53 protein-coding genes, 1 tRNA gene and 1 riboswitch (2 of these 55 running past the window's edge) are annotated in these 55978 nt (G+C 68.6%); of the genes, 40 read left to right on the forward strand and 14 right to left on the reverse strand.

Features of this window, described 5'->3' with window-relative positions; genetic code table 11:
- Positions 1-97, forward strand: the 3' portion of a protein-coding gene (locus ACRC20_RS08565) for a PaaI family thioesterase (protein WP_438686200.1). 302 nt of this gene lie to the left of the window's left edge; 97 of the gene's 399 nt are visible here — the last part of the coding sequence; its start codon lies off the left edge, out of view; its stop codon occupies positions 95-97.
- A 141-nt stretch (positions 98-238) separates the two neighbouring features.
- Positions 239-1654, forward strand: a complete 1416-nt coding sequence (locus tag ACRC20_RS08570) for an aldehyde dehydrogenase family protein (protein ID WP_438685938.1) — start codon at positions 239-241, stop codon at positions 1652-1654.
- 15 nt (positions 1655-1669) lie between these two features.
- Here the strand turns inward: ACRC20_RS08570 and ACRC20_RS08575 are convergent, their stop codons facing one another.
- The gene (locus ACRC20_RS08575) at positions 1670-2134 is read right to left on the reverse strand and encodes a tRNA (cytidine(34)-2'-O)-methyltransferase (protein WP_438685939.1); all 465 of its coding nucleotides are present in this window, start codon (positions 2132-2134) and stop codon (positions 1670-1672) included.
- 81 nt (positions 2135-2215) lie between these two features.
- Here ACRC20_RS08575 and ACRC20_RS08580 point away from each other — a divergent pair, with 81 nt between their 5' ends.
- Both ACRC20_RS08580 and ACRC20_RS08585 read left to right on the forward strand, forming a co-directional pair.
- Positions 2216-3073, forward strand: a complete 858-nt coding sequence (locus ACRC20_RS08580) for a bifunctional methylenetetrahydrofolate dehydrogenase/methenyltetrahydrofolate cyclohydrolase (protein ID WP_438685940.1) — start codon at positions 2216-2218, stop codon at positions 3071-3073.
- Positions 3070-3390 (forward strand): DUF3017 domain-containing protein, encoded by a 321-nt coding sequence (locus tag ACRC20_RS08585; RefSeq protein ID WP_438685941.1) that lies wholly within the window; start codon positions 3070-3072, stop codon positions 3388-3390. Before ACRC20_RS08580 ends, ACRC20_RS08585 begins: the two co-directional genes overlap by 4 nt.
- A gap of 6 nt (positions 3391-3396) precedes the next feature.
- On the opposite strand, the gene metX is transcribed toward ACRC20_RS08585, so the two are convergent.
- Positions 3397-4551, reverse strand: coding sequence for a homoserine O-acetyltransferase MetX (gene metX, locus ACRC20_RS08590; RefSeq protein WP_438685942.1), 1155 nt, complete (start codon positions 4549-4551; stop codon positions 3397-3399).
- A complete protein-coding gene (locus ACRC20_RS08595; protein WP_438685943.1) occupies positions 4548-5873 on the reverse strand; it encodes a bifunctional o-acetylhomoserine/o-acetylserine sulfhydrylase in 1326 nt (441 codons plus the stop codon). Before ACRC20_RS08595 ends, metX begins: the two co-directional genes overlap by 4 nt.
- Positions 5874-5985: 112 nt before the next feature.
- Positions 5986-6103: riboswitch (SAM riboswitch) on the reverse strand.
- Positions 6104-6251: 148 nt separating this feature from the next.
- On the opposite strand from ACRC20_RS08595, the gene ACRC20_RS08600 reads away from it, so the two are divergent.
- The 3 genes from ACRC20_RS08600 to ACRC20_RS08610 all read left to right on the forward strand — a co-directional run bounded on the left by ACRC20_RS08600 (position 6252) and on the right by ACRC20_RS08610 (position 12822).
- Complete coding sequence (locus ACRC20_RS08600) at positions 6252-7469, forward strand: NADP-dependent isocitrate dehydrogenase (RefSeq protein WP_438685944.1); 1218 nt, start codon at positions 6252-6254, stop codon at positions 7467-7469.
- Positions 7470-7601: 132 nt separating this feature from the next.
- Positions 7602-8084 (forward strand): VOC family protein, encoded by a 483-nt coding sequence (locus ACRC20_RS08605; RefSeq protein WP_438685945.1) that lies wholly within the window; start codon positions 7602-7604, stop codon positions 8082-8084.
- Complete coding sequence (locus ACRC20_RS08610; protein ID WP_438685946.1) at positions 8068-12822, forward strand: NAD-glutamate dehydrogenase; 4755 nt, start codon at positions 8068-8070, stop codon at positions 12820-12822. Before ACRC20_RS08605 ends, ACRC20_RS08610 begins: the two co-directional genes overlap by 17 nt.
- Positions 12823-12831: 9 nt before the next feature.
- Here ACRC20_RS08610 and ACRC20_RS08615 read toward each other — a convergent pair whose 3' ends face one another.
- Positions 12832-14034, reverse strand: coding sequence for a permease (locus ACRC20_RS08615; RefSeq protein ID WP_438685947.1), 1203 nt, complete (start codon positions 14032-14034; stop codon positions 12832-12834).
- Positions 14035-14116: 82 nt separating this feature from the next.
- On the opposite strand from ACRC20_RS08615, the gene ACRC20_RS08620 reads away from it, so the two are divergent.
- The 12 genes from ACRC20_RS08620 to ACRC20_RS08675 all read left to right on the forward strand — a co-directional run bounded on the left by ACRC20_RS08620 (position 14117) and on the right by ACRC20_RS08675 (position 25805).
- The gene (locus ACRC20_RS08620) at positions 14117-15097 is read left to right on the forward strand and encodes an adenosine deaminase (protein ID WP_438685948.1); all 981 of its coding nucleotides are present in this window, start codon (positions 14117-14119) and stop codon (positions 15095-15097) included.
- 72 nt (positions 15098-15169) lie between these two features.
- A complete protein-coding gene (locus ACRC20_RS08625; RefSeq protein ID WP_438685949.1) occupies positions 15170-16078 on the forward strand; it encodes a cytochrome c biogenesis CcdA family protein in 909 nt (302 codons plus the stop codon).
- Positions 16075-16788 carry a hypothetical protein gene (locus tag ACRC20_RS08630; RefSeq protein WP_438685950.1) on the forward strand — a complete coding sequence of 238 codons (714 nt, stop codon included), beginning with the start codon at positions 16075-16077 and terminating at the stop codon, positions 16786-16788. Before ACRC20_RS08625 ends, ACRC20_RS08630 begins: the two co-directional genes overlap by 4 nt.
- A gap of 32 nt (positions 16789-16820) precedes the next feature.
- Positions 16821-19685 (forward strand): excinuclease ABC subunit UvrA, encoded by a 2865-nt coding sequence (gene uvrA, locus ACRC20_RS08635; RefSeq protein WP_438685951.1) that lies wholly within the window; start codon positions 16821-16823, stop codon positions 19683-19685.
- Positions 19682-20539, forward strand: a complete 858-nt coding sequence (locus ACRC20_RS08640; protein WP_438685952.1) for an acyl-CoA thioesterase — start codon at positions 19682-19684, stop codon at positions 20537-20539. The genes uvrA and ACRC20_RS08640 overlap by 4 nt, the downstream gene beginning before the upstream one ends.
- A gap of 92 nt (positions 20540-20631) precedes the next feature.
- Positions 20632-20705: transfer RNA gene (locus ACRC20_RS08645), tRNA-Pro, on the forward strand.
- A gap of 67 nt (positions 20706-20772) precedes the next feature.
- Positions 20773-22131 carry a trigger factor gene (gene tig, locus ACRC20_RS08650; protein WP_438685953.1) on the forward strand — a complete coding sequence of 453 codons (1359 nt, stop codon included), beginning with the start codon at positions 20773-20775 and terminating at the stop codon, positions 22129-22131.
- A gap of 143 nt (positions 22132-22274) precedes the next feature.
- The gene (locus ACRC20_RS08655; RefSeq protein ID WP_438685954.1) at positions 22275-22856 is read left to right on the forward strand and encodes an ATP-dependent Clp protease proteolytic subunit; all 582 of its coding nucleotides are present in this window, start codon (positions 22275-22277) and stop codon (positions 22854-22856) included.
- A 31-nt stretch (positions 22857-22887) separates the two neighbouring features.
- The gene (locus ACRC20_RS08660; protein ID WP_438685955.1) at positions 22888-23520 is read left to right on the forward strand and encodes an ATP-dependent Clp protease proteolytic subunit; all 633 of its coding nucleotides are present in this window, start codon (positions 22888-22890) and stop codon (positions 23518-23520) included.
- A gap of 91 nt (positions 23521-23611) precedes the next feature.
- Positions 23612-24892 (forward strand): ATP-dependent Clp protease ATP-binding subunit ClpX, encoded by a 1281-nt coding sequence (gene clpX / locus ACRC20_RS08665; protein ID WP_438685956.1) that lies wholly within the window; start codon positions 23612-23614, stop codon positions 24890-24892.
- 10 nt (positions 24893-24902) lie between these two features.
- Positions 24903-25358 carry a type II 3-dehydroquinate dehydratase gene (gene aroQ, locus ACRC20_RS08670; protein ID WP_438685957.1) on the forward strand — a complete coding sequence of 152 codons (456 nt, stop codon included), beginning with the start codon at positions 24903-24905 and terminating at the stop codon, positions 25356-25358.
- Positions 25359-25385: 27 nt separating this feature from the next.
- Entirely contained in the window at positions 25386-25805 is a 420-nt protein-coding gene (locus ACRC20_RS08675; RefSeq protein WP_438685958.1) for a PPOX class F420-dependent oxidoreductase, read from the forward strand.
- Between the two features lie 18 nt (positions 25806-25823).
- Here ACRC20_RS08675 and ACRC20_RS08680 read toward each other — a convergent pair whose 3' ends face one another.
- The 5 genes from ACRC20_RS08680 to ACRC20_RS08700 all read right to left on the reverse strand — a co-directional run bounded on the left by ACRC20_RS08680 (position 25824) and on the right by ACRC20_RS08700 (position 32969).
- A complete protein-coding gene (locus ACRC20_RS08680) occupies positions 25824-26630 on the reverse strand; it encodes an MBL fold metallo-hydrolase (RefSeq protein WP_438685959.1) in 807 nt (268 codons plus the stop codon).
- Positions 26631-26640: 10 nt separating this feature from the next.
- The gene (locus ACRC20_RS08685) at positions 26641-27810 is read right to left on the reverse strand and encodes an oxygenase MpaB family protein (RefSeq protein ID WP_438685960.1); all 1170 of its coding nucleotides are present in this window, start codon (positions 27808-27810) and stop codon (positions 26641-26643) included.
- Between the two features lie 162 nt (positions 27811-27972).
- Positions 27973-29733, reverse strand: a complete 1761-nt coding sequence (locus ACRC20_RS08690) for an N-acyl-D-amino-acid deacylase family protein (RefSeq protein ID WP_438685961.1) — start codon at positions 29731-29733, stop codon at positions 27973-27975.
- Between the two features lie 103 nt (positions 29734-29836).
- On the reverse strand, positions 29837-30679 hold the full coding sequence (gene fdhD, locus ACRC20_RS08695) for a formate dehydrogenase accessory sulfurtransferase FdhD (RefSeq protein ID WP_438685962.1): 843 nt from the start codon (positions 30677-30679) through the stop codon (positions 29837-29839).
- A gap of 1 nt (position 30680) precedes the next feature.
- A complete protein-coding gene (locus ACRC20_RS08700) occupies positions 30681-32969 on the reverse strand; it encodes an FdhF/YdeP family oxidoreductase (protein ID WP_438685963.1) in 2289 nt (762 codons plus the stop codon).
- Between the two features lie 63 nt (positions 32970-33032).
- Between ACRC20_RS08700 and ACRC20_RS08705 the strand changes: the two genes are divergently transcribed.
- Positions 33033-33305, forward strand: coding sequence for a phosphoribosyl-ATP diphosphatase (locus ACRC20_RS08705; protein WP_438685964.1), 273 nt, complete (start codon positions 33033-33035; stop codon positions 33303-33305).
- Positions 33305-34159: an ATP phosphoribosyltransferase gene (hisG, locus tag ACRC20_RS08710; protein WP_438685965.1), complete on the forward strand. Its 855-nt coding sequence runs from the start codon at positions 33305-33307 to the stop codon at positions 34157-34159. Before ACRC20_RS08705 ends, hisG begins: the two co-directional genes overlap by 1 nt.
- Positions 34160-34294: 135 nt before the next feature.
- Here hisG and ACRC20_RS08715 read toward each other — a convergent pair whose 3' ends face one another.
- Together ACRC20_RS08715 and ACRC20_RS08720 are read right to left on the reverse strand one after the other, a co-directional pair.
- Positions 34295-35167 (reverse strand): SDR family oxidoreductase, encoded by an 873-nt coding sequence (locus tag ACRC20_RS08715; RefSeq protein WP_438685966.1) that lies wholly within the window; start codon positions 35165-35167, stop codon positions 34295-34297.
- Between the two features lie 95 nt (positions 35168-35262).
- Entirely contained in the window at positions 35263-36249 is a 987-nt protein-coding gene (locus ACRC20_RS08720; protein WP_438685967.1) for an alpha/beta hydrolase, read from the reverse strand.
- A gap of 126 nt (positions 36250-36375) precedes the next feature.
- Here ACRC20_RS08720 and mqo point away from each other — a divergent pair, with 126 nt between their 5' ends.
- From mqo to ACRC20_RS08780, 12 genes are all read left to right on the forward strand, one after another.
- Positions 36376-37893, forward strand: a complete 1518-nt coding sequence (gene mqo / locus ACRC20_RS08725; protein WP_438685968.1) for a malate dehydrogenase (quinone) — start codon at positions 36376-36378, stop codon at positions 37891-37893.
- The gene (gene cobA / locus ACRC20_RS08730) at positions 37890-39125 is read left to right on the forward strand and encodes a uroporphyrinogen-III C-methyltransferase (protein WP_438685969.1); all 1236 of its coding nucleotides are present in this window, start codon (positions 37890-37892) and stop codon (positions 39123-39125) included. Before mqo ends, cobA begins: the two co-directional genes overlap by 4 nt.
- An 11-nt stretch (positions 39126-39136) precedes the next feature.
- Positions 39137-40858, forward strand: coding sequence for an MFS transporter (locus ACRC20_RS08735; protein WP_438685970.1), 1722 nt, complete (start codon positions 39137-39139; stop codon positions 40856-40858).
- A 201-nt stretch (positions 40859-41059) separates the two neighbouring features.
- Positions 41060-42559, forward strand: a complete 1500-nt coding sequence (locus tag ACRC20_RS08740; protein WP_438685971.1) for a flavin-containing monooxygenase — start codon at positions 41060-41062, stop codon at positions 42557-42559.
- A 10-nt stretch (positions 42560-42569) separates the two neighbouring features.
- Positions 42570-44408, forward strand: coding sequence for a proline--tRNA ligase (locus ACRC20_RS08745; protein ID WP_438685972.1), 1839 nt, complete (start codon positions 42570-42572; stop codon positions 44406-44408).
- A 9-nt stretch (positions 44409-44417) separates the two neighbouring features.
- On the forward strand, positions 44418-45116 hold the full coding sequence (locus tag ACRC20_RS08750; RefSeq protein ID WP_438685973.1) for an O-methyltransferase: 699 nt from the start codon (positions 44418-44420) through the stop codon (positions 45114-45116).
- A gap of 49 nt (positions 45117-45165) precedes the next feature.
- Positions 45166-45507, forward strand: a complete 342-nt coding sequence (locus ACRC20_RS08755) for a hypothetical protein (protein ID WP_438685974.1) — start codon at positions 45166-45168, stop codon at positions 45505-45507.
- A complete protein-coding gene (locus ACRC20_RS08760) occupies positions 45504-45902 on the forward strand; it encodes a DUF4190 domain-containing protein (RefSeq protein WP_438685975.1) in 399 nt (132 codons plus the stop codon). The genes ACRC20_RS08755 and ACRC20_RS08760 overlap by 4 nt, the downstream gene beginning before the upstream one ends.
- A gap of 94 nt (positions 45903-45996) precedes the next feature.
- Positions 45997-46488: a hypothetical protein gene (locus ACRC20_RS08765; RefSeq protein WP_438685976.1), complete on the forward strand. Its 492-nt coding sequence runs from the start codon at positions 45997-45999 to the stop codon at positions 46486-46488.
- Between the two features lie 114 nt (positions 46489-46602).
- Positions 46603-46995: a DUF2752 domain-containing protein gene (locus tag ACRC20_RS08770; RefSeq protein WP_438685977.1), complete on the forward strand. Its 393-nt coding sequence runs from the start codon at positions 46603-46605 to the stop codon at positions 46993-46995.
- Between the two features lie 138 nt (positions 46996-47133).
- Positions 47134-47706, forward strand: coding sequence for a CD225/dispanin family protein (locus ACRC20_RS08775; protein WP_438685978.1), 573 nt, complete (start codon positions 47134-47136; stop codon positions 47704-47706).
- Between the two features lie 33 nt (positions 47707-47739).
- On the forward strand, positions 47740-48132 hold the full coding sequence (locus ACRC20_RS08780) for a CD225/dispanin family protein (protein ID WP_438685979.1): 393 nt from the start codon (positions 47740-47742) through the stop codon (positions 48130-48132).
- Here ACRC20_RS08780 and ACRC20_RS08785 read toward each other — a convergent pair.
- Positions 48129-48572, reverse strand: coding sequence for a ferritin-like domain-containing protein (locus ACRC20_RS08785; RefSeq protein ID WP_438685980.1), 444 nt, complete (start codon positions 48570-48572; stop codon positions 48129-48131). The genes ACRC20_RS08780 and ACRC20_RS08785 overlap by 4 nt on opposite strands.
- Complete coding sequence (locus ACRC20_RS08790; RefSeq protein ID WP_438685981.1) at positions 48569-49072, reverse strand: hypothetical protein; 504 nt, start codon at positions 49070-49072, stop codon at positions 48569-48571. Before ACRC20_RS08790 ends, ACRC20_RS08785 begins: the two co-directional genes overlap by 4 nt.
- A gap of 178 nt (positions 49073-49250) precedes the next feature.
- Here ACRC20_RS08790 and nusA point away from each other — a divergent pair, with 178 nt between their 5' ends.
- The 4 genes from nusA (at position 49251) to ACRC20_RS08810 (ending at position 54077) form a co-directional block, all read left to right on the forward strand.
- A complete protein-coding gene (nusA, locus tag ACRC20_RS08795) occupies positions 49251-50279 on the forward strand; it encodes a transcription termination factor NusA (protein WP_438685982.1) in 1029 nt (342 codons plus the stop codon).
- Between the two features lie 51 nt (positions 50280-50330).
- Positions 50331-50648, forward strand: coding sequence for a YlxR family protein (locus ACRC20_RS08800; protein ID WP_438685983.1), 318 nt, complete (start codon positions 50331-50333; stop codon positions 50646-50648).
- Between the two features lie 158 nt (positions 50649-50806).
- A complete protein-coding gene (gene infB / locus ACRC20_RS08805; RefSeq protein ID WP_438685984.1) occupies positions 50807-53638 on the forward strand; it encodes a translation initiation factor IF-2 in 2832 nt (943 codons plus the stop codon).
- Positions 53631-54077, forward strand: coding sequence for a ribosome-binding factor A (locus tag ACRC20_RS08810; protein ID WP_438685985.1), 447 nt, complete (start codon positions 53631-53633; stop codon positions 54075-54077). The genes infB and ACRC20_RS08810 overlap by 8 nt, the downstream gene beginning before the upstream one ends.
- A 4-nt stretch (positions 54078-54081) precedes the next feature.
- Here the strand turns inward: ACRC20_RS08810 and ACRC20_RS08815 are convergent, their stop codons facing one another.
- On the reverse strand, positions 54082-54318 hold the full coding sequence (locus ACRC20_RS08815; RefSeq protein ID WP_438685986.1) for a hypothetical protein: 237 nt from the start codon (positions 54316-54318) through the stop codon (positions 54082-54084).
- Between the two features lie 60 nt (positions 54319-54378).
- Between ACRC20_RS08815 and ACRC20_RS08820 the strand changes: the two genes are divergently transcribed.
- The 3 genes in view from ACRC20_RS08820 to ACRC20_RS08830 are tightly spaced (at most 50 nt apart) and all read left to right on the forward strand, a layout consistent with a single transcriptional unit that may run on beyond the window.
- Positions 54379-55515, forward strand: a complete 1137-nt coding sequence (locus ACRC20_RS08820; protein WP_438685987.1) for a hypothetical protein — start codon at positions 54379-54381, stop codon at positions 55513-55515.
- Positions 55516-55565: 50 nt separating this feature from the next.
- On the forward strand, positions 55566-55895 hold the full coding sequence (locus tag ACRC20_RS08825; protein WP_438685988.1) for a hypothetical protein: 330 nt from the start codon (positions 55566-55568) through the stop codon (positions 55893-55895).
- Positions 55892-55978 carry the start of a polymorphic toxin type 33 domain-containing protein gene (locus ACRC20_RS08830; protein ID WP_438685989.1) on the forward strand. 894 nt of this gene lie beyond the right edge of the window, so only the first 87 of its 981 coding nucleotides appear in the window; the start codon lies at positions 55892-55894; its stop codon lies beyond the right edge, outside the window. The genes ACRC20_RS08825 and ACRC20_RS08830 overlap by 4 nt, the downstream gene beginning before the upstream one ends.

Raw genomic sequence — 55978 nt, forward strand, 5'->3', positions numbered from 1 at the left:
TTACGCCTGCGACATCGTGCGCTCGGACGGCAAGCCTGCGGCGACGGTCACGAGCACGGTGATGACCCTGCGCGGGGAACGGGCCGAAGGCAGGTAGGGCGGCCGGGCGGTGTGCGCCTTTTCATCTGATTCTTTCTTCTGTGTCCAATAACACTTTCATAAATGGAGCGTACGCTATACTTGTGTTATGTATCTCAGTCTGAGGTAACACGCTGCGTTTGATCGTGAAAGGGACGATATGACAACTGCGACCGCCCATCCCAACGGCACGACGAAGGAAGCCGCCCCCGACGCGCGGAGCGTGGTCGCCGGGCTCCGCGCCACGTTCGACTCCGGGCGCACTCGGGACGTCGAATGGCGGTTGCGCCAGTTGGAGGCATTGGATCGGCTGCTCTCGGAGAACGAGGAAGCGATCGCAGCGGCGCTCAAGCAGGATCTCGGACGAGACGCCTACTCCAGTTGGCTGATCGAGATCCTGTCGGTCAACATGGACAACAGCTATGTGCGCAAGCATCTGCGCGCTTGGGCCAAGCCGCAGAAAAGCGCGCCGCCCCTGTCTTTCCGGGGGCTCTCCAGCATGAGCTACCAGCCGACCCCGAAAGGGGTGGTCCTCGTCATCAGCCCGTGGAATTATCCGGTCTTCTTGAGCATCGCGCCGCTGGTCAGCGCGCTCGCCGCAGGCAATACGGTCGTCATCAAGCCGTCGGAGCTCACCCCGGCTTCGGCTCGGCTGCTCGCCGAACTCGTGCCGAAATACGTCGATCCGACGGCGGTCGCGGTGGTCGAGGGCGGCCCCGAGGAGACGCAGACGCTCATCGACCAGGGTCTGGACCATATTTTCTTCACCGGTAGCGAGCGTGTTGGCAAGCTGGTCGCCCGCTCGGCGGCGGAGCACCTGACTCCGGTCACGTTGGAGCTCGGCGGCAAATGCCCTGTCATCGTGGCCAGGGACGCGAACGTGGCGGTGGCGGCGCGTCGTGTCGCGGCCACGAAGCTGGTCAACGTGGGACAGACCTGCGTCGCTCCAGACTATTTGCTGGTGGAACGGCCGGTGCTCGAAGAGTTCACGGCGAAGCTGGTCGCCGAGATCAAGAAGCAACGCGTCGACGCGGGACAGCCGGTGCGGGTGATCCACCGCAAGCACGCGGAGCATATCGCGCGGCTGGTCGCGACCAGCGGCGGCGAGCACGTGCTGCCGGGCTCTGTGGACACGGAGACGCTCAAGGTGGAGCCCGCCGTGGTGCTGAATCCCGATCTGGACTCCCCGCTCATGCGAGAAGAGATTTTCGGCCCTATTCTGCCGATCATCCCGGTGGACTCGATCGCGGAAGCCATCGCGTTCGTCCGGAGCAGGCCCCGTCCCCTCGCCGCCTACGTGTTCACCGCTTCGAGCGCGGTGGAGCGGCAGGTGATCGCCGAGACTCTGTCCGGAGCCGTCGTGGTCAACCAGGCGGTGTTCCATTGCGCCATTCCCTCGTTGCCGTTCGGCGGGGTCGGCGCGAGCGGCTACGGCTCTTCTCGGGGGAAGTTCGGATTCGACGAGTTCAGCCAGAAGCGTGCACTGATGTCGATGCGCACGACGCCGGACCTGCCGCTGTTGTACCCGCCGTTCACGAAGGCGAAGCGCTGGTTGGCGCGGGCGATGATCCGTTGATCGCAGCCTGAGCGGTCAGGAACTGCCTGCGAAGCCGTGCTGGCGCCACGCCTCGTACACCGCGAGCGTCGCGGCGTTGGCGAGGTTGAGCGAACGCCTGCCCGCCAGCATGGGGATGCGCAGTCGCGCCTCGACACGGGGATGGTTCGCGACCTCCTCGGGGAGCCCGGTCGGCTCGGGGCCGAACAGCAGCACGTCCCCCGTCCGGTAGGCGATGTCGCTGTAGCGCGCCGAGCCGGACGTGGTGAACGCGAAGACCCTCGCGCCGGGGGCCGCCGCCAGCGCCTCGTCGAACCCCGGATGGACGACCACATGCGCGAGGTCGTGGTAATCGAGCCCTGCCCGGCGCAGCTTGGGCTCGGAGAGGTCGAAGCCGAGCGGCTCGACAAGGTGCAGCTCGCAGCCGGTCGCGGCGGAAACGCGGATCATGCTGCCGGTGTTGCCCGCGATCCTCGGCTCGTAGAGCATCACGCGGAACATGCGGGCCTCCTGTTCGTCCGTCGCATCGGGGCGATCTGGACGCAGCTCGGGCCACGTTGTTCGATCTGGCAGACTAGAGGCATGACTGCGATTGTGCTTGATGTCCGATCTGTCCGCGATCAGATCATGGACGATCTGGCCAAACGTGTCGCGGGCCTCGCCGAGCGCGGCGTGGTCCCGGGCCTTGGCACCATCCTCGTCGGCGACGACCCCGGCAGCCACGCGTACGTGCGCGGCAAGCATGCCGACTGCGCGGCGATCGGCGTGACCTCGCTCGCCCGCGAACTGCCGTCGGACGCGTCGTTCGAGCAGGTCGCCGATGTGATCGACGAGCTCAACGCCGACCCGTCGTGCACCGGCTACATCGTGCAGCTGCCGTTGCCGGGGCACCTGGACGAGAACGCGGCGCTCGAGCGTATCGACCCGGACAAGGACGCGGACGGCCTGCACCCCACCAGTCTCGGCAGGCTCGCGCTGGGCATTCCAGGCCCGCAGGCCTGCACCCCGAAGGGGATCGTGCACCTGCTCGCCGTGTCCGGGATTCCGCTCGTCGGGGCCGACGTGGTGATCGTCGGCCGGGGCGTGACTGTGGGCAGGCCGCTGTCGATCCTGCTCTCCCGTCCGCCCTACAACGCGACGGTGACCGTGTGCCACAGCAAGACCAAAGACCTCGCCGGGCATGTGCGCCGCGCCGACGTGGTGGTCGCCGGAGTGGGGGTTCCGGGGTTCGTCACCGAAGACATGGTCCGTCCCGGCGCGACGGTCATCGACGTCGGCCTCACCCGCACCGACGCAGGCCTGGTCGGAGATGTGAGCCTGAAGGCGCGCGAGGTCGCCGGGACGGTGTCGCCCAATCCCGGCGGGGTGGGACTGCTCACGCGGGCCATGCTGCTCGCCAACGTGGTGGAGCTCGCCGAACGGCAGATCGGCCAGTCGTGAGCGAGGCAGGCAGCGAGCACCACCGGCGAGCATTGCGGGTGCGCCTCCTGCTCAACCAGGCGCCGTTCCTCGTGGTCGTGTTCCTGCTGCTCGTGGCGGCGGTGTTAGTGGAGCTCGACCGGTGGCGGCGCGGCGGCGCGGTGATCGGCTTCGCGGTCATCACGGCGGCTGTTTTCCGCGCGGCGCTGCCGACGAACCGGGTGGGGCTTCTCGCGGTGCGCGGACGGCTCTTCGACGTGGTCGTGCTTGCCCTGGTCGGGGCCGCGATCCTGTGGGTCTCGTGGACGATCAACCCGCTCGGCACCAGGGCAGGCTGACCGGCCCTAGCGCCGTTCGGCGATCGCCAGCGTCTCGGCGATCAGCGCGCCCACCGCTTTCGCCTCGACGAGGAAGCCGTCGTGGCCGTATTTGGAATGGATGACACGGAGCTCGCCCGCGCCAGCCAGGTGCTTGGCGATCTCCTCCTGCTGGTGGATCGGGTAGAGCCGGTCGCTGTCGATCCCGGCCACGACGGTCGGGACGGCGCAGCCGCCGAGGGCGGCTTTGACGCCGCCCCGGCCCCGGCCGACGTCGTGGTGGTTGAGCGCGCCCGACAGCGCGACGTAGCTGCCGGGGTCGAACCGGACGGCGAGCTTGCGCGCTTGGTGGTCGAGGTAGCTCGACACCGAGTAGCGGCCCCGCCACAGCGGCTCCTCGTCGCCCTGCGGGGTGTTCGCGAACCTCTCGTCGAGCTCGGCTTCGGACCGGTATGTGAGGTGCGCGAAGCGCCGCGCGATCCCCATGCCGACGAGCGGGACGCGCCCGGTGCCGTAGTAGTCGCCGCCATGCCAGTCCGGATCGGCCTGGATGGCTTGGATCTGCGCGGTCTGGGTGCCGATCTGGTCCGCCGAGGCGCGGGCTCCGACCGCGAGGACGAGCCCGCTCGCGACCCGTCCTGGATGGCCGACAAGCCATTCGAGCGCCCGCGCTCCGCCCATCGAGCCGCCGATGACGCTCGCGAACCGTTCGACTCCGAGGACGTCGGCAAGCGCGACTTCGGCGCGAGCCTGGTCGCGGACGGTGATCCGGGGGAAGCGCGAGCCCCAGGCGCGCCCGTCCGGGGCGGGCGCGCCCGGGCCGGTCGACCCGTTGCACCCGCCGAGGACGTTGGCGGCCACGACGCACCAGCGGTCTGTGTCGAGCACGGCTCCCCGCCCGACCGTCCCGTCCCACCAGCCGGGGCGCCGCCCGTCCGGCTCGTCGGCCCCTGCGACGTTGTCGTCGCCGGTGAGCGCGTGCAGCACGAGCACGACGTTGTCGAGATCCGGCGTCGGCCTGCCCCACCGGCGGAAGGACATCACGACGTCGGACAACTCGCCGCCCCGGTCGAGCGCGACCGGGCCGATCCGGGCGAGCTGCTGCTCCCCGTCAGGACGATGCGTCCACGAGGAGGGCGTTCGGTCCACGAATTCGCGCGGCGAGTGAGCAGTGACGGTCAAGCGGCGGCTGCCTTGAACCCGAGCTGCAGGTCGGCGATGATGTCGTCGACGCCCTCAAGGCCGACGGCGAGCCGCACGAGGCCGGGGGTGACGCCTGCCTGCAGCTGCGCCTCGGGGGTCAGCTGCGAGTGCGTGGTCGAAGCCGGGTGGATGACCAGCGAGCGGACGTCGCCGATGTTCGCCACGTGGCTGTGCAGGCGGAGGGCGTCGACGAACCGCTTCCCGGCCTCGACTCCGCCGTCGATCTCGAAGGCGAGGACCGCGCCCTGGCCCTTCGGCAGGAGCTGTTTCGCGCGCTCGTGCCAGGGCGAAGAAGCCAGCCCGGCGTAGTTGACCGAGAGCACCTGGGAGTGGTCCGAGAGGAAGTCGGCGATCTGCCGGGCGTTGGAGACGTGCCGCTCCACTCGGAGGCTGAGCGTCTCAAGCCCCTGGGACAGCAGGAACGCGTTGAAGGGGGAGATGGCCGGGCCGAGGTCGCGCAGGAACTGGGTGCGGGCCTTGAGCGCGAAGGCGGGCGGGCCCTGCTCGGCCCAGACGAGGCCGTGGTAGCTCGGGTCCGGGGCAGTGAATTGCGGGTAGCGGCCCGAGGTCCAGTCGAACGTGCCGCCGTCGACCAGCACGCCCGCGATGGCGGTGCCATGGCCCGCGAGGTACTTCGTTGCCGAGTGCACCACCACGTCCGCGCCGTGCGCGAGCGGGTTGATCAGGTACGGCGTGGCGACGGTGTTGTCCACGACGAGCGCGATCCCGTGCTCGTGCGCGACGGAGGAGACCCCGGGGATGTCGAAGACGTCGTTGAGGGGGTTGGAGATGACCTCGCCGAAGAACGCCTTCGTGTTCGGGCGGACCGCGGCGCGCCAGTGGTCGAGGTTGTCGGGGTCCTCGACGAAGGTGACCTCGATCCCGAGCTTGGGCAGGGTGTGCAGCAAGAGGTTCTGGGTGCCGCCGTAGAGCCGGGGGCTGGACACGATGTGGCCGCCCGCCTCGGCGAGGTTGAGCAAGGCGACCGACTCCGCCGCCTGGCCAGAGGCCAGCAGCAGGGCGGCGACGCCGCCTTCGAGCGCGGCGATCCGCTCTTCGACGACGACATTCGTCGGGTTGGAGAGGCGGGTGTAGGCGTGCCCCTCCGGTTCGAGCGCGAACAGCGCCGCCGCGTGGTCGGTGTCGCGGAAGACGTACGAGGTGGTCTGGTAGATCGGCAACGCCCTGGCGTAGGTCTGCGAGTCGGGGGACTGGCCCGCGTGGATCTGCTTGGTCTCGAAGCTCCAGTTCGAGGGGTCAGGAGCGGTGGCAGAGCTGGTCGCGGAGTCGGGGTTGGTCATAATCTCTCCAAAAGGTCGAGGTGTTGCGTTGAGAGGGATACCACATGGCTCTGCCTCCTTGCTTTGTCGGAGGATCTCGCGAGACCTTCCGCTTGGAGCCCCCTCGGCCGGGGACCCGCGCTTGCCGCCCGTGGCTTCCACAGGCAAACCAGGTCCTCACCCGGAGCACCCCACCGCGGCACGGGGGTTGCTGGCTAGCGAGCCGGGGCTTCGTGCTAGCACTCTTGACCTGGGGTCATCATAACGCATAGGAGTAGAGGTCACGATGCTGCGGGGCCGCTCGGGAGGCAGACCAAGGACGGGGTAAGTTGAGAAGGTCAGGCGCCATACCCCGGCGCAGGTTTGACGCACGCCGATCCCAGGAGGGCCGGGCACCGAATGTCCAAAATCAAGGTAGAGGGAGTCATCGTCGATCTTGACGGCGACGAGATGACACGCATCATCTGGAAGTTCATCAAAGACAAACTCATCTTTCCGTATTTGGACATCGACATCGAGTACTACGACCTGGGGATCGAACACCGCGACGCCACGAACGACCAGGTGACCGTCGACGCGGCCGAGGCGATCAAACGCCACGGCGTCGGCGTCAAATGCGCCACCATCACCCCGGACGAGGCCCGGGTGACGGAATTCGGCCTCAAGAAGATGTGGAAGTCGCCGAACGGGACCATCCGCAACATCCTCGGCGGGACCATCTTCCGCGCCCCGATCATCATCCAGTCCGTGCCACGGCTCGTGCCGGGCTGGACCAAGCCGATCATCATCGGCCGCCACGCCTTCGGCGACCAGTACCGGGCGACGGACTTCAAAGTCCCCGGCGCGGGCACGGTCACCATCACCTACACCCCCTCGGACGGCGGGGAGCCGATCCAGCACGAAGTGGTGAAGCTGCCGGAGTGCGGCGGCGTCGTGATGGGCATGTACAACTTCAACGACTCGATCCGGGACTTCGCCCGCGCCTCGCTCAACTACGGCCTGCAGCAGAACTACCCGGTGTACCTCTCGACGAAGAACACCATCCTCAAGGCGTACGACGGCGCGTTCAAGGACATCTTCCAAGAAGTCTTCGAGCAGGAGTTCAAAGCCGAGTTCGACGCGGCGGGCCTCACCTACGAGCACCGCTTGATCGACGACATGGTTGCCTCCGCGCTCAAGTGGGAGGGCGGCTACGTCTGGGCCTGCAAGAACTACGACGGCGACGTGCAGTCCGACACCGTGGCGCAGGGCTTCGGCTCGCTCGGCCTGATGACCTCGGTCCTGCTCACCCCGGACGGCAAGATCTGCGAGTCCGAGGCGGCGCACGGCACCGTGACCCGGCACTACCGCCAGTACCAGCAGGGCAAGCCCACCTCGACCAACCCGGTCGCCTCGATCTTCGCGTGGACCCGCGGCCTCGCGCACCGAGGCAGGCTCGACGGGACCCGAGAGGTCGAAGGCTTCGCCCACAAGCTCGAAGACGTGGTGGTGCGGACCATCGAGGGCGGGAAGATGACCAAGGACCTCGCCCTCTTGGTCGGCGGCGACCAAACCTGGCTCACCACCGAGGAGTTCCTCTCGGTGCTCGACGAGAATCTGCAGGCCGAGTTGGCATGATCGCGACTTTCCGGTGGATGAGATGCCAGGCCACGAGCGTCGATGTGTACGAAAGGACGGGTACATGAGACGCGAAGTATCCCCCGCAAGCGGGAGGTACCCCCAGCCGCAGATCGCCGCCGGGGAGGCGCGATGAGCATCCGGGTCGGCATCGCGAACGTGATCGTCGACAACCAAGAGCAAGCCGAGCGCTTCTACACCGAGATGCTCGGCTTCGTGAAGCACGTCGATGTTCCTGCCGGGGGAGCCCGCTGGCTCACGCTGGTCTCCCCGGACGCCCCCCGCCTGCCGGACGGGAGCCCCGCCGTGCAGCTGCTCCTCGAGCCCGCGGGGTTCGAGCCCGCCAAAATCTACAAGCGCAAGCTGTACGAGGCAGGCGTCCCGTACACGATGTTTTTCGTCGACGACCTCGCCGCAGAGCATGCCCGGCTCAGCGCGGCAGGAGTCCGGTTCGCCTCGGAGCCTGCTGATACCGGCGACGGCCTCGCGGCCGTCCTCGACGACCAGGGCGGAAATTTGATCATGCTCTACCAAGCTCATGAGCACAGCCAGGCTCACGAGCACCGGCAGCCGCATGGTCGGGCAGAAGGAGAAGGGCATGGCGACGCGGACTGAGCTCGCGCATTTGGGCCGGACGTTCGGAGAGCTCTCCGACGAGCAGCGGTCCTGGCTCGACGAGCTCGCGAGGACGTACACCGAGTCCGCCGCGCCCGACCCGCAGTCGGTGCTGGACCATGTCCACCTCGGCATGGTCCGCGACCGGGGAGCCGACCGGGTGCGGACCGCCCGCCTCCACGGCGTCCCGAAAGTCTTCATCGTCACCGACGACATGCCGCTGCTCGTGCAGTCCGTCTCCTCCCTGGTCGAGTCGTCCGGCGCGCGGATCACCGCTTTGGAGCACCCCGTTCTCGCCGTGCGCCGGGACGAGTCGGGGCATCTCGTGGACGTGGTGCTGGACGGGGTCGCGCCGACGTACGCGTTCAACGAGTCGTGGATCCAGGTCAGCCTCGCCGAGAACGTCGGCGACGAAGTCCTCGCCGCGATCGACGCGGCGCTGCCGGGGGTGCTTCGGGACGTCCGCCGGGTCAGCGACGACCACGCGACGATGCTCGGCCAGCTCGTCCGTCTCGCGGAGAGCCTGCCGCAGCAGGGGACGGGCCTGGAGCTCGCGAACACGGCCAGGCTTTTGCGCTGGCTCGCCGAGGAGCATTTCGTCCTGCTGGGCTACCGCTCCTACGAAGCCGACGCGAGCCAAGACACGGCTGCGCACTGGCGGCCAGACTCGGGCAGCGGCCTCGGCGTGCTCCGGGACGGGGCCCCCGAGCCGATCAGGCTGTCGGCTCCGCCCGCGCCAGGCGACCAGGTCCTCGTGGTGGCGCAGAGCCCCCGGTCGTCGACAGTCGGCGCGTTGCGCCACCCGTACGTCGTCATGGTGCGCGAGTCCCCCGCAAGCGGGCGGGGACCCCAGGGCGATGGGGGAGCCCCGCATCGCGAGCACCGCTTCCTCGGCATGTTCCCGGTGTCCGCCGTCTACGAGAACGTCCTGGACATCCCGGTGGTCGCCGAGCGCGCGTTGGAGGTCCTGGCCCGTTCGGGCGTGGCGCTCGGCTCGCATTCCGGGCAGCAGATCCTCGAAGTCGTCTCGGGGCTGCCCCGCGCGGAGCTTTTCTCGACGGACCTCGACACGCTGCACGAGATCGCCTCGTCGGCGCTGTCCATCGACGCCCGGCGCAGCCTCCGGCTGTTCCTGCGCCAGGACCCCTTGGGCGAGCGCGTGCTGGCCTGGACGCGGCTGCCGCAGGACCACTACACGACGGCGGTGCGCCTCGCCATGCGGGACATCCTCGTCGAGGAGCTCGGCGGCACGGGCGTCGACTACACCGCACGGGTGACCGAGGCCGCGCTCGCATGGGTGTTCTTCACCGTGCGCGGGCCGTTTGCGTCCGAGCCGGATTGCTCCTCGGCAAATCAACAGCGGATCCAGGCCCTGCTCGCCGCCGCGAGCAGGACGTGGGAGGACCGCCTCGCCGACGAGGCCGGGCTGGCCCCGGAGGCGGCGCAATGGTACGCGACGGCGCTGCCCGGCTCCTACCAGGAAGACTTCGCGCCCGCAGAGGCGGCGGAGGACATCGCGGCGCTTGAGGCGTTGGGCGAGGACGAGCTCCGCGCGCGCCTGGACCCCGTCGACACGGCGCATCGGAGCGGGGCCGAGGCGGCTTTGACGCTCTATGTCCGGGGCGGGCCCGCGACGGTCAGCATGGTGCTGCCGCTGACGACGAGCCTCGGGCTCACCACGCTGTACGAGAAGCCGTACGAGGTGCGCCGGTCGGACGGCGCGCAGTGCTGGATCTACCAATTCGGCCTGCGCCCGGAGGACCAGGGCATGAGCGGGCGTCTCGCAGATCCGGAAGTCCGCGCGAAACTCGTCGACGCGTTCGAGGCGCTCTGGCACGGAGAAGCCGAGGCGGACCAGCTCGGCGTGCTCACGCTGCAGGCGGGGCTGCACTGGCGGGAGGTCGCCTTGCTGCGCGCGTACGCGCAGTACTTGCGCCAGATCGACTTCCCGTACCCGGTCAGCCACATCAGCCGGGTGCTCCTGCGCTATGCGGGCACGGCGGCGCTCCTGGTGCGGCTGTTCGCCGCGACGTTCAGCCCCGAGGAGGCCTCCGACGAGGCGAGGAACCAGGCGCTCGATGCGTTGCGCCGCGCGGTGGCCTCGGTGATCTCCCTGGACGAGGACCGGGTCCTCCAGGCCTACCTCGACCTGATCGAGGCGACGTTGCGGACGAACTTCTTCCGCGCGGACCGCCGCGATGTGATCGCGCTCAAGCTCGCGCCGCGCAGGCTCGCCGAGCTCTCGCTCAAGGATCTGCCCAAGCCGGTGCCGCAATTCGAGGTCTTCGTCTCGTCGCCGAGGGTGGAGGGCGTGCATCTGCGGTTCGGCGCGGTGGCGCGCGGGGGCATCCGGTGGTCGGACCGGCTCTCCGACTTCCGCACCGAGATCTTGGGCCTCGCGAAGGCGCAGACCGCGAAGAACGCGGTCATCGTCCCGGTCGGGGCGAAGGGCGGGTTCGTGGTCAAGCGGCCGGTTCCGCCGGAAGCTTTCCGGGACGAGGGCGTGGCCTGCTACAAGCTGTTCATCGGCGGCCTTTTGGACCTCACCGACAACATCGTCCAACATTCCAACGAGGTCGTCCCGCCGCCGGGCGTGGTGCGCCGGGACGGGGACGACCCGTATTTGGTGGTCGCGGCGGACAAAGGCACCGCGACCTTCTCCGACATGGCGAACGGGATCGCGAAGAGCTACGGGTTCTGGCTGGGCGACGCCTTCGCCTCGGGCGGCTCGGTCGGCTACGACCACAAGGCCATGGGCATCACCGCGCGCGGCGCGTGGGAGAGCGTGCGGCGGCACTTCTGGGAGATGGGGGTGGACCCGCAGACGACGGACTTCACCGTGGTCGGCGTCGGCGACATGTCGGGCGACGTGTTCGGCAACGGCATGCTGCGCAGCCCGCGCATCAAGCTCCTCGCCGCCTTCGACCACCGGCACGTGTTCCTCGACCCGGCCCCCGACCCGGGGCGCTCGTTCTCGGAGCGCGAGCGGCTGTTCGCGCTGCCGCGCTCGTCCTGGGCCGACTACGACGCCTCGCTGATCAGCGAGGGCGGCGGCGTGTGGGGGCGCGGGGTGAAAGCGGTGCCGTTGAGCCCGCAGGCCCGCGCCGCCCTCGGCCTCGCCGACGACGTGGCGGAGCTTTCGCCGCCCGAGGTCATCCGGGCGATCCTCAAAGCCCCGGTCGACCTGCTGTGGAACGGCGGGATCGGGACCTACATCAAAGCGAGCGCCCAATCCGACGCGGAGGTCGGCGACAAGACCAACGACGAGCTGCGCGTCGACGGGCGCGACGTGCGGGCCAAGGTGGTCGGCGAGGGCGGGAACCTCGGCGTGACCCAGCTCGGCCGGATCGAGTACGCGCGGACGGGCGGGCGGATCAACACCGACGCCATCGACAACTCTGCCGGAGTGGACTGCTCGGACCACGAGGTGAACATCAAGATCCTCCTGAGCCAGCTCGAATCCGAGGGCAGGCTGCCGGACGACCAGCGCCGCCTGCTCCTGGAGTCGCTCACCGACGAGGTCGCCGAACTGGTGCTCGCGGACAACATCGCCCAGAACGACGAGCTTGGCGTCGGCAGGCACACGGCGGCGCAATTCGTCGACGTGCACGCGCGACAGATCCAAAAGCTGGTCGACACGGGCAGGCTGGACCGCAAGGTCGAGTTCCTGCCGAACCAGGCGCAACTGCGCGAGCTCGCGGCTGCCGGTCAGGGCCTCACCTCCCCGGAGCTCTCGGTGCTGCTCGCGTACGCGAAGCTGAGCCTGAAGCAGGACCTGCTCGCCAGCGACCTGCCGGACAACGACATCTACGAGCCGAAGCTGCGGGCGTACTTCCCCTCCGGCGTCGGCCCCCAGGCAGAGGCGGTCGTTGGCACGCACACGCTGCGCAGGCAGATCGTGGCCACACAGCTCGCCAATGAGATCGTGGACATCGGCGGGACGACGTTCGCCTACCGGATGGCCGAGGAGTCCGGGGTCTCCGCCTCCGACGTGGCCCGTGCCTTCTCGGTGGCGATGGAGATCTTCGACCTGCGCCAGGTGCTCGCCCTGGTGGACCGGTCTTCGACGCCCGCGCCCGCGGCGGACCGGGCGCTCACCCAGGTGCGCAGGCTTTTGGACCGGTCGTGCCGGTGGCTGGTGGCCTCGCGGCCCCAACCGCTCGCGGTGCGCTCCGAGATCGCCAGGTACGCGCCGCAGATCGCCAGGACCAAGGCGCTGGTCCCCGGCTGGCTCCGGGACGACGACGCCCTGGGCTACGCCAAGGGCCAGGAGGCGCTGGCGCAGATCGGGGCCTCGCCAGAGCTCGCGGCACGGGCGGCGAGGCTCATCTACGAGTTCAGCCTCCTCGACGTCGTGGATGTCGCGGAGCTGGCCGACCGGTCGGTCGAGCAAGTGGGCGAGCTGTACTTCCGGCTGGGCTCCGAGCTCGGGGTCGACCGGGTGATCACGCTGGCGACGCTGCTCCCGGTCAAGGACCAATGGCAGGTCAAGGCCCGCCTGGCGCTTCGCGAGGAGTTGTACGGCGCGCTGCGGACCCTCAGTTTGGACGTGCTTGCCGACTCCGACCCCGAGGAGTCGGCGGCGGAGCAGATCGCGGATTGGCGGGCGCGGAACTCGACCCGGGTGGGCCGGGCGCAGGAGACGCTCGCCTCGGTCTTCGAGTCGGGGGTGACCGACCTCGCGGCTATCTCGGTGGCGACCCGCTGGGTCCGGTCCATGACGAGAGGCTCGTACTAGCCGGTCAGGCTAGCCGTGGTGCTCGCCGTTGTGCCCGTGGTGCTCGCCGTGGCAGGCGTGGTCGTGCTCCGTGTCGGGGTCCCCGCCCATCATCCGGAGCATCGGGAGCCCGCCCGTGGCGAAGAACCTCGCCGTCAGCGCCGCCGCGACGGCGAGGAAGGCGATGTTGAGCCAGGTGGTGTAGTTCCAGGAGATCCCCTCGTGCATGATCGCGGCCGACCGCTCGCCAGGGATGAGGCCAGTCGCGCCGAAGAGGATCTCGACCAGGTACCCGGCGCCGACCGTCGCGGCGTAGAACGAAGCCGTCAGCACGAGCGCCATCTTGGCCCCGTAGTACTTGCGGTAGATGTTCAAGATCGGCAGGATCAAGAGGTCGGCGAAGATGAACGCGACGACGCCGCCGAAGCTGATGCCCCCGTTCCAGAGGACCGCCGCCAACGGCACGTTGCCGATGGAGCAGACGAAGGACAGGACCGCGACGACCGGTCCGACGATCGGCCCCCACAGCGCGGAGACGAGCGGGTGGTCGGTGAAGAAGAACGCCTGCCAGAAGGACTCGGGCACCCAGGCCGCGACCGCGCCCGCGATGACGAGGCCGACGACCAGGTCGCGCAGGACCGCGGCCCATTCCATGACGAAGACGTGCGACACGGCGGTGAAGCCTTTGGGGGAGAGCAGCCGTCGCCAGAACCCGCCCTCGCCGCCGACGGACATGTCCATCGCGGCGTGGCCCTCCATCGAGCCCGCGACCCCGAGCTCCGCCTGCTCCCTGGCCTTCTCGACCAGCCGTCCCCGTAGGAAGAGCCGGAAGAGCACGGCGAGCAGCACGATCATGATCGGGCCGCCGACGAATTCGGCGGCGGTGAACTGCCAGCCCAGCAGCAGCGCCAGGATGACGCCGATCTCGACCACGAGGTTGGTCGAGGCGATTTCGAAGGCCATGGCCGCGGTGAAGTTCGCGCCTTTGCGGAACAGCGAGCGGGCGAGCGCGACCGCCGCGTACGAGCAGGACGACGACGCGGCGCCGAGGATGGAGGCCACCGCGAGCGTCCGGGGGCGGTCGTCGCCCATGAGCCGCACGATTGTCGATTTGCGCACTGCCGCCTGCACGACCGCCGAGAGCAGGAACCCCAGGATCAGCGCCCATAGGATCTCCCAGGTCATGGTTCCGGCGAGCGCCAAGGCCCGGGTGGCTGCGTCCAATATGCTCATGCCGAAGACTATACCCCTATGGGGTATTCTTGTCGAGTGCGGGCCGTCGTGCGGAGGCCGGTTCGGCGGCTACAGTTGGGCTATGCCCCCGTTGCCCGTCGCCGAGCTGCACGTCCACGTCGAAGGCACGCTGGAGGCCGAGCTCCTGGTCGCGCTCGCGCGGCGCAACGACGTGGCGCTGCCGACCTACGACCCGGTGGCGCTGACCGAGCGGTACCGCCATTTCACCAGCCTGCAGTCCTTTCTCGACGTGTACTACGCGAATCTCGCGGTGCTGCGCTCCGCGACGGATTTCTACGACCTCATGGCCGCCTACCTGCGCCGAGCGGCTGCGGCAGGGGTGCGCAGGGCCGAGGTCTTCTTCGACCCCCAGACGCATCTGAACAACGGGGTCGGATTCGAGACCTTGGTCGAAGGCTTCTCCTCGGCCGTCGCCGACGCGCCGATATCGGCAGACCTCATCCTGTGCTTCCTGCGCGACCTCGGGCCGGACGCCGCGGAGCAGACGCTGCGGGCGGGGCTCGAATTCCGCGAGCACTTCATCGGAGTCGGGCTCGACTCCGCCGAGCTGGGCCACCCGCCCCGGCTCTTCAAGCGCGTCTACGAGATCGCGGCGGCCGAAGGCCTGCGCAAGGTCGCGCACGCGGGGGAGGAGGCCGGGCCCGAGTACGTCTGGGAGGCGCTCGACATCCTCGGGGTCGAGCGGATCGACCACGGCGTGCGCTCCCTCGCCGATCCACGGCTTGTGGCGCGCCTTCGCGCGGACCGCGTCCCGCTCACTGTCTGCCCGCTGTCCAACGTCTGCCTCAAAGGCGTCGGCTCGCTCGCGGAGCATCCGCTCAAGACCATGCTCGACGCGGGCCTGGTGGTCACGGTCAACAGCGACGACCCGGCGTATTTCGGCGGGCATGTGGACGACAACTTCGCCGCCGTGCGCGCCGCGCTTGGGCTCTCCGCCGAGGACGTGCGCCAGTTGGCGCTCAACTCTTTCGAGGCGAGCTTCGCCCCTCGCGAGGACAAGGAGCGCTGGCAGGCCGAGGTCCTGAGCGCCCAGATCGGCTGATCTGCGAGCCCGTGCCGTCGGTCCAGCCGGTCCCGCCGGCTAGACTGTCGGCACGGAAGGCAGGTGAGCGCGATGAGCGGACACGCGGTGTTCAGCCTCGCCTTGGGCGCGGGGCTCGTCGCCGCGCTGAACCCGTGCGGGTTCGCGTTCCTGCCCGGCTGCCTGGGGCTCGTCATCGCGGGCAACGGGCAGGACGTCTCGCGAAGGACGGCGGTGGCCCGCGCGGCGGCTGCGACGCTCGCGATGGCCGCCGGGTTCGTCACGGTGTTCGGCCTCTTCGGCCTGGTGGTGTCCCCGTTGGTCGCCTCCGCGCAGAAGTACCTCCCGTTCGCGACGGTCGTCGTCGGGGCGCTGCTCGTCGCGATGGGGGGCTGGCTCTTAGCGGGCAAAGACCTCGCCGTGATGCTGCCGAGGGCGGGCCGGAGCGCGCCGACCGCGCGGCTCGGATCGATGTACGGCTACGGCGTCGGGTACGCGATCGCCTCGTTGTCGTGCACGTTGGGCCCGTTCCTCGCGCTGATCGGCGCGACGTTCCGGAAGGGGTCCTGGCTGAACGGCGTGCTCGCTTTCCTCGTCTACGCTGGCGGCATGGCCGTCACGGTCGGCGCGGTGGCGGTCGCGGTGGCCCTCGTCGGCTCGTCCGTCGCGGACAAGATCCGGGGCTTTCTGCCGCACATCAACCGGATCGCGGGCGCGATCGTCCTCGTGACCGGTTTGTACGTGGCGTACTACGGGTACTACGAGATCCGGCTGTTCTTCGCCGACGGCGACCCGAAGGACTCGATCATCGAGGCGGCGGCTTCGGTGCAGATCTGGCTCGAGTACCACGTCGACAAGCTCGGGGCCTGGCCCTTCGCGACCTTTATCCTCGGTGTCGCCCTCGGCTTGTTCGGCGGACGGGGGAGCAGGGCCACGGGGAGCAGGGGCACGGGGAGCGAAGGCGCGGCGGAGGGAAAGACGGACGGAAAGGAGTCCGGATGAACGAGGAACGAGCGCTCCGATTGGCGGAGCCCGCCTTGGCGGCCGATATCGCGAGGTTCGCGGCGGCGGCGGTGCGGCTGGACCCTTCGGCGGTGGTGCGGCTCAAGGCCCGGGCGAACGGCAGGGTCGGCGTGTGGGCGCAAACCGGTTTCGACGTGCTCGCCATGCGTTCCACTCTCGGCGAGGTCCGTCCGGCGGACATCGTGGTGGACGCCGGGGAGCTGCGCGACTCCCTCTCGGCGGAGGGCGCGCAGGAGGTTCCGCTCGGCTGGGGCTTCGACTCGTCGTGGAAGGGGTCGTTGCCGCCGGAGGAGGGGTTCGCGCAGGTGGACGACGTTCCGGTCCGCGAGCTCGTGGAACTCGCGCAACGCGGGATGGCGCTTGTCGAGGAGCACGCCGGGCCGCAGGGCCCGCCGCCTTCGCTCCTCGACTCGGTCGTGGTCACCGCGACCTCGGACGACGGGCAGGGCGCTGACGCCCCGGGTGGGCTGAGCACAGAGGTGCCGCTGCGCTGTGTTTTCGCCTTGACAGCGATGGGCTTCGTCACGACCCGGACCGGGCGCCTGGTCCGGGCGAAGACGGACCGCCTCGCCATCGCAGGCGACGAGATGGCGCGGATCCGCGCGCATCCCAGCTGGCTGCGGGTGGACACCCGGTTCGGATCGGTCTACTGGCGCCATGCGGGCCAGCGCTTGAAGCTCGCGCTCTGACGGTTGTCAGTGCTTGCGTCTACGATAGTGCGGTGACAGATCGGCTCATCATTCGCGGCGCGCGGGAACACAACCTGCGCGGCGTGGACTTGGACTTGCCGCGCGACAGCCTCATCGTGTTCACGGGGCTCTCCGGGTCCGGCAAGTCCTCCCTCGCCTTCGACACCATCTTCGCCGAGGGGCAGCGCCGCTACGTCGAGTCCCTCTCGGCGTACGCGCGGCAGTTCCTCGGGCAGATGGACAAGCCCGACGTGGACTTCATCGAGGGGCTTTCGCCTGCGGTCTCCATCGACCAGAAGGCCACCAACCGCAACCCCCGCTCGACCGTCGGCACGATCACCGAGGTGTACGACTACCTGCGGCTCCTCTACGCAAGGGCGGGCACCCCGCACTGCCCCGAATGCGGCGCGGTCATCGCGCGGCAGACGCCGCAGCAGATCGTCGACCAGGTGCTCGCGATGGCGGAGGGCACAAAGTTCCAGGTCCTCGCCCCGGTGGTGCGCACCCGCAAGGGCGAGTTCGTCGACCTCTTCGCGCAGCTGCACAGCCAGGGCTACGCGCGCGCCAGGGTGGACGGGGTGGTCCATTCGCTCGCCGACCCGCCGACCCTCAAGAAGCAGGAGAAGCACGACGTCGAGGTGGTCGTGGACCGCCTCGTCGTGAAGGGCTCCGCCAGGGTCCGGCTCACCGACTCGGTCGAGACGGCGCTGCGCCTCGCCGACGGCGTCGTGGTGCTCGACTTCGTGGACCTGCCCGAGGACGACCCGGAGCGGGAGCGGCGCTTCTCCGAGAAGATGGCCTGCCCGAACGGGCACCCCATCGCGGTGGACGACCTCGAGCCCCGCTCGTTCTCGTTCAACTCCCCGTACGGCGCCTGCCCGACCTGCGACGGCCTTGGCGTGCGCAAGGAAGTCGACGCGGACCTGGTGATCCCCGACCCGGAGCTCTCGCTCGCCGATGGCGCGGTCGCGCCGTGGGCGAGCGGCATGCACGCGGACTACTTCTTCCAGATGCTCGCCGGGGTCTCCGTCGCGATGGACTTCGACCTCGGCACCCCGTGGCAAGACCTGCCGCCCGCCGCGAGGAAGGTCGTCCTCGAGGGCTCGGACGCGAAGGTCGAGGTGAACTACAAGAACCGCCACGGCAGGAAACGCTCGTACTCGGTGGACTTCGAAGGCGTCATCCCGTGGCTGCACCGCCGTCTCTCCAACACCGAGTCCGACTTCATGCGCGAGAAGTACGAAGGCTTCATGCGCGAAGTCCCCTGTCCCGACTGCCGGGGGGCGCGGTTGCGCCCGGAGATCTTGTCGGTCACCCTCGGCGCGGACGGGAGGTCCATCGCCGAGGTCTGCGCGCTGTCGGTCAAGGAGTGCTCGAAGTACCTGGACGCCCTCGTCCTCGACGCCCAGGGCGCGATGATCGCGGGCCGCGTCCTCAAAGAGGTGCAGGCCCGTCTGAAATTCCTCCTCGACGTCGGCCTGGAGTACCTGTCCCTCGACCGCGCGGCGGGGTCGCTCTCCGGCGGCGAGGCGCAGCGCATCCGGCTCGCCACACAGATCGGCTCGGGCCTGACCGGGGTGCTCTACGTGCTGGACGAGCCGTCCATCGGCCTGCACCAGCGCGACAACCACCGCCTCATCGAGACGTTGACCAGGCTGCGCGACATCGGCAACACCCTCATCGTTGTCGAGCACGACGAGGACACGATCCGCCAGTCCGACTGGGTCGTGGACATCGGCCCGGGAGCGGGGGAGCACGGCGGCCAGGTCGTGCACAGCGGGACCTACCCGGAGCTCTTGAAGAACAAGCAGTCCCTGACCGGGGCGTACCTTGCGGGGCGGGCGGAGATCGCGGTCCCCGACAGCCGCCGCCCGTGGAAGCACAAGCTCACGGTCGTCGGCGCGCGCGAGCACAACCTCAAGGACCTCACGGCCTCCTTCCCGATCGGCGTGCTGGTCGCGGTGACCGGCGTGTCCGGGTCGGGCAAGTCCACCCTGGTCAACGACATCCTGGCACGGGTCTTGGCGAACAAGCTCAACGGCGCGCGGCTGCCGGTCGGCAGGCACACCCGCGTCACCGGCCTCGACCAGCTCGACAAGCTGGTGCAGGTGGACCAGACCCCCATCGGCCGCACCCCGAGGTCGAACCCGGCCACCTACACCGGCGTCTTCGACAAGATCCGCAGCCTGTTCGCCGCCACGCAGGAGGCGAAGGTCCGGGGCTACGCGCCGGGCCGGTTCTCGTTCAACGTCAAGGGCGGGCGCTGCGAGGCCTGCCAGGGCGACGGCACGGTCAAGATCGAGATGAACTTCCTGCCGGACGTGTACGTGCCTTGCGAGGTCTGCCATGGCGCCCGGTACAACCGGGAGACCCTGGAAGTGCACTACAAGGGCAAGAACATCTCCGAGATCCTCGACCTGCCGATCGAGGAGGCCGCCGAGTTTTTCAAGCCGATCTCCTCGATCAGCCGCTACCTCGACACCTTGGTGGACGTCGGCCTCGGCTACGTGCGGCTCGGCCAACCGGCGACGACGCTCTCCGGCGGCGAGGCGCAGCGCGTGAAGCTCGCCTCCGAGCTGCAGAAGCGCTCGACCGGCAGGACGGTGTACATCCTCGACGAGCCGACGACCGGCCTGCATTTCGAGGACATCCGCAAGCTCCTGGCCATCGTGGGCGGGCTCGTGGACAAAGGGAACACGGTGATCGTCATCGAGCACAACTTGGACGTGATCAAGGCCGCCGACTGGATCGTCGACCTCGGCCCCGAGGGCGGCTCTGGCGGCGGGACGATCGTCGCCGAGGGCGTCCCGGAGGACGTGGCGCGCTCCGAGCGCAGCCACACGGGCAGGTTCTTGCGCGACGTCCTCAAAACTCAAGAGCTGGAGGCAGTGGGATGACGAGCATCGAGACACAGCGGCTCGTCCAGATCCTCAACTTGGAGCGGATCGACCGGGACATCTTCCGGGGCGGCGCCATGCCGAGCCGTCTGCCGCGCACGTTCGGCGGCCAGGTCGCCGCGCAGTGCCTCGTGGCCGCCGTGAGCACGGTGGGGGAGGACCGTGTCGCGCACTCGCTGCACGGCTACTTCCTGCGGCCCGGCAGGCCTGCCGAGCCGACGGTGTTCACCGTGGGGCGGATCCGCGACGGCGGCTCGTTCACCACGCGCGAGGTGCACGCCATCCAGGACGGCGAGACGATCTTCACGATGACCTGCTCCTTCCAGGTCGAGACGAGCGGCGTGGAGCATCAGGACGAGATGCCGAAGATTCCAGGGCCCGAGGAATGCGAGACCCCGTCCAGCTGGCGTTACTTCGTGGAGGAGTGGCCGGACTGGGATGTGCGCCGGGTGTCTCGGGACGCGTTGGTGGACGCGGAGCGGACGCTCGCCCGCCAGCGGGTGTGGATCCGGCACCGGGACCGGCTGCCGGACGACCGGACGCTGCACGTCGGCGGTCTCGCGTATTTGAGCGACATGACCCTCCTCATGGCGGCGCGCGGCCCGCACGGCGGGATGGACACGCAGGCGAGGGTCGTCTCGCTCGACCACGCGGTGTGGATCATGCGCCCGTTCCGGGTGGACGAGTGGCTGCTCTACGACCAGGTGTCGCCCTCGGCGCAAGGCGGCCGCGCGCTCGTGCAGGGCAGGCTCTTCGACCAGTCCGGCCGTCTCGTGGCTTCGGTGGCGCAGGAGGGCGGCATCAAGCTCGTGCCCGCAGTGTCGGACAAGCCGAGCTGGATCAAGCCGGAGTAAGGGCGGTCCCGCTCTGCGGGATCGGGGGTCGCGATGGTCTGGGGCCGAATCGCTGATGGTGTAAGATTCACCGCTGGCGTTTTCGTCTGTATCGGGGCGTGGCGCAGCTTGGTAGCGCATCCGCTTTGGGAGCGGAGGGTCGCAGGTTCGAATCCTGTCGCCCCGACAGAGCCGACTGACAGGTCGTTGAGTCGTTTGGCCTGATAGATAACTGATTTAAAGGAGACTGAGTAGTGCGGAGCACAGTGGAGCGGTTGAGCCCGACGCGGGTGCGGCTGGATGTCGAGATCCCGTTCGAGGAGCTCAAGCCCGAGCTCGACCAGGCGGTGCAGGTCCTCGCGCACCACGTCCGCATTCCCGGTTTCCGCCCCGGCAAAGCCCCCGCGCAGCTGATCCGCGCCCGGCTCGGCGAGGACGCGATCCTCTCCCAGCTGTTGGAGGAGGCTGTTCCGGCCCGCTACAGCGAGGCGGTCGCCGAGGCGAAGCTCCAGCCGCTCGGCCAGCCGAAGTTCGACCTCGGCGAGCAGAAGCCGGTGTTCGGCGAGCCGATCAGCTTCAGCGCGGAAGTCGACGTGCGCCCGGAGCTCGAGATCCCCAGCTTCGACACGATCGAGGCGACCGTGGACTCGCTCGCGGTCAGCGACGAGGACGTCACCGAGCGCATCGACCGGCTGCGCCAGCGTTTCCGCGAGCTCTCGCCGGTCAAGCGCAAGGCCAAAGAGGGCGACGTGGTGACCGTCGACGTGGTGGAGCTCGTGGACGGCGAGGCGGTCGAGGAGACCAAAGAGTCCGACCAGCCCATCGACCTCGGCGACCCCGGCACGCCGAAGAACCTCAAGGAAGCCGTGGTCGGCCTGAAAGAGGGCGAGAAGGGCAACGTCGAGTTCGAGACGTCCGCCGAGGACGCGCAGCGCAGCCTCGAGCTCACCGTCACCGCGGTGAAAGAGGTGAAGCTGCCCGAGCTCGACGAGGAGTTCGTCCAGACCGCTTCGAGCCATGACACCGTGGCGGAGCTGCTGGAGGCGACCCGCAAGGAGCTTGAGGAGGAGCGGCTGCGCGGGCGGCTGAACCAGATCCGCGAGCGCGTGGTCGACGCCCTGCTCGCCAAGATCGAGCCCCCGATCCCCGAAGCCGTGCTGAGCGGCAGGGTCCGCGGCCAGATCGCCCAGCTGACCCAGCGCACCGGGCTCACCCCCGAGCAGTTCGAGCAGTTCCTCCAGATCCAGGGCAAGACGCTCCCGGAGCTCGAGGAGCAGTTCGCGGAGGCCGCCAAGCGCGACCTCGGGCTGCAGCTGGTCCTCGACGCGATCGCCGACAAAGAGGGCCTCGCGACCGCCGAGCTGGAGCAGGTCGACGACTTGCGGGCGCGCGCCGCGCGGTACAGCGGCAAGAAGGCCGACGAGCAGCGCCAGCAGATCGAGCAGTACGCCTCGATGCTGGAGGAGGTCCGTCGCAACCAGGCGCTGCGCCAGGTGATCGACGCGGCGAAGATCACTGAGACGGACGGCGCGGCCGTCGACGTCGCGGAGCTGTTCTCCCAGGCTGCCCCGCAGTCGGAGGACCACTCCGGCCACGACCACGACCACGAGTAGTTCCGCTCTGCGCGAAGAAGCGTGGCCGCCGCCCCATGGCGGCCACGCCTCCCGCTAAGGTCGTTCTCAGACGGCGACCGACCGATCACTAATCGACACCGAGTAAGTAAGGCAGGCTATCGATGGGCAAGAACTTCCCGAGTATGCGTTCGGACATCGCGGGTCTGAACCTCACGGACTCCGTGTTCGAGCGGCTCTTGCGGGAGCGGATCATCTTCCTCGGCTCCGAGGTGGACGACGACATCGCCAACCGCCTGTGCGCGCAGATCCTGCTGCTCACGGCGGAGGACCCGACGAAGGACATCTCGCTGTACATCAACTCGCCCGGCGGGTCGATCAGCGCGGGCATGGCCATCTACGACACGATGCAGCTGTCGGAGTGCGACATCGCGACCTACGCCATGGGCCTCGCGGCCTCGATGGGCCAGTTCCTCCTCGCGGCCGGGGCGCCGGGCAAGCGCTTCGCCCTGCCGCACGCGCGGATCATGATGCACCAGCCCTCCGCAGGCATCTACGGCTCGGCCTCGGACATCACGATCCAGGCGGAGCAGATCGCCGCCACCAAGAAAGAGATGACCCGCCTCAACGCCGAGTTCACCGGGCAGACGGTGGAGAAGATCCACGAGGACTCCGAGCGCGACCGCTGGTTCACCGCGGCCGAGGCCAAGGAATACGGTTTCGTGGACCACGTCATCACCCGTGCGGCCAAGATCGGCAGCAACTAGAGCTTCGCGACGAGAAGAACGGATTGACATCATGAACCCCATCCAACCGACCTCCCGGTACATCGTCCCGAGCTTCATCGAGCACACCTCGACCGGCGTCAAAGAGACCAACCCCTACACCAAGCTCTTCGAGGAGCGGATCATCTTCCTGGGCACCCAGGTGGACGACACGTCCGCGAACGACATCATGGCGCAGCTGCTGGTGCTCGAATCGCTCGACCCGGACCGCGACATCACGATCTACATCAACTCGCCGGGCGGCTCGTTCACCTCGCTCATGGCCATCTACGACACGATGCAGTTCGTGCACTGCGACATCGCGACGGTCTGCTTGGGCCAGGCGGCCTCCGCCGCCGCCGTGCTGCTCGCCGCAGGCACCCCGGGCAAGCGGGCGGCCCTGCCGAACGCCAGGGTGCTCATCCACCAGCCCCGCATCGAGGGCGGCGCGATCCGAGGCCAGGCCACCGACTTGGAGATCCAGGCCGCCGAGATCGAGCGCATGCGCCGTCTCATGGAGACCACGCTCGCGACGCACACCGGCAGGAGCCCCGAGGAAGTCCGCAAAGACACCGACCGGGACAAGATTTTGACGGCGCAAGAGGCCAAAGACTACGGCATCATCGACTCGGTCTACCCGTACCGGAAGAAATCCGCGAAAAACTAATCCGGTTCTTCCCCCAAAAAACGCCTGAGGCAGGTAATGTCGGGTATGTGACGCGGAGTCACCAGGACGACGAGAGAAGGCACGGCACGAGATGGCACGCATTGGAGATGGGACAGACCTGTTGAAATGCTCTTTCTGCGGAAAGAGCCAAAAGCAGGTCAAGAAGCTGATCGCTGGTCCCGGCGTGTACATCTGCGACGAGTGCATCGACCTGTGCAACGAGATCATCGAGGAGGAGCTGGCCGAGGCAGGCGAGGTCAAGCTCGACGAGCTGCCCAAGCCCGCCGAGATCCGCGAGTTCCTCGAGGGCTACGTCGTCGGCCAGGATCCCGCGAAGCGGACGCTCGCGGTGGCGGTGTACAACCACTACAAGCGTATCCAGGCGGGCGAGAAGGCTGGTCGGGACGGCAAGGGCGTGGTCGAGCTCGCGAAGTCGAACATCCTCATGCTCGGGCCGACCGGCTGTGGCAAGACGTACCTCGCGCAGACCTTGGCGAAGATGCTCAACGTGCCGTTCGCCATCGCGGACGCCACCGCGCTGACCGAGGCCGGATACGTCGGCGAGGATGTGGAGAACATCCTGCTCAAGCTGATCCAGGCCGCCGACTACGACGTGAAGCGGGCCGAGACCGGCATTATCTACATCGACGAGGTCGACAAGATCGCGCGCAAGTCGGAGAACCCCTCGATCACCCGCGACGTCTCGGGCGAGGGCGTCCAGCAGGCCCTCCTGAAGATTCTTGAGGGCACCCAGGCCTCGGTCCCGCCGCAGGGCGGGCGCAAGCACCCCCATCAGGAGTTCATCCAGATCGACACGACGAACGTCCTGTTCATCGTCGCGGGGGCGTTCGCGGGCCTGGAGAAGATCATCGGCGAGCGCGTCGGGCGGCGCGGCTTGGGCTTCGGAGCCCAGATCCGCACCCGCGAGGACGTGGAGACCCGCGACTACTTCGGCGAGGTCATGCCGGAGGACCTCATCAAATTCGGCCTGATCCCCGAGTTCATCGGGCGCCTCCCGGTCATCGCGTCGGTCTCGAACCTGGACAAGGACGCGCTGGTCACGATCCTGACGGAGCCGAAGAACGCGCTGGTCAAGCAGTACCAACGGCTCTTCGAGATGGACAATGTCGAGTTGGAGTTCAACCCGGAGGCCGTGGCCGCGGTCGCCGACCAGGCGCTCTTGCGCGGCACCGGGGCCCGTGGGCTGCGCGCCATCATGGAAGAAGTCTTGCTCCCGGTCATGTACGACATCCCGAGCCGGGACGACGTCGCGAAAGTGGTCATCACTGAGGAGACCGTCCGCGAGAACGTGCTGCCGACCATCGTGCCGCGCAAGGCCCCGCGCAGCGAGCGGCGCGAGAAGAGCGCCTAGCCTCTCGCCCATGCCACAACGGATTTTATTGCTCAACGGCCCGAACCTCGGCGAGTTGGGCAGGCGGGAGCCCGCTGTCTACGGCAAGGAGACGCTCGCCGACGTGGAGCGCGCGTGCGCGGAAGCGGCCGCAGGGTTCCAGCTGGAGCTTCTCGCCAAGCAGTCGAACCACGAGGGGCAGCTCATCGACTGGATCCACGAGCCCGACCCGGAGCGGGTCGGCGTGGTGATCAACCCTGGCGGGCTCGCGCACACATCGGTCGTTCTGCGCGACGCGATCGCAGCTCTGTCGGTGCCCGTGGTCGAGGTGCATATCAGCAACGTCCACAAGCGCGAGGAGTTCCGCCACCACTCCTACCTGGCCCCGGTGGTGACCGGGGTGATCGCCGGGCTCGGCACGGGCGGCTACGTCCTCGCCGTCGAGCACCTGGGCAGGTTGGCGAAGCGCTCACGGGTCACTGTCTAGCGCGACGATCGCGGTTAGAGTGGGGGCATGGCCTCGTTGCAAGATCCTCAGGTTCGCGACTTCCTCTCGTCCGGGCCGAAAATCGGCCAGCTCGGGTATTTGGGCAAAGACGGCAGACCGCTTGTGGTGCCGATCTGGTTCATCGTGCGGGACGACGCGCTCGTCATCTCCACGGCGGCGGACTCCGTGAAGGCGAAGGCGCTCCAGCGCGATCCCCGAGTGGTGCTCACCGCGGACGTCGACACGATCCCGTACGCCTACGTGCAGGTGCAGGGCCTAGCTGAGGTCGACACGAATTCTCCGCAGAGCGGGGAGACTTTCCTCGAAATCGCGAAGCGTTACCTCGCCGAGGACGAGGTCGCGGGGTTCGTGGAGAAATACGGGAGCGTCGATTTAGCGTTGGTCACCATCCGCCCGACGAAAATCGTCCCGGTGTTTGAGACGTGAGCAACCCCGTCCTCGGCGCTAAACCTCGAAGGCTGCGGTGTTGCCCACGCCGATCCAGCGGACTCGCTCGCTGACCCCTTTGGCGCGGAACGCCGCTTCGGCGCGGTCGCGGCCCTCCGAGAAATGCGACCACCCCTCGTAGTGGACGGGGACGATCGTCTTGGCTTGGGAGCGCTGCGCGAACAGGGCGGCCTCGTCGGCGGTCATGGTGTAGCGCATCGGGCCGGTCAGGCGGAATTTCGCCGCGCCGAGATGCACGACGGCGACGGCGATGTCGAGGCGCTCGGCCACTTCGGCGAGGCCGTTGAACCAGACTGTGTCGCCAGAGATCCACAGCGCCCCGTCGCGCTGGCCCGGCCAGGAGAGCGCGAAGCCGGTCACCGGCCCGACCACGGGCTTGGAGAGCGGCGGCCCATGCCTGCCGGGGGTGGCGGTGACGGTGATCGTCGGCTTCCCCTCGGCTTCGAGCGTCGTCGTCTCCCATCGGCGCAGCCCGATCGCGTTGCCGCACAGCTTTTTCCGGCCAAGGCTCTTGGCGCCTTCCGGGGTGGTGACGACCGCGCCTGCCTTGGGCAGCAAGGTCCGTCCGGCCTCGTCGAGGTTGTCGTCGTGGCCGTGGTGGCTGAGCAGCACCGCGTCGACCGGCCCCAGCTCGCCGAGCGGCACGGACGGCGCGGTGGTCTTGCGCGAGCCGATGCCGGGACCCATCGAGTAGAAGCGGTTCCCGCCGGGGTCGAATGTCGGGTCGGTCACCAACCGCCACCCGCCGACCTCGATCAGCGTGGTCGGGCCGCCGATATGTGTGATCGAAAGCTGTGACACCATGCCACGAAGGCTACCCGATCTTGATCGGCTCGCCTTCGGCGGTGATCCGAGGCGTGCCCCGGTAGATGCTCTTCTTGGTGCGCCCGACCCGGTGGAGGGCCTGGTCGACCTCGTGGATGTCGCCCATGCTGTTGATCAGGATGGCGACGCCCCGGCCGAGCGCCTTGTAGACGCGGAGCAAGGCAGGGTTGGGCTGGCGGAAGTCGAGCACCTTCTGGATGGGCTCGGGCAGGATGTCCTGGATCAGCCAGCCGAAGAAGCCGCCCCGCAGTCCACGGGGGATCATGCGGACGTAGTCGATGTTGTCCGCGTTGATGGTGACGCCGACGACGGAGGGGGAGTTGTTGAGGACGTAGCGGCATTCCGCCTTCGTCTTTGGCAGGTCGGTTCCGCCGAGGGCTTCGCCGACGACGGCGTACTCGCGGTAGAACTGGTCGAGCGCCGCGCCCTTGAGGGGCCGGGGGTGGTAGCGCTCGTGCGCGGCGGCGAGGCCCTGGACCACGGTGGCATAGGTCCAGCGGAAGAACTCGGGCTCATCGGCGTCGTAGGGCTTGCCGTCGGGCCGGAAGCCCTTGACCTGGCCGTGCAGGGCACGAACCGTCTGGCACAGCGACTCGGCGGCTTCGGTCGAGCCGTAGGCGGCCCCGGCGAAGAAGGAGAGCGTGCGCCCGGCCCGAACGGCCCAGCCGGTTCCAGAGATCTTGCCGGGCAGGACTCGTCCGGTCTCCTTGTCGCGGCCGACCAGCTTCGAGTGGTCGAACACGGCGTACTGGATGTCCTGGTGCATGATATCGACGATGGCGGTGTTCAGCAGGCCGAGCGAGATCGTCGGGGTGTGGGTGAGCACGTACCAGATGGCGCTGTCCGGGCCGAACCATCCGGGATCGCCCATCGGGGCGTCGAACCGGGTCTTCTTGAAATAGTCGGGGCGGAAGAGCTCGAAGGACCAGTCCATCGGGTTGAGCACCCGCTTCGGGTTGGCGAGGGCGGCTTCGACCATCGGCTGGAAGCTCGGCGTTGAGTCGTAGAAGTCGAGAAGCTTGCGCCGCGCCCCGATGCGCAGCAGCGTGTCCCAGACCGCCACGGCGGTTTTGTTCCCAAAAGCGATGAGGGCCTCGGGCCGCTCCGGCCCGCGGGCGGCCGAAGGCTTCGGGGCCTGCGGCGCCGATCCCGATGTCATTGGGCAAGTCATGGTGCCTCCTGCATGAGCCTGGCATGTCCGCAGGCAGGCGCTCGCCGACTGCGACGTGATGTGCATTACTGATGCAATAGTACATGAACGTCACAATGTCTCGCACTGGACGCGCGAATACGAGGACTGCGCCATCTCGGCTTGACTGCGTCAGGCGGCGCCGGGCAGGAAGGTTCCCGCGCGAAGGGTGGCGCCGAAGCCCTCGGCGAATTCGCCGCCGTGGTAGACGAGCTTCCCGCCGACGACCGTGGCGGCCACTGCGGCTTCGTTGCGGTTGACGATCCGGGACACGCCGAACGCGGCGGCGTGCTCCTCGTGGTAGGACTCGAGCGAGCCGTCGAGCCCCGCCGGGTCCACAACCGCGATATCGGCGCGCCCGCCCAGCCGGAGCAGGCCCGCGTCGAGCCCGTACCACTCGCCGAGCTCGCCGGTCAGCCTGCGCACCGCCGCTTCGAGGCGCATGAACGGCTTTCCGGCCTCCTGCGCGTCTTTGACGAGCTTGAGCGCGCGCAGCGGGGCGTTGTAGAAGCCGAAGTTGCGCAGATGGGCTCCGGAGTCGTTGTTGCCGAGCTGGAACCACGGGTATGCCATCGACCGGCCGAGCTCGTCCGCCCGGTCGTTGGCGACAGTGGTGTGCCACCGCACGTCGCCGGGGTAGGCCGAGACCAAGTCGAGGAAGGCGTCCACCGGCTGCAGGCCGCGCTCGTCGGCGACCTGGCCGAAGGATTTGCCGACCACGGCCTTGTCCGGGCAGCTCACGATCTCGGTGTCGTAGAAATCCCGGTTCCAGGCGTTCACGCCGAACCGCTTGGCCATGTCCGCGCGGAACGCGCGGCGGTACCCCTCGCTCTTCATGAGCTCGCCCCGCTGCACTCGGTCGCGGATGTCCAGCGCGGCGGTGCCAGAGGCGAACTCCTCGAAAATGACCAGGTCGACCCCGTCCGAGTACAAGTGGAACGGCGCGGTGAGGAGTTGGAAGGAGACGTCCGATCCGATGAGGGGGTTCACGACTCCGGTGATGAGTTTGAGCAGGCGGATGACGTTGCGGTCGGATTTGAGGTCGAACGCGGCGAGGAGGCTGGTCTTGAGGGGTTTGCGCCCGCGAAAGCGGCCGAGCAGGCCCCCGGCGCTCTGGAGGAAGTGCTTGATCGTCTCGGGACGCTTCGAGACGTCGAGGTTGGACTGCACGACGCCGCCCCGCCCGCGAACGACGTCGTAGAGCGCGCCGTACTCCTGCCACGTCGCGTAGGTGGACGGCAGTTGCGCCCCGGCGAAGCGGGTGCCCGCGAGCTTCGAGAAACGCAGCCGGTCGGTGGACAGCCCCGCGAAGCCCGCGTCGAGCGCCTCGGCGACCATCGCCCGCATCTGGCCGAGCTCCGCCTTGGTCGGCCGGTACGTCGGGTCGGTGGCCCGCCCGAGGCCGAGCACGGCCACACGGATGTCGGAGTGCCCGATCAACGTCGCGACGTTGCAGCCGAGCGGCAGCCGCTCGACCGCCTCGCGGTACCCCTTCGGCCCGGTCCAGTCCTTGTTCTCTTTGAGCAGGCCGTGCACCGCGTCCCATGGCAGGGCTTCGACCCGCGCGAAGAGGTCGGCGGCTTCGTCCGGCTCGACATACACGGCGGACATCGAGCAATTGCCGTACAGCACGGTGGTGACGCCGTGGCGGACGGACTCGGCGAGGCCGGTGCCCGCGAACACCTCCGCGTCGTAATGGGTGTGCACGTCCACGAATCCGGGGAGCACCCACTTGCCTGTCGCGTCCACGGTCTGGGCGCCATCGGCGGGAAGCGGCCCGAGGGAGAACGCCGCGACTTTGCCGTCCTTGACCCCCACGTCGCAGCGCGTCCCTGGCGTCCCGGCCCCGTCGAAGACCAAACCGTTCCGGATGACGAGATCGAAATCAGGCATGGTCGTTCCTCTCGGACAGGGCGCAATGCGATGCTTCCCTATAGAATACAGCACTGTATGCGATAGGGGCGTGGGCCTCGGCGCACGAGCGGGCCCCTCGCGCTCAGGAAGGCTGCTCGGGCGCGACGACCCGATACGGATGGGTGTAGACGTTCATCGTCTCGCCGCGCAAGAACCCGACGAGGGTGAGCCCCGCCGAGGCCGCCAGGTCCACCGCCAACGACGACGGCGCCGACACCGCGGCGAGCAGCGGGATCCCCGCGAGCACCGCTTTCTGGACCAGCTCGAAGGAGGCTCGGCCCGAGACGACCAGCGCGTGTCCGGCGAGCGGCAGCTCGCCTTGGCGCAGGAAATGCCCGATTACCTTGTCCACCGCGTTATGCCGCCCGACGTCCTCGCGCACGGCGAGCACGTTGCCGTTCGGCTCCATGACCGCGGCGGCGTGGAGCCCGCCGGTGGCTTGGAACACGCGCTGCGCCGAGCGCAAGGCGTCCGGCGCGTCGGCGAGCACGGCGGAGGAGAAGCGGGACGCGTCGTCGGCGAGGCGGTACGCGCTCGCGGTCACGACCTGGTCGAGCGAGGTCTTCCCGCACACCCCGCAGGCGGAGGAGACGGCGAAGGAGCGGCCCAGGCCCTTCGCGCGGGCCTGCGCCTCCTCGCTGAGGGCCACGTCGACCACGTTGTAAGTCTGCAGGCCTGTCGCGGGGTCGACTCCCGCGCAGTAGCGGACCGCATGCACGTCCTCGCGGCCGCTCGCGATCCCCTCGGCGTGCAAGAACCCGTGGACGAGGTCCACGTCCTCGCCGGGGGTGCGCATCGTGAGGGTGAGCGCCTCGCCGCCGAGCCGGATCTCCAACGGCTCCTCCACGGCGAGCGAGTCGAGCCGGTCGGTCTGCGTCGCGCCGTTGACCCGGAGCACTGGCTTTCGGACCGTCACCCTGCCCATGTCAGCCCCCCACCGGTCTGAGCCGCACCGTGATGGCTTTCGCGACAGGGGTGTTGGAGCCTTTCGCCACGTGGTCCAGCGGCATGAGCGGGTTCGTCTCGGGATAGTAGGCCGCCGCGTTGCCCTTCGGCGTGTCGTAGGCGACGACTCGGAAGTTCGGGGCGACTCGCTCCTCTCGCGTCCCGTCCGAGTCCCATTCCGAGACGATGTCCACATGCGTGCCGTCCGAAAGGCCGAACTCGGCGACGTCCTCGGGGCTCACGAACACCACGCGCCGCCCGCCCGAGACGCCGCGATAGCGGTCCGAGAGGCCGTAGATGGTGGTGTTGAACTGGTCGTGGCTGCGCAGCGTCTGCAGGACGAGCCTGCCGTGGGGGACGGGCGTCCACTCCAGCGGGTTCGCGAAGAAATTCGCCTTGCCGGTCGTCGTGTGGAACTCCCGCGCGTCCCGGGGCGGGTGGGGGAGCGGGAACCCGTCCTTCTCGCGCACCCGCTCGTTGAAGTCCTCGAAGCCGGGCACGACGCGGCTGATCGCGTCGCGAATACGGTCGTAATCCTCTCGGAACGCCTCCCACGGCACCGGATGGCCGGGACCGAGCAGCGCCTGGGCCAGCTCGCAGACGATGGCCACTTCGCTGCGCAGCTCGTCGCTCGCGGGCTTGAGGTTGCCCCGCGACAGGTGCACCATCGACATCGAGTCCTCGACGGAGACCACCTGCTTGCCGCCCGCCTGGACGTCCTTGTCGGTGCGCCCGAGGGTCGGCAGGATCAGCGCGGTCCGCCCGCGCACCACGTGTGAGCGGTTGAGCTTGGTGGAGACCTGGACGGTGAGCGCGCAGCCGCGCAGCGCCGCCTCCAACAGCTCGGTGTCCGGCGCGGCCTGGACGAAGTTCCCGCCCATGCCCATGAAGACCTTCGCCTTCCCGTCCCGCATGAGGCGGATGGACTCGACCACGTCCGCGCCGTGCTCGCGGGGGCAGGAGAGGCCGAACTCCTGGTCCAAGGCCGCCAGGAAGCTTTCGGGCATCTGCTCCCACACGCCCATGGTCCGGTCGCCCTGCACGTTCGAGTGCCCGCGCACCGGGCAGACGCCTGCTCCGGGCTTGCCGATCATGCCGCGCAAGAGCAGCAGGCTGGTCGCGTCCTGGATGGTCGCGACGCCGTGCACGTGCTGGGTCAGGCCCATGGCCCAGCAGATGATCGTGCGCTGCGAGCTGGCGAGGAGCTCCGCGATCTCCCGCAACTGAGCCTCGCCGATCCCGCTGGCCTCCTCGACCACAGCGAGGTCTGTGGCGCGGATGTGCCGCTCGTACTCCGCGAAGCCGTGGGTGTGGCGCTCGATGAAATCGCGGTCGATCTGCCCGCTCTCCAGCAGGAGCTTCCCCAGCCCCTGGAACACGGCCTGGTCGCCGCCGAGGCGCACGCGCAGGAAATGGTCGGCGAGCTTGGTGCCCTTGCCGACCACTCCGTGCACGGTCTGCGGGTCTTTGAACCGGATCAAGCCCGCCTCGGGCAAGGGGTTCATCGCGACGATCCGGGCGCCGTTCGCTTTGGCCTTGTCCAGCGCGGTGAGCATCCGGGGGTGGTTGGTGCCAGGGTTCTGGCCCGCGATGAGGATGAGGTCGGCGTGGTGGACGTCGTCGAGCGAGACGGAGCCCTTGCCGATGCCGATCGAGGCGGACAACGCCGTGCCGGAGGACTCGTGGCACATGTTCGAGCAGTCGGGGAGGTTGTTGGTGCCGAAGGAGCGCACGAGCAGCTGGTAGCAGAACGCCGCCTCGTTGCTGGTGCGCCCCGAGGTGTAGAACACGGCCTCGTCCGGGCTCGCGAGCGCGCCCAGCTCGTCCGCGACGAGGCGGTAGGCCTCGGACCAAGAGATCGGCTCGTAGTGGGTGGCTCCGGGCCGGGCCACCATGGGATGGGTGAGCCTGCCCTGCTGGCCGAGCCAGTAGTTGGTGTGGTCTTCGAGGTCCGCGAGGGAGTGCCGGGCGAAGAACTCAGGGCCTGCCTTCGCCGTGGTGGCCTCGTCGGTGACGGCCTTCGCGCCGTTCTCGCAGAACTCGGCGAGCCTGCGGTGGCCCTGTGGGTCCGGCCACGCGCAGCTCGGACAGTCGAAACCGTGGTCTTGGTTCAACCGCGCGAAAGTCTCGGCGGTTCGGATCGCGCCCATCTGCGGCAAGGCCCGGCCCATCGAGACCAGCACGGCCTTGACCCCTGCCGCGTGGTCCTCTGGGTGGGTGACGACAAGGTCGGACTCGTCGATCTCTTCGGGACGTGCTTTTGGCCTCACTCCTCTAGTGTGCTCCCTCCTCTGAGCAGGCGGCAAGAGGGCTCATGAGAGACTGTCTGGGCTATGGCAGCCCAGAAAACTTTCGAGACCCTGTTCGCCGAGCTGAAAGCTCGGGCGGAGAGCGGCGACACCGACAGCTCGACCGTGACCGCGCTCGGCAAAGGCGTGCACTTCATCGGCAAGAAACTCATCGAGGAAGCGGCCGAGGTGTGGATGGCCGCCGAGCACGAGGACGACGAGGCCCTTGCCTTGGAGCTCTCGCAGCTGTTGTATTGGGCGCAAGTGGTCGCCCTCGCTCGTGGAATCGAGCTGAACGACATCTACGGGAGGCTCTGATGCTGCGGGTCGCCGTGCCCAACAAGGGCATGATCTCGGGTCCGGCCGCCGACCTTCTGTCGGAGGCGGGGTACCGCCGCCGTCGTGACAGCAAGGACCTCTCGGTGCTCGACGCGGCGAACGAGGTCGAGTTCTTTTTCCTGCGACCCCGCGACATCGCGGTGTACGTCGGCTCCGGGGAGCTCGATCTGGGCATCACCGGGCGGGATTTGGCGTTGGACGCGGGCGCGCGGGTGCGCGAGCGCCTCGCCCTCGGCTTCGCGACCTCGAAGTTCCGCCTCGCGGCTCCGACCGGCCAGGACTGGACTCTTGAGAAGCTGGCGGGCAAGCGCATCGCGACCTCGTTGCCGAACCTCATGCGCGCGCACCTGCACAAGCACGGGGTGGACGCCACAGTTGTGCCATTGGACGGCGCGGTGGAGATCTCGGTGCAGCTCGGCGTCGCCGATGTGGTGGCGGACGTGGTGGACTCCGGCCAGACGCTCAGCCAGCACGGGCTCGCGCCGTTCGGCGATCCGATCTGTGTCTCCGAGGCGGTCCTCTTCGAGAGCGACGGCGAGGCCGACCCCGCGAAGGAGAAGGCCAAAGCCCAGCTGACGGCCAGGCTCCAGGGCGTGGTCTTCGCCCAGAAGTACCTCATGCTCGACTACGACTGCCCGAGGACGGTCCTCGACAATGCGGTCGCCGTCACTCCCGGTTTGGAGTCGCCCACCATCGCCGACCTTGCGAACCCGGAGTGGGTCGCGGTGCGCGCGCTCACCCCGCGCGCCGAGGTGAACGCGGTGATGGACAAGCTCGAAGAGCTGGGGGCGAAGGCGATCCTCGCCTCCGACGTGCGGCACTGCCGGTTCTGACGCCGGGCGTGAGCCGGGCGCGGTGGCAGAGCGCCGACCGAGGGTGCGCATCCATTCGGCTGTGCCGTCGGGCAGCTGTCTCTCTCGCCGCCGACCGTGGTTTTTGTCCGCAGGCGGAAGCTCTCGCGACGGAGGTCAGCCGACGCGCGACCAGAACCGCATGACCAGGTCTGCGAGCCTTGGGAAATACGCGCTTTGCAGGTGGAGCCAGCCCGCATACCGGGCCGAGATGCGTGGCGGGCGGGTTCTCGCCGCCAACACTGCCCAAGAGCCTGCCTCGTGGAGGGGAAGCGTGGGCACTTTGTCGTACTGCCGGGTCGGCGCGATCATCGGGGTGCGCACCAAGGGGTAGTAGAGCGCGGTCGTGCGCACGCCTTTGTCGTGCAACTCCACGCCGAGGGTGCGGTGCGCGATGGCGAGAGCCGCCTTGGAGGCCACGTACGCTCCGAATTTCGGCAACGAGTCCGCAAGCACCCCCCATGTCGCCGCGTTGATGATGTGTCCGTCGCCGCGTTCGACCATGCCGGGCAGGAATCCCTTGGTCAGCCGCATCGCGGAGAAGTAATTGATCTGCATGACCCGCTCGAAGTCATGCCAGCGCTCAAGCGATTCGGCCGTGTGCCTGCGGATGGAGCGCCCTGCGTTGTTCACAAGGATATCCACCCCGCCGAACTCGGCGTTGACCTCCTCCACGAGCTTGTCCACGGCTTCGAGGTCGCTCAGATCGCAAGAGATGGCGATGGCCTCGCCGCCTCCGGCATTGATCTTGGCGGCGACGGCGGCGAGTTCTTCTTGCCTGCGCGCCACGATGATGACTCGTGCGCCGAGTTTCGCGAATTGGCACGCGTTCTCCTCTCCGATGCCGGACGAGGCTCCGGTGATGAGCACTCGCTTGCCCTGGAGCGGCACCCCGTAGGACGGATCCCGCCTCGCGCGCCAGACTCCGAAGCCGCTGGAAGCGTTCTGGAACCAGGTGGCCACTGGGTTGTCCGCCAGTAAGTTACTCATGGGTAATAAAATATGACATAGATTATGACATAGATAATAACGAAGTCAAGGCGGAGGCTCCCGCCCCGATCGCATGGGGCCGGCGGCTTAGTTTTTCAGCCTAGTTTTTCAGCGGGGGGAGCCTCGTCGACGCGCTCGTCCAGCCACTGGTCCAGCGCCGCATAGGCCCTCGTGCGGGCCTCGGCCCGAGAGAGAAAGACGTCGTGGCGGGCTTGCGGAATCTGCACCACGTCGGTCTGCGGCGTGAGAAACCCGGCCCAGCGCTTGATGTGCGACACGTCCAGGACAGCGTCGGAGGAGTCCAGCTTCTCGGGGTCAGACCCAGAGAGGTACGACCGGTCGGAGTGCAGGACCAGCGCGGGGACTCCGACGTCCACGCCGTGGTGCCATTCCCGCTGCGCACGGGTCACCGCGCGCAGCCAGCCGAGCCGCAGCGGCGGTCCGAGCAGCGGTTTGCGCTCCAAGCTGTAGTCCCATTCGCCCCGGTAGTCCTTGTGCAGGCTCTCGCCGTACGCGCCGAGCCCGCCTTGGGGGAGCGTCAGCATCGGGGCGAGCCGCCCGACCGTCTCGGCGAGCCCCTTCGCGACGAATCGCAGCGGGGCCGGGGCGGGAAGCTCCACGAACGGGCTGTTGAGCACGAGGCCACGGACCAGCCGGGACGCGGCAGAGGCTGGATCGCGGCGCTCCCGTGCGACGGCGAGCGGCGCGATGAGCCCGCCGGTCGAGTGCCCGTGCACGAGGGTCGAGACGGCTCCGCCCGGGAAGGCGGGGCCGAGCTCGGCCTGGATCGTTTCGAGCGCCGCGCGGATGTCGACGTCGTACTGGGCGAAGTCCGAGCTGTAATGCGGGGTGAGCCACGGGCGCCGGGAGCGCCCGCACTTGCGGAGGTCCACGGCGTAGAACCGATAGCCGCGCGCGGCGAAGTGCTCGGCGAGCCCGCGTTGGAAGAAGTAGTCGTTATAGCCGTGCACGTGCAGGACAGCGCCCCGAGGAGCGCCGTCCGCGTCGGGCGGAACATGTTTGACGAGGGTGGCGAAAATCTCCCCTTCGCCGTCAGGATCGTCTCCGAGCGGAATAGTCAATTGTCGAAAATCGTCCCCAAGCTCGTCAGACGACCAAAGGGTGGATGAATCTGCGGCGATGCTCACGCGGGCATCATAGACATCCTGAGTGACAAGCGGAAGCAGGTCAGACGTACTATTCTGAACATGCCTGAGCAAACCGCCCCTGCGAAAACGACTAAGAAGGCCGGCGCCGCCGTGCTGGAGACGGATGTGGCCCTCATCGGAGCCGGAGTTGTGAGCGCCACGCTCGGCTCCCTCCTGCGCCAGGTGCAGCCGGATTGGTCCATCGCCGTGTTCGAGCGCCGTCCGGGCGCGGCCGAGGAGTCGAGCTCCCCGTGGAACAACGCGGGCACCGGGCACTCGGCGCTCTGCGAGCTCAACTACACCCCGGCCAAGCCGGGCGGCGGCGTGGACATCACGAAGGCTGTCGCGATCAACGAGCAGTTCCAGGTGACGCGGCAGTTCTGGTCGAGCCTCGTCCAGGCGGGGCACCTGGTGGAGCCGAAGCGGTTCATCAACCCGGTCCCGCACATGAGCTGGGTGACCGGGCAGGAAGACTCCGACTACCTCAAGACCCGGTACGAGACCCTCTCGAAGCACCCGCTGTTCTCGAACATGGGCTTCTCCACCGATCCCGACGAGTTCGCCAAGCGGCTGCCGCTCATGGCCCGGGGCCGCGACTTCTCCGACCCGTTCGCGATCACCTGGGAGGAGGACGGCACCGACGTGAACTTCGGCGAGCTGAGCCGCCAGCTCCTCGCCCACGTCGCGGGCGCCGGTCCGCTCCTGTTCGAGCACGAGGTGACGAGCCTCAAGCGCGACGGCGACCGCTGGAAGCTCTCGGTCAAAAACCTTCGGACCGGGGAGAAGATCACCGCACGGGCGAAGTTCGTCTTCGTCGGCGCGGGCGGCTACGCGCTGCCGCTCCTGCAGTCCGCAGGCGTGCCCGCGGTCAAGGGCATGGGCGGGTTCCCGATCTCCGGCGCGTTCTTGCGCTGCACGAACCCCGCGATCGTCGAGCAGCACCAGGCCAAGGTGTACGGGAAGGCCAAGGGGTCGGCTCCGCCGATGTCCGTGCCGCACCTGGACACCAGGGTGATCGACGGGAAGAAGGGCGTCCTCTTCGGCCCGTACGCGGGCTGGTCGCCGAAGTACTTGAAAGAAGGCAGGCTCACCGACCTCTTCGCCTCGCTGCGCCCCGCCAACATCCTGCCCTACCTCTCGGTGGCCGCCACCGAGTTCAACCTGGTCACCTACCTCGTCGGGCAGCTGCTCCAGTCCACCTCGGACCGGATCGCGGCGTTGGCGGACTTCGTCCCCGCCGTCGACCCGGCGGACTGGGAGCTGTACTTCGCGGGCCAACGGGTGCAGATCATCCGGGGCAAGGGCGCGAAGGGCACCTTGGAGCTCGGCACCGCCGTCGAGACCACGCCGGACGGCACCGTCGCCGGACTGCTCGGGGCTTCGCCCGGCGCTTCGACCTGTGTGTCCGCGATGCTCTCGCTGCTCGAACGGTGCTTCCCGAAGGACCACGAGCGCTGGGTCGGGAAGATCAAAGAGCTCGTGCCGTCGTACGGGACGAAGCTCGCCGACAACCCGCAGCTCCACGAGCGCTTGTTCGCCGACTCCGCCAAGACCCTCGAGCTGACTTCGGGCTCTTGAGCTCTTCTGCCGCCGAACCGTATCTCGCGGGCCTGAACCTCGCGGACAAGCCGGTCGTGGTCGTCGGCGGGGGAGCAGTGGCCCGCCGCAGGGTCGCGGGCCTGGTGCGGGCAGGAGCGCGGGTGACCGTCGTCGCGCCATCGGTGACCACTGCTATCGAGGCGACTAGAGGCGTCGCCGTCGTGCTCCGGGAATACCGCGAAGGCGATCTTGACGGGTTCTGGTACGCCCTCGCCTGCACCGACGACCCCGAGACGAACGCTCGCGTCGTGGCCGAGGCCGACCGGCTGCGGATCTTCTGCGTCCGGGCGGACCAGGCGAGGAGCGGCTCCGCCGTCACGCCCGCGATCGGCCGCTCCGGCTCGCTGACCGTCGGGGTCCTCTCGAACGGCGACCACCGCCGTTCCGCCGCCGCGCGCACCGCGATCCAGGCCGCGATCGAGGACGGCCGCCTGGACGTGGAGGCAGAACGGGAGGCAGGCGCCCCCGCTCCAGGGGTGGCGCTCGTCGGAGCGGGGCCGGGCGACCCGGAGCTCATCACGATCCGGGGCAAGCGGCTTTTGGCCAAGGCGGACGTGGTCGTCGCCGACCGGCTGGCCCCGCCGGAGCTGCTGGCGGAGCTGGGGCCGAAGGTCGAGGTCGTGGACGCGGCGAAGGTGCCGGGCGGGCGCTCGATGGACCAAGAGGACATCAACCGGGCGCTGATCGAGCACGCGCGCGCCGGGAAGTTCGTTGTGCGGCTGAAAGGCGGCGACCCGTACGTGTTCGGCAGGGGCTTCGAGGAGTACCTGGCCTGCGTGCGGGCAGGCGTCCCGGTGACGGTGGTGCCGGGCGTGTCGAGCGCGATCGCGGCTCCCGCGCTCGCGCAGATCCCGGTCACCCATCGCGGGGTGACGCACGAGGTCGTGATCGCGAGCGGGCACCTCGCGCCTGATTCCCCCGCGTCGCTCGTCGACTGGCCGGGGCTCGCCCGGCTGAAGGGCACGCTCGTGCTGCTCATGGCTATCACGCATGTGCGGGCGATCAGCGCGGCGCTCGTCGCGGGCGGGCGTGACCCGGCGACTCCTGCCGCCGTTGTGGAAGACGCGGGGCGGCAAGGCCAGCGTGTGCTCAGAACCCGGCTCGACCAGATCGCCGACCTCGTGGCGGCAGAGCAGGTCGGGCCGCCCGCGGTCGTCGTGGTCGGCCCTGTTGTGGCGCTCTTGGACCAAGCAGGGGCTTCCAGCGGGTAGTCTCGATGCCCATGAGCCGGATCACGAAAGAAGCCGAGGCAGAAGCGGGCGAGACGGCGCCGAGGCGCGCTGAGGCCCTCGCCGGGCTGCTCGAACCAGGCGCGCAGGCGCCGTCGCCCGCGCTGGTCGAAGAACAGGCTTCCTCGCGCAGCCTCGTGCAGCTCGGGACCGGCTTTGTGAAGGACAGGTGGAACGAGTTCCTGCACGGCCGCCACGACCACACCCAGCGCTCGAACGCGTTCTGCCTCGCGATCCTCGCCTTGGGCGGCATGCAGTTCATGGCGACGCTCGACGGGACCGTCGCGAATATCGCCCTGTTCCGCATCCAAGAAGCCCTGCATCTTTCCGCGCCGGGCCGGTCGTGGGTGATCACCGCGTATGTGCTCGCTTTCGGCGGGCTCATGCTGCTCGGCGGGCGGCTCGGCGATCTCATCGGGCGCAAGCGGGCGTTCCTGATCGGCGTCGGCGTCTTCACCCTCGGGTCCTTGCTGTGCTCGTTGTCCTGGGACGAGACCTCGCTCTTGGTCTTCCGGGCGATCCAGGGCTCGGGCGCGGCGTTGGCCTCGCCGACGGGCCTCGCGCTCGTCGCGACGCTCTTCACCCCCGGCACGGCGCGGAACATCGCGGTGGCCATCTACGGCGGGATGCTGGGCATCGGCTCGATCGCGGGCTTGATCTTCGGCGGGGCGCTCACCGAGCTCGGCCGGTTCGTCGGCGAGCACGTCGGGATATCCGGCCTGGACTGGCAGCTCATCTTCGTGGTGAACGTCCCGATCGGCATCGGCATCTTGGTCCTCACCCTGCTCACGATTCCGGACGTGGCCCCGCACAGCACGAAGCTGGACGTGCCGGGGGCTGTCACGTCGGCGGGCGCTGTGTTCTTGTTCGTCTTCGGCTTCACGCAGGGCCCCATCTGGGGGTGGAAGAGCCCCGGGATCGTCGGGCCGCTGCTCGTCGGCGTGGCGCTCCTCGCGGCGTTCGTCGTGATCGAGCTTCGCTCGCCCAACCCGCTGGTGCCGCTGCGGCTCTTCGCGAACAAAGACAAGATCGCGACGTTCGGGACCATCGTCCTGTCCGGCGCGATCCTCATGTGCCTGACCATCTACGTCGTGCTTTTCTTCCAGGACGTCTTGCGCTATTCGCCGCTGAAGACCGGGCTCTCGTTCATCCCGTTCGCCATCGCGCTCGGCGTCGGCAGCCAGATCGCGGTGCTCCTGCTCAAGAGGATCGCCCCGCGTTGGACGGCGGGGGTCGGCCTCGCGTTCGTGCTCGCGGGCTTCCTCTACGGCTCGACCCTCACGCCGTCCGCCCATTACGTGCAGAACCTGCTCGCGCCGATCCTGCTCATCGGCTTCGGCATCGGCGTGGTCCTGGTGCCGCTGCCGCTGTGCGCGTTGGTCGGCGTCCCGGACGAGGAGCTCGGGCCGCTCGCGGCCATCGCGCTGGTCGCGCAGGAGCTCGGCGGGCCTGTCGGCCTTTCGGTGATGGGCGGCCTGTTGTTCTCTTCGAGAAAGCTCGAGGTCGGCAAGAGCAACTCGGTCGGGATGACGCCCGCCGAACTCGCCCAGCTCTCGTCGGGCTACACCTTCGGCCTCTTGATCCTGGCCGGGGCCGCTTTGGTCGCCGCCGCGGTCGGATTTTTCATCGGATACACCCCGGACCAGATCGCCGAAGCCCAGGAGGCGAAGGCCGCCGCCGATTCGGGAGAGGGCGAATTGGCGCATTCCGTGTGATGCGAGTCACGTATTCTCCGCTCGGGGCCGAGTATCCAGAACGCCGTTATGACATTGTTCGCGTTGTGCGCTAGGCTCAGTCGTGGAACACGTTTTTGGGAGCTGTCCCATAGGCGTGCGTCACACCGCTAGATCGATGTGCGTCCCCTCGGCGACGAGGCCTGAACGCCCTGGCGGTCGAGAACGACGTGAGGAGCAGAAATGACGACGTTGGCCAGCAACGGGACGACGAAGGGGAAAGACAGCCTGCGCGCTCCTTCTGTCGTGGTTATCGGCGCGGGGATGTCCGGGGTGGCGATGGGGGCCAAGCTCAAGGAAGCCGGGATCGAGGACTTCGTCATCTTGGAGAAAGGGCGCAGCATCGGCGGGACATGGCGCGAGAACACCTATCCGGGCCTGACGTGCGACGTGCCCTCGCACTGGTACCAGTACACCTTCGCGAAGAACCCCGAGTGGTCGCACCTCTTCCCGACGCAGCCGGAGATCGAGCGCTATCTCGACGAGACGGCGGACCGCCTCGGGGTCACTCCGCGCATCCGCTTCGGAGAGGAAGTCGTCGAGGCGGTCTTCGAGGACGGGAAATGGCGGGTGGCCACGACGAAGGATGTGTACTCCGCAGACTTCGTCGTCTCTGCCTCTGGTGTGCTGCACCACCCCAAGACCGCCCCGCTGCCGGGGCTCGACTCGTTCCAAGGCGCGCTCTTCCACTCGGCCCGCTGGGACCACTCCGTGCCCCTCGAAGGCAGGCGGGTCGGGGTGGTCGGCACCGGGTCGACCGGCGTCCAGATCGTCTCGGCGCTATCCAAGCGGAACGTCGACGTGACGCTCTTCCAACGCACCGCGCAATGGGTCGCCCCGCTGCCGAACCCGCCGACCGGCCCGGTCCTGCGTTGGGCGCTGCGGACCTTCCCCGCGCTCAACACGGTGTTCTACCGGACGCTCCGAGTGCTCTTCGGCGGACTCTTCCAAGGCGTGATCCATCCGGAGGGGATCCGGTACAAGCTGGTCAACGCGTTCTGCCACCTCCATCTGCGCACTGTCAGAGACAAGGGGCTGCGGGCGAAGCTCACCCCGCCGGACAAGCCCATGTGCAAGCGCACGGTGATCCACCCGGCGTTCTACCGCGCCGTGCAGCGCCCGAACGTGCATTTGGTCACTGAGGGGATCGACCGCGTCGTGGACAACGGGATCGTCACGAAGGACGGCCAGCTGCACGAGCTCGACGTGCTCGTCATGGCGACCGGCTTCGACTTCCACGCCTTCGTGCGTCCGGCCAAGATCGTCGGCGACGGCGGACGGACCCTCGACGAGGCGTGGGCCGAGAGCGGCCCGAGGGCCTACCGGACGGTGGCCGTGCCGGGGTTCCCGAATTTCTTCTTCGTGATGGGCCCGCACAGCCCGGTCGGGAACTTCTCCCTGGTCGGGATCGCCGAGGCGCAGGCGAAGTACATCATGGGGTGGATCGACCGGTGGCGCACGGGGCAGTTCGATTTCGCCGAGCCGAGGCAGGACGTCACGGACGCCTACAACGCGGAGATCAAAGAAGCCGTGAAGGGGACGATCTGGGTCAGCGGCTGCAACAGTTGGTACCTCGGCAAAGACGGGGCGCCCGAGCTGTGGCCCTGGTCGCCGTGGAAGCACGAGAGGATGCTCTCGAAGATCGCCGAAGACGAGTTCGCGCTCACCAAGAGCGGCCCGTAAGATCTTCGGAATGGTCACTCGACTCTCTGAACTGTTTTTGCGCACCCTGCGGGAGGATCCCGCCGACGCCGAGGTCTCCAACCACAAGCTCCTCGTGCGGGGCGGCTACTTCCGACGGATCTCGCCGGGCGTGTTCGCGTGGCTGCCGCTCGGCCTGAAGGTGCTGCGGCAGATCGAGAACGTGGTGCGAGAAGAGATGGACGGGATCGGCGGCCAGGAGATCCTGCTGCCCGCGCTCGCGCCGCGACAGCCCTACGAGACCTCCAACCGGTGGACGGAGTACGGGGACAACCTTTTCCGGCTCAAGGACCGCAAAGGCGGCGACTACCTGCTCGCGCCGACCCACGAGGAGCTGTTCGCGCTCATCGTGAAGGGGGAGTACACCTCGTACAAGGACCTGCCGACGATTCTTTACCAGATCCAGACGAAGTACCGGGACGAGGAGCGCCCGCGCGCAGGCATTCTGCGCGGCAGGGAGTTCGTCATGAAGGACTCGTACTCCTTCGACGTGGACGAGGCGGGCAACAAGGCTGCCTACCACTCGCACCGCGAGGCGTACCAGCGGATCTTCGAGCGGCTCGGGGTCTCGTACGTCATCGTCGCCGCGACCTCGGGCGCGATGGGCGGCTCGGCGAGCGAGGAGTTCCTCGCGGAGAGCGCGATCGGCGAGGACACCTACGTGCGCTGCGTGGAGTCCGGCTACGCCGCGAACGTCGAGGCCGTCACGACGCCCCCGGCCGCCCCGGTCGACTTTTCGGGAGCGCCAGCGGCGCAGACGCACGACACCGGCGACACGCCGACCATCGCGAGCCTGGTGGCGTGGGCGAACACGGTGCTTATCGGTGAGAAAGGCCTCGGGCGCGAAGTGGCCGCCGCCGACACGCTGAAAAACGTCCTCGTCAAAGTCCGCGAGCCCCAGAAGGGCGGGAAGCAAGGCGAGTGGGAGCTGCTCGCGATCGGCCTGCCCGGCGACCGCGAGGTGGACTTCAAACGCCTCGGCGCGCAGCTGGAGCCCGCCGAGGTGGAGCTCTTGACCGAGGAGGACTTCGCCGCGCACCCGTTCCTCGTGCGGGGGTACATCGGCCCCGGCGCGCTCCGCGCCAACGGAGTCCGCTACCTCCTCGACCCCCGGATTGGGATCGGCACGAGCTGGATCACCGGCGCGGACGAGCAAGGCAAACACGTCGTCGGCCTCGTGCACGGCCGAGACTTCACTGCGGACGGGACTGTCGAGGCCGCCGAGGTCCGCGAGGGCGACCTGTCGCCCGACGGCAAGGGGCCGCTCGTCGCGGCGCGCGGCATCGAGATCGGACATGTCTTCGCGCTCGGCACGAAGTACACCGACGCGTTCTCGGTGGACGTCCTCGGCGAGAACGGCAAGCCCGCGCGGCTCATCATGGGCTCGTACGGCGTCGGGGTCTCCCGGCTGGTCGGCGTGGTCGCCGAGCAGTGGCACGACGAGAAGGGTTTGCGCTGGCCGCCGCAGATCGCGCCGTTCCAGGTCCACGTGCTCGCCACAGGGAAGGGCGGGGCCGAGGCCGAGGCGGCCGAGCGGTACGCGGCCGAGCTCGAATCCCACGGGCTGCGTGTCCTCCTTGACGACCGCAAGGCTTCGCCCGGTGTGAAATTCGCCGACGCGGAGCTGCTCGGCACGCCGGTCATCGTGGTGGTCGGACGGGACTGGGCGAGCGAGGGCAAGGTCGAGCTGAAGGAACGCTTCACCGGCGAGTCGGGCCTCGTCGAGGCGGGCGTCGTCGTCCCATCGGCGGTCGCGGCCCTCGCCAAGGCCGCGGAATTCGTCGCAAGGGGCTCGGGCCAGGCGGCGGGACGGGCAGGCTCCGGCGAGTAGGCTGGGGCTATGACCAGACACTTCCACCCCGACCCGGCATGGGTCGCCGTCGAGGACTGGTTGTCGCAGACCTTGTTCTCCCCGGAAGAGGAGGAGACCGGGTCGATTTTCGACCGGAACAAGGCAGGCGGCTTGCCGCCCATCGACGTCGTGCCGACCGCAGGGAAGTTCCTCTTCCTCTTGGCCAAGATCGCCGGGGCCCGCCGCGTCCTCGAAGTCGGCACGCTCGGCGGGTACAGCTCCACGTGGCTCGCGCGCGCGTTGCCGTCCGGCGGCACGGTCGTGACGCTGGAGATCGACCCGCATCACGCCGAGGTCGCACGGGAGAACCATGTCCTCGCCGGGGTCGGCGACCTCGTTGAGGTCGTGGTCGGCCCGGCCATCGACTCGCTGCTCGCGTTCAAAGCCGAGGGCGTCGAGCCGTTCGACCTGGTCTTCATCGACGCCGACAAGCGCAATAACGCGAACTACGTGCGGCTGGCGGTCGATCTCGCCCGTCCGGGCACGGTGATCGTGGTCGACAACGCCGTGCGCGGCGGGGCGATCATCGACCCGAACGCGTTGGACCTCGAACACGGCGACAACGATGCGCGCGGCACCCGCGAGGTGCTCGAATTGCTGGGGTCGCACCCGAGGCTCGACGCGACTGCCTTGCAGCTCGTGTCCTCGAAAGGGTGGGATGGCATCGCTGTTGCGGTTGTGCGATAGTGATCTTAGCCGGTTGTGCGCCGGGGGACCTGACTGAGGAGTTTGTGACATGACCTATCCGACCGAGCCAAATCCGTACGGTGCTCCGGGACAACCGGGCGCTCCGGGCCAGCCGCCGTTCGCCCAAGGCTTTCCCGGCCAGCAGCCGCCTGCCGAGAAGAAGAACACCCTCGGGATCCTCGCGGTGGTCTTCGCCGCGTTGTTCGACATCTGCGCCATCGGCCTGATCCTCGGCATCGTCGCGGTCGCGACCGCCAAGGACAACGCGCAGCAGAAGAAGTTCGGCTGGATCGCCATCGGCATCGCGATCGCCTGGGGAGTTATCGGCGCCATCCTGAGCCTCAGCGGCGTCCTTGACTTCTCTGGCAGCGTGAGCACCACGACTCCGTGACGTATCCGGAGAACCCGCCCGAAGGGCAGCACCCTTTCCCGGGCACGGGCCAGCCCGTGCCCGGGTATTCGGTGTACCCTGCGGGGCCGCAGGCCCAGTACCCGCCGCAGTACTACCAGCCGCCGCAGACAGAGTCGAGCAATCTTGCGATCGCCGCGCTGGTCCTGGGGATTCTCTCGCTGACCGGCTGCAGCTGTCTGACCGGCATTCCCGCGATCATTTGCGCCAGGACGTACCTGGGCAAGAATCTGCCGGAGAACCGGGCGTTGGCCCAAGTCGGCTTCTGGTTGGGCGTTGTGGCCACCGCGATCGGCGTGATCACGGTCTTGGTCTATGGGGCGCTGATCGCTTTCGGCCTCGCTGGTGGATTCGGCGATCTGCCCGATCAGAACTGAGCTTTCGCCCGATACGGCGGGACGTTCGAAGCGCGATTATGAGAGAGTGGAGGGAGCCGGTCGTGCGCCGGGGGATTGACGAGGAGTTCACGCGATGACGTATCCGCCTGGGCAGGATCCGTATGGGCAGTCGCCGTACGGAGGATCGCCGTACGGGGGATCGCCGCCGAACCCATACGTCCAGCCGTCGAGCCCGTACGGCGGGAGTCCCTACGGCGGGCAGCCCCAGAACCCGTACGGCGCCCAACCGCCATATGGGGGACAGCCCCCATACGGAGCGCCTGGTGGATACGGATCCCCGGCGCAGGGGAGCGGCTCCGACACACTGGGCATTATTGGCACAGTCCTCGGGGCAATCGGCCTTTTGACCTCCTGGTGCTGTGGATGCTTGAACCTCTTGAGCCTCGCCGCGCTCATCCTCGGGATCATCGGGATGAACAAGGCGAAGCAAGAGAGCCGCAGCCAGGGCCTGTCGCTTGCCGCAATTGTGCTCGGCGGGCTCGGCCTGCTCATCGGCGTTGGCATGGTGGTTGCTAGTTTGATCTGGCATTTCTCGCTCGGTGTGCCGAACAGGTTCAACCCTTAGATCGTTTCGCGTCAACGGAGAGGGAGCGTTATGTGCGCCTACACGGAGGTTTCCGCCCACCGGTCGATATCGGCAAGGGCGGGGCTCGCCTTCTCTGGGCTTTTCACGCGCGGCATGGCCGCGCCGATCGGGGTGGGAGCCATCGGCCTCGCCTCATGCGTCGGGATGTGGTTCGCCCATCCGGAGACTCCTGGCGGGCCCATCCCGCCGTGCCCGCTCCGGCAGCTCTTCGGGATCGACTGCCCGGGATGCGGCGGCTCTCGGATGATGTGGCATCTGATGCACGGGGATGTGCTGCAAGCTTTGCGGTACAACGCCGTGGCGCTCGTGATCGTCGTGGCGCTGGCATACGCCTGGTTCGCCTGGTTCGTGAACCGGTGGCGCGGGATGAAACTGCCCACGTGGCATGACAAGCTCTGGGGCGGATGCGCGATCGGGTTCGTCGTGCCGGTGTGGTTCGTCGTCCGCAACCTCCCCTTCGCCCCGTTCACCCTGCTCCATGTGTGACAGGCGGGGTGTGCGGGCCTATGCGACGCACCAGGCGCGGTGCGTTACGCTTCTCGCAGATCATCTGATTCGGGGCCGTGGGGCACCAACGACGAGGGCCGTGCGTCAGCGCGGACATTGAGAAAGGCGGAGAGCCCAATGACGTATCCACCGAACCAGCCATTCCCGGGGTCCGACCCGAACCAGCCGGGTGGCTCGCCCTATGGCCAGCCGCCCGTCGGTGGTTCTCCGTACGGCCCTCCGCAGGGCAGCCCGTACGGCCAGCCGCCGGTCGGTGGTTCGCCGTACGGCCAGCCGCAGGGCAACCCGTACGGCCAGCCGCAGGGCAACCCGTACGGCCAGCCGCAGGGCAACCCGTACGGCCAGCCGCAGGGCAACCCGTACGGCCAGCCTGTTGGTGGTTCCCCGTACGGGCCTGGCGGCTCGGCGGGCGGCCCGCCCCCGGACTACAAGGGCTGGGCCATCGCGTCCATCTTCCTTTTCTGGCCGTTGGCGATCCCTGCGTTCATCGCCTCGGGCAAAGTCTCCACGCTGTGGGCGCAAGGGGACATCGCAGGCGCGAACCAGGCCTCTGCGGACGCGAAAAAGTGGGGCAGCCTCGGTGTGTACATCGGCGCCGGATGGTCCGCGTTGTGGCTCATCTGCTGCTGCGTCTACTTCGTCTTCCTCGGCGGCAGCCTTGCCGCCGCGGGCGCGGGCAGCAGCTACTGAGCTGCCCCCGCGCGAGGATGCTGTGGGGCTAGCGTGACGTACCCGGATCCCTACCAGCAGCCGCCGTATGGCCAACAACCGCCGTACGGCCAGCCTGATGCTGGCTCACAGCCCTTCCGAGGGCAGTTCGCGTCGATGCCGGACAAGCAGATTGGCTGGGTGGTGGCAGCGTTCTTGCTGTTCTGGCCCGTCGGGATCTTCGCGTTGCTGGAGTCGAACAAGGTCGAGGAGCGCTGGAAGCAGGGCGATGTCGCCGGGGCGCAGACTGCCTCGGAGAGCACGAAGAAGCTCGGGCAGTGGACCCTTTACATCTCGCTCGGCCTGTATGTGCTGGGCTGCGTTCTCGGGTGCCTGATCCCCGCGATCTTCGGTGTGGGCTTTTGCGGGCTCGGCGTCCTCGGGGCCGGGTCCGCGGGATCGGGCTAGCTGCCGGGGAACGGGGCGACGCGGGGGCTCAGGTCCAAGTTCTCGTTCCACTGCGCGGCGCGGACGGCGCAGTCCCCGAGCGCGCGCACGCCTTCCTCCCGCACCTCGGGCAAAGTGGCGCGTTCCACGAGGGATCGCCAGGCCCGTGCGGTCTCGAGCTCGATCTGAGCCGCGAGGCGCGCGGCGGACGGACCGTCCGCCACCTCGATCGGCAAGAGATACGAGGGCGCGGCTTGTGGGGCTTGCCTGCCAGAGCCTGTGAGCCGCGCGGTGGCCGCGTCCCGATGGGCGCGATGCTCGGCGACGATGTCCGAGGTGAGCCGCGTGGTGGCCGGGTGCCGCACATAGGCCTGCACCACGCCGTAGGCGAACACGGCGGCGTGCTCTGCGGCGACGGCTTCGGCCAATGCGTCGGCGTCCTGCTGCGGCAGCTCGGTCATTGGGCCTCCTCGGCCAGCGCGACGACGAGAAGCGCCCGGGTCGCGGCGGCGACCGAGGCCGCCAACCCGGCCAGATACCCCGAGGAACCCTTGGCGAGTTCGCCTGCGAGGCGTTGCGATTCGGCGAGCGAGGCTTTGAACTCGTCCAAGGAGGCTGGGGCGGGAGGCTTCGGCGAGGAGCTCGTGGCCGTGGTGGAAGTGGTCGTTTTCGGCGGATCGAGCCGGGCGATCTGCGCGTCGAGCGTTTCGGCGTGGGCGCGGCGGAGGTCGCAGGCTTCGCGGAGCGCTTTCGCGTGGTCGGATTCGTGGCCGACGAGCAGTTCGGCCTGTTCTGACTCCTGCCAGGCCCGTCTCGACTGCTCGCGCAGCGAGGCCAGCAACTGCACGGCCTTGGGGTCGGGCTGTTCTTTGGCGCATCCGGCCGCGGCGGCGAGGAGCGCGGAAGCCCCGACGAGCAACACCGTGCGCCTGTCCACGGGGAGAGGTCGATCGGCGGTCACGGTCCACTATCCTGCCATGGGCTGCGGTCAAGAGGGTTTCCGCCACGCGCCGCGCCTGGCAGAACCGTGCTCCCCGGTGCGTCCGGCAGGGAAGCGCGCTACACTACCCAACAACGAGCCGAGGCTCGGCGCGCAAGCCGCCTGAGCGAACAAGTCAACATGAGGAGCGGGACGTCCGATGCACATTGATGTTCAGACCCTGCGCGCGATCGAGGCCGAAAAAGGCCTTTCGAGCGAGAAGATCATCGACGCCATCGCGTCGGCTCTGCTCACCGCGTACAAGCACACCGACGGCCACCACTCCGACGCCAGGGTCGACATCGACCGCAAACACGGCGCGGTCCGAGTTCTCGTGGCGGAGCGGGACGAGGACGGCAATCTTCTCGGCGAGTACGACGACACCCCCGACGACTTCGGGCGGATCGCCACTATGACCGCGCGGCAGGTCATCCTCCAGCGGCTGCGCGACGCGGAAGGCGACCAAGGCTTCGCGGACCTCCCGGCCAAAGAGGGCGAAATCGTCGCGGGCGTGGTCCAGCGCGACGCCCGGGCGAACGAGCGCGGCCTGCAGATCGTCCGAATCGGCTCCGAGCTCAAGAGCTACGAAGGCGTCCTGCCGGTGGCCGAGCAGGTGCCGGGGGAGTCCCTCGTCCACGGCGACCGGGTGAAATGCTACGTCGTGAGCGTGAAAGCGGGCAGGCGAGGGCCGCAGATCACGCTTTCTCGGACGCACCCGAACCTGGTGCGCAAGCTGTTCGCGCTCGAAGTGCCGGAGATCAACGAGGGCTCGGTCCAGATCGTCGCCGTGGCGCGGGAGGCGGGCCACCGTTCGAAAATCGCGGTGAAGTCCACTGTGCCCGGCCTCAACGCGAAGGGCGCGTGCATCGGCCAGAACGGGCAGCGGGTGCGCAACGTGATGAGCGAGCTCGCGGGGGAGAAGATCGACCTCATCGATTTCGACGAGGACCCGGCCACGTTCGTCGGCAACGCGCTCTCTCCGGCGAGGGCGCTCGCGACGCGCGTGCTCGATCCGAACGCGAAAGCGGTGCGCGTGGTGGTGCCGGACTCCCAGCTCTCGCTCGCGATCGGCAAAGAGGGCCAGAACGCCAGGCTCGCGGCCCGGCTCACCGGCTGGCGGATCGACATCCGCAGCGAACAGGACCCCGAAGTCGCCCGGAGGCCCGCCCCGGACCGCAGCGCTTTGTGACCCTTCTCGGCCTTTCGAACCAACTTTTCAATCGGGCCGAAGAGGAGTATGATGAATTTTCGGTTCTTCGACCGTCCTGGTCCGTCAACGCCACATGTGCCGACACGCACATGTGTGGGGTGTCGGCAGAGGATGCCTGCCTCGGCGTTGCTGAGGACCACCATCCTGCGACGGGAAGCCTCTGAGGTCCTCGTGTTGGACTTTGGCAGGCGTTTGGGCGGACGAGGAGCCTGGGTATGCCCGAAGCCAGCATGCGTGCTGGCGGCTGGGCGCAAAAAGGCCTTCGCGAGAGCACTGCGCCACCCCGGCCCCGTCGATTGCTCGGCGGTGCTGGACGAGGTCGCCGCGCTTGCGGAGCAGACGAGCTGATTGGGCCGGGCATGAAAGGCGCCAAGGACAAATGAGCAAAGACAAATGAGCACGTTGTGAAGCACCAACGATGAACACTGATCGGACATAGTTTCGAGGTCAGCCACGCCAGCCAGTGAGGGCGTGGGCGCTTGGCCTCGATAGTGAGGAGAGCGCGAGTGGCAGGCAAGACTCGAGTGCACGAGTTGGCCAAAGAACTTGGAGTCAGCAGCAAGGACCTTCTTGCGCGGCTCAAAGACCAGGGGGAATTCGTCAAGTCGGCTTCGTCGACTATCGAACCGCCCGTCGCACGACGGCTGCGGGATCATTTCGCGGCCTCGTCCGGCGCGGACGGGCGCAAGGGCCTGGCAGAGCTGAAGCCGAGGCCCGCGCGTCCGGCGAGCGAGGCCCCGGCTCCTCGTCCGCAGGAGTCGACGGCGCAGCCGGGCGTCGCGTCCGGACCGCGTCCCGGCCCCCGTCCCGCTCCCCAGCAGCAGCAGGCTCCGCAGCCGCAGGCTCCGCAGCCGCAGGCTCCGCAGCCGCAGGCGCAGGAGGTGGTGCAGGCCGCCCCTCCGGCTCCTCGTCCGCAGGAGAGCGCGGTCGCGCCCCGTCCGCAGGCCCCGGCTCCTCGCCCGCCCCGGATCGGCAACAACCCCTTCTCCTCTTCCGCGCCCGCGCCTCCGGCCGCTGGCGCTCCCGGGCCGCACCCCGGCAGGGGACCTGCGCCCGGGCCTCGTCCCGGCGCTCCCTCGCCCTCGTCGGTCCCCGGCGTTCCCCGTCCGATGGGGCCGAGGCCTGGGCCTTCCGGCTCTCGTCCGCCGATTCCGGGGATGCCGAGGCCCGCTGCCTCCGGCGGCCCCCGCCCCGGTGGCCGAGGCCCCGGTCCGAGCCCCGGCTCGATGCCCCCGCGCGGCCCCCGGCCCGGTCCTGGTCCTGGCTCTCGCCCAGGCGGCCCCGGTCGTCCCGGCGCTGGCGCAGGGGCAGGCGCCCCTGGCCGCAGCGGTCCCGGTGGTCCTGGCGGCCCCGGTGGTCCCGGCGGCCCCGGTCGTCCCGGCGGCCCCGGTGGTCCCGGCGGCCGTGGTCGTGGCGGTGGGACCGCAGGCGCGTTCGGACGCGCTGGCGGCCCGGTCAAGCGTGGACGCAAGTCGAAGCGGCAGAAGCGGCAAGAGTACGACAGCATGCAGGCGCCGGTCGTCGGCGGCGTGCGGCTGCCGAGGGGCAACGGCGAGGTCATCCGGCTCGCCCGGGGCGCTTCCCTCTCGGACTTCGCGGAGAAGATCGACGCGAACCCCGCTTCGCTGGTGCAGGCGTTGTTCAACCTCGGCGAGATGGTCACCGCGACCCAGTCGGTCGGCGACGACACGCTGCAGCTGCTCGGCGACGAGCTGAACTTCAGGGTCCAGGTCGTGAGCCCGGAGGACGAGGACCGAGAGCTGCTCGACTCCTTCGACCTCACCTACGGCGATGACGACGACGAAGACGAAGACCTCGTGGCCCGGCCACCGGTCGTCACCGTCATGGGCCACGTCGACCACGGCAAGACCCGCCTCTTGGACACGATCCGCCAGGCGAACGTCCGCGAGGGCGAGTACGGCGGCATCACGCAGCACATCGGCGCCTACCAGGTGCCGACGACGCTCGACGGCGAAGAGCGGCTCATCACCTTCATCGACACCCCCGGCCACGAGGCGTTCACCGCCATGCGTGCCCGAGGCGCGAAGGTCACCGACATCGCTGTGCTGGTCGTCGCGGCCGACGACGGTGTCATGCCGCAGACCGTCGAGGCGATCAACCACGCGAAGTCGGCCGACGTGCCGATCGTGGTGGCGGTCAACAAGATCGACAAAGAGGGCGCAGACCCGGCGAAGGTCCGTGGCCAGCTCACCGAGTTCGGCCTGGTCGCCGAGGAGTACGGCGGCGAAACGATGTTCGTCGACATCTCGGCGCGCAACGGCACCAACATCGACCAGCTCCTGGAAGCGGTGCTCCTCACCGCCGACGCGTCGCTGGACCTGCGGGCCAACCCGGACCGCGAGGCCCAGGGCGTGTCGATCGAGGCGCACCTCGACCGAGGCCGTGGCCCGGTGGCGACCGTCTTGATCCAGCGCGGGACGCTGCGCGTCGGCGACTCCGTCGTCGCGGGCGACGCCTACGGCCGAGTCCGCAAGATGGTGGACGAGCACGGCGTCGACGTGCCCGAGGCGCTGCCGTCGCGGCCGGTGCAGGTCATCGGTTTCACCTCGGTGCCGAGGGCGGGCGACAGCCTGCTCGTGGTCGAAGAGGACCGCATCGCCAGGCAGATCGCCGACCGGCGCGCGGCCATGCGCCGCAACGAGCTCGCGGCCAAGGGCCGTCGGCGGATCAGCCTTGAGGACCTGGACTCGATGCTCAAGGAGACCAGCCAGCTCAACCTCATCCTCAAGGGCGACAACTCCGGCACCGTGGAGGCCCTGGAAGAGGCGCTCATCGGGATCGACGTCGGCGACGAGGTGGAGCTCCGGGTCATCGACCGCGGCGTCGGCGGGGTCACCGAGACCAACGTCAACCTCGCTGCCGCGTCGAACGCGATCATCATCGGGTTCAACGTGCGCGCCGAGGGCAAGGCCACCGAGCTCGCGAACCGCGAAGGCGTGGAGATCCGGTACTACACCGTCATCTACCAGGCCATCGACGAGATCACCAAGGCTCTCACGGGCATGCTCAAGCCGGTCTACGAAGAGGTCTCGCTCGGCACCGCCGAGGTCAGGGCGCTGTTCAAGTCCTCGAAGGCCGGGCTCATCGCAGGTTGCATGGTCACCTCGGGCGTCGTGCGGCGCAACGCGAAGGCACGCCTTCTGCGCGACTCCGCCGTCATCGCGGAAGAGCTCACCATCTCCTCGCTGCGGCGTGAGAAGGACGACTCGAGCGAAGTCCGCGAGGGCTACGAGTGCGGTCTCACCGTGACGTACTCCGACTTCAAGGTCGGTGACGTGATCGAGGCCTACGAGCTGCAGGAGAAGCCACGTGGCTGATCCCGCCAGGGCTCGTCGGCTCGCGAAGCGGGTCCGGACGTTGGTGGCGAGCGCGGTCGAGCACGAGATCTCGGACTCCAGGCTGGAGCTGGTGACGTTCACCGACGCGAAGATGACTTCGGACCTGCGGGAAGTGACCTTGTACTACACGGTCAGAGGCGCGAGCATCACCGACGTGCCGGACACCGCTGTCGCGGCCGAGGCGTTCGCAGAAGTGACGGGCCAGTTGCGCGGCCTCGTCGGGGCGCGGCTCGGGGTGAAATTCACCCCGAGCCTCAAGTTCGAGCTCGACAGGGTGCCGGACACGGTCGCGGAGATGGAAGAGCTCGTGCGAAAAGCCCGCGAGGCCGACGAGGCGACCCGCAAAGCCGCTGCCGCCGCGCGTCCGGCGGGCGAGGCGAACCCGTATCGCGAAGAGGCCTTGGACGAGGAGCGCTGAGCGCTTAGAGCCCGATGACGCCGGGGCCGTCCAGCACAAGGAAGAGCGGCGAGCCGGGGTCGAAGGCGAGGGGCGCGGGCGGCTCCTGCCGCGCCGGGCTCCGGCCTCGACGAGGCTCGGGCAGATCGCTCGGCGTCGCGGCCTGCGGGACGAGCCGGTCCCGCACAGGCTCGGCCTGCTCGGCGACGCGGTCCGCGAGCGCATGGGCGACCTCGCCGAGGTAGTCGCCGTACGTGCCCATCTGCACATCCTACGCCGCTGCGCGCGGCGCTGGTTGTGACGAGCTGCTACGCTCGCCGCTGTGAGCGGCAAGGACGAGTGGGCCGACGACTGGGAAACCGGCAACAAGCGCTACGGCTACTACGAGGACGACGTGGACGAGGCCCCTGCGCCTCCCGTCGCGGCGAGATCCGAGCGCGCGGCCCCTGCGGCGAAGCCCTCCCCAGCAGCGGCGCCTGCCAGACCGGTGTCTGCCGAGCCAGAGCCTGCGGACGACGCGGACGAGCGCCTCGTGCGGCGTGCGACGCGCATCCTCGCGGACCTGGTGGCGCAGTCGCAGGGATTCGCAGGACTCGACTGGGCGGTTGGCGCGTTCACGGAGCTGTCGGGCAAAGGCGTCTGCTACGCGACGAGCAACGAGGGATTCGGCTTCCTGCCCTGGGGCCTGCGCTGGCCCCCGGACGCGAAGCCGGTCTTCGGGCTCGGCGCGACCGAGTGGGACACGCCCTGGCAGGGCCTCGCCAATCCGGCGCGGATCGTCGCCGACCACTTCGCGCAGGGCCAGATGTCTGCCAGGAGCGGGTTGAAGCTCGCGACCATCGTCAGCAGCGCCCCGCTCGGCCAGGCGGTCGCCGACCTGTTGGCGGAACAAGGCGCGGTCTTCGCGCAGATCTCGCCGACCGGCTCGGACGGCCGGGGCCAAGGGCAGAGCAGGCTGGACACAGTGGGCAACGACCTCGTCGCGCTGGCGCGGGCCGTGCCCCCGGAGCGGCGCTGGGCGACCGGCGTGTACCTCATGCAGCACGCGGTCGAGTTCAGCCAGATCGGCGAGGCCTACCCCTCGGCGCTGCAGATCGTGCGCGGGGCGTGGGACGGCAACGTGACCGCCGACGACTGGGAGCGGGTGCAGTACGCCTCGCGCCAGCTCGACTACCGGGCGCAGATGGAGCGGGTCGGGGACGAGTACCTCGGGCCGGTGCGGGCGGCTAAGGACTGGCAGGAGCGCGAAGATCTCGACGTGTGCCCGCCCGAGCACGGCCTCATGTACATCCAGCCGTTCCAGCGCGCGCGGGCCTGCGCGATGCTGGAGCGCCTCGTCGCAGGTTGGGTGCGGGGGAGCGACCTCGGCGCCGAGGACGTGGCCGAGATGGCCTACGAGCACTATTGCGTGGTCGAGGACGCGGAAGCCACGGCAGGGGTCCTGCGGGGGCAGATCTAGCGCGGTAGACTTCGGCGCAGAAGTCACCTGTGGGAAGGAAGGCGCAGATCATGGCGATTTACAACGAGGGCGGCTGCTGCGGCGGGCAGCAGTTGTACGTGGACACCGACAAGATCGCGGGACACGTGCAGACCTTCCAGTCCGCCAGCGAGACGTTCGGGTCGTTGGCCGGGTCGGTGGACTTCGCCGGGGCCGCGAGCGCGCTCGCCGGGACGAGCCTCGCGAGCATCTTGAGCGGCGGGGCCGACGTGCTCGGCACAGCGCTCAAGAGCCACGGCGAGCGCGCCAATGTGACGGCGGAGAACTTCCACAGCACCGTGCTGGAATACCAGGACGAGGACGAAGGGAACGCCAGCACGTTGCGCGACGTCGTCGCATGAGCCTGTCGCGCTCGCAGCTGGAGTCGATGAACCCGTCCGCGCTGCACTCCTTGGCGGACCAGGTGGGAAGCGTCCACAATTCG

Origin of the sequence: Segniliparus sp., from assembly GCF_051660745.1 — a bacterium.
Taxonomy (GTDB): domain Bacteria; phylum Actinomycetota; class Actinomycetes; order Mycobacteriales; family Mycobacteriaceae; genus Segniliparus.

What these genes read in the sequence shown, in the direction of transcription:
- ACRC20_RS08625 (WP_438685949.1), top strand. Translation starts at nt 15,170, where the DNA reads ATGAGCGGACACGCGGTGTTCAGCCTCGCCTTGGGCGCGGGGCTCGTC.
- ACRC20_RS08690 (WP_438685961.1), bottom strand. Translation starts at nt 29,733, where the DNA reads ATGCCTGATTTCGATCTCGTCATCCGGAACGGTTTGGTCTTCGACGGG.
- ACRC20_RS08735 (WP_438685970.1), top strand. Translation starts at nt 39,137, where the DNA reads ATGAGCCGGATCACGAAAGAAGCCGAGGCAGAAGCGGGCGAGACGGCG.
- aroQ (WP_438685957.1), top strand. Translation starts at nt 24,903, where the DNA reads ATGCCACAACGGATTTTATTGCTCAACGGCCCGAACCTCGGCGAGTTG.
- ACRC20_RS08825 (WP_438685988.1), top strand. Translation starts at nt 55,566, where the DNA reads ATGGCGATTTACAACGAGGGCGGCTGCTGCGGCGGGCAGCAGTTGTAC.
- ACRC20_RS08755 (WP_438685974.1), top strand. Translation starts at nt 45,166, where the DNA reads ATGACCTATCCGACCGAGCCAAATCCGTACGGTGCTCCGGGACAACCG.
- ACRC20_RS08745 (WP_438685972.1), top strand. Translation starts at nt 42,570, where the DNA reads ATGGTCACTCGACTCTCTGAACTGTTTTTGCGCACCCTGCGGGAGGAT.
- ACRC20_RS08610 (WP_438685946.1), top strand. Translation starts at nt 8,068, where the DNA reads ATGGCGACGCGGACTGAGCTCGCGCATTTGGGCCGGACGTTCGGAGAG.
- fdhD (WP_438685962.1), bottom strand. Translation starts at nt 30,679, where the DNA reads ATGGGCAGGGTGACGGTCCGAAAGCCAGTGCTCCGGGTCAACGGCGCG.
- ACRC20_RS08600 (WP_438685944.1), top strand. Translation starts at nt 6,252, where the DNA reads ATGTCCAAAATCAAGGTAGAGGGAGTCATCGTCGATCTTGACGGCGAC.
- hisG (WP_438685965.1), top strand. Translation starts at nt 33,305, where the DNA reads ATGCTGCGGGTCGCCGTGCCCAACAAGGGCATGATCTCGGGTCCGGCC.
- mqo (WP_438685968.1), top strand. Translation starts at nt 36,376, where the DNA reads ATGCCTGAGCAAACCGCCCCTGCGAAAACGACTAAGAAGGCCGGCGCC.
- ACRC20_RS08655 (WP_438685954.1), top strand. Translation starts at nt 22,275, where the DNA reads ATGCGTTCGGACATCGCGGGTCTGAACCTCACGGACTCCGTGTTCGAG.
- ACRC20_RS08715 (WP_438685966.1), bottom strand. Translation starts at nt 35,167, where the DNA reads ATGAGTAACTTACTGGCGGACAACCCAGTGGCCACCTGGTTCCAGAAC.
- ACRC20_RS08680 (WP_438685959.1), bottom strand. Translation starts at nt 26,630, where the DNA reads ATGGTGTCACAGCTTTCGATCACACATATCGGCGGCCCGACCACGCTG.
- nusA (WP_438685982.1), top strand. Translation starts at nt 49,251, where the DNA reads ATGCACATTGATGTTCAGACCCTGCGCGCGATCGAGGCCGAAAAAGGC.
- ACRC20_RS08750 (WP_438685973.1), top strand. Translation starts at nt 44,418, where the DNA reads ATGACCAGACACTTCCACCCCGACCCGGCATGGGTCGCCGTCGAGGAC.
- ACRC20_RS08800 (WP_438685983.1), top strand. Translation starts at nt 50,331, where the DNA reads ATGAATTTTCGGTTCTTCGACCGTCCTGGTCCGTCAACGCCACATGTG.
- ACRC20_RS08765 (WP_438685976.1), top strand. Translation starts at nt 45,997, where the DNA reads ATGACGTATCCGCCTGGGCAGGATCCGTATGGGCAGTCGCCGTACGGA.
- ACRC20_RS08570 (WP_438685938.1), top strand. Translation starts at nt 239, where the DNA reads ATGACAACTGCGACCGCCCATCCCAACGGCACGACGAAGGAAGCCGCC.
- clpX (WP_438685956.1), top strand. Translation starts at nt 23,612, where the DNA reads ATGGCACGCATTGGAGATGGGACAGACCTGTTGAAATGCTCTTTCTGC.
- ACRC20_RS08785 (WP_438685980.1), bottom strand. Translation starts at nt 48,572, where the DNA reads ATGACCGAGCTGCCGCAGCAGGACGCCGACGCATTGGCCGAAGCCGTC.
- ACRC20_RS08605 (WP_438685945.1), top strand. Translation starts at nt 7,602, where the DNA reads ATGAGCATCCGGGTCGGCATCGCGAACGTGATCGTCGACAACCAAGAG.
- ACRC20_RS08770 (WP_438685977.1), top strand. Translation starts at nt 46,603, where the DNA reads ATGGCCGCGCCGATCGGGGTGGGAGCCATCGGCCTCGCCTCATGCGTC.
- ACRC20_RS08620 (WP_438685948.1), top strand. Translation starts at nt 14,117, where the DNA reads ATGCCCCCGTTGCCCGTCGCCGAGCTGCACGTCCACGTCGAAGGCACG.
- ACRC20_RS08815 (WP_438685986.1), bottom strand. Translation starts at nt 54,318, where the DNA reads ATGGGCACGTACGGCGACTACCTCGGCGAGGTCGCCCATGCGCTCGCG.
- ACRC20_RS08575 (WP_438685939.1), bottom strand. Translation starts at nt 2,134, where the DNA reads ATGTTCCGCGTGATGCTCTACGAGCCGAGGATCGCGGGCAACACCGGC.
- ACRC20_RS08675 (WP_438685958.1), top strand. Translation starts at nt 25,386, where the DNA reads ATGGCCTCGTTGCAAGATCCTCAGGTTCGCGACTTCCTCTCGTCCGGG.
- ACRC20_RS08705 (WP_438685964.1), top strand. Translation starts at nt 33,033, where the DNA reads ATGGCAGCCCAGAAAACTTTCGAGACCCTGTTCGCCGAGCTGAAAGCT.
- ACRC20_RS08685 (WP_438685960.1), bottom strand. Translation starts at nt 27,810, where the DNA reads ATGACATCGGGATCGGCGCCGCAGGCCCCGAAGCCTTCGGCCGCCCGC.
- ACRC20_RS08660 (WP_438685955.1), top strand. Translation starts at nt 22,888, where the DNA reads ATGAACCCCATCCAACCGACCTCCCGGTACATCGTCCCGAGCTTCATC.
- ACRC20_RS08640 (WP_438685952.1), top strand. Translation starts at nt 19,682, where the DNA reads ATGACGAGCATCGAGACACAGCGGCTCGTCCAGATCCTCAACTTGGAG.
- ACRC20_RS08740 (WP_438685971.1), top strand. Translation starts at nt 41,060, where the DNA reads ATGACGACGTTGGCCAGCAACGGGACGACGAAGGGGAAAGACAGCCTG.
- ACRC20_RS08630 (WP_438685950.1), top strand. Translation starts at nt 16,075, where the DNA reads ATGAACGAGGAACGAGCGCTCCGATTGGCGGAGCCCGCCTTGGCGGCC.
- ACRC20_RS08615 (WP_438685947.1), bottom strand. Translation starts at nt 14,034, where the DNA reads ATGAGCATATTGGACGCAGCCACCCGGGCCTTGGCGCTCGCCGGAACC.
- ACRC20_RS08595 (WP_438685943.1), bottom strand. Translation starts at nt 5,873, where the DNA reads ATGACCAACCCCGACTCCGCGACCAGCTCTGCCACCGCTCCTGACCCC.
- ACRC20_RS08580 (WP_438685940.1), top strand. Translation starts at nt 2,216, where the DNA reads ATGACTGCGATTGTGCTTGATGTCCGATCTGTCCGCGATCAGATCATG.
- ACRC20_RS08775 (WP_438685978.1), top strand. Translation starts at nt 47,134, where the DNA reads ATGACGTATCCACCGAACCAGCCATTCCCGGGGTCCGACCCGAACCAG.